Below are 54871 nucleotides of genomic sequence, written 5' to 3'. Positions count from 1 at the left end.
GACCACGCCGAGCAGCAGGACGATGGCGACCGCGCCGAGGTTGACCACCGACTCCTCCCCGAAGATCGAGGTGGGGAGGTCGAAGAGCTCCTGCGTGTACCGGACCACCCGCGCGCGACCACGGCTGCGCCGAGGGCGAACTCGAGGATGAGGTCCCAGCCGATGATCCACGCGAAGACCTCGCCGATCGTCGCGTAGGCGTACGTGTAGGCCGAGCCGGCCGTCGGGACGGCGGAGGCGAGCTCGGAGTAGCACAGGGCCGCCAGCAGGCTCACGGCCCCGGCGATGACGAAGGAGATGACGACACCCGGGCCGGCGTGGTTCTTCGCCTCGATCCCGGTGAGGGTGAAGATCCCGGTGCCGATGACGATGCCGATGCCGAAGCCCATGAGGCTGAAGGGGCCGAGGGTGCGGGTCAGCCGGCCGGGGCCGTGGGCGCCGTCACCGCCCTCGCCGTCCGGGCCGCCGGCCTGGGCCAGGACGTCCTCGACGGGCTTGGTGCGCAGCACGGAGTGGTCGTCGCTCATCCGGCGACCCTACGACCGGCGGGGGAGCGGTGGTGCGGACGGTCCACGCGGGCTGGGTGCTCGTCCGGGGCGACCCCTCCCGCCCGCTGCCGCCCTGCCGGCCCGGGGGCCGCGCGCCGGGGCGTCCGGGCGCGCGTGCGATCCTTGGGCGCATGACGACGCCGAGCGCCCCCGGCTGGTACGAGGACCCCGACGACGCGGCTCGCCTGCGCTACTTCGACGGCATCGTGTGGAGCAGCCACACGACGCCGCGCCACCCGCAGCCCCCGGCTCCCGCACCGACGACGGCCGACACCGTGCCGCCCGCCACTGCTCCCGGCGCGCCGACCAACGCGACCGGCCCCGCCGGGCCCACCGGCAACCAGACCGGACCGGGCGCCCCCTGGGGCGGGTCCCCGCAGCAGCAGCCGTGGGGCCAGCCCTCGGCGCAGCACCCGCACTGGCAGCAGGCCCCCGCCGACCGCGCCCTGCGGATGCCCGACGGCGACGTCGTCGCCGAGTGGTGGCGGCGCCTGCTGGCCTGGCTCGTCGACTGGCTGGTCACCGGCCTGCTCGCCGGGGTCGCGTCGCTGCCGTTCCTCGGTCCCTACCTCGACGCCGTGCGCGCGGGCCTCGACGCCGCGGCGCGCGGGGAGAACCCGGACTTCACCGTGCCGCTCGAGGCCTTCGCCCAGGTCGCGCTGCCGATCGGGCTGATCCAGATCGCTGTCGGGCTCGTCTACTCGACCCTGTTCCTCGTCTGGCGCTCGGCCACCCCGGGCAAGATGCTGCTCGGCACGATCGTCCGGCCGACGGCCGGACGGGCCCGGATCGGCGTGGTGGTCGCGCTGCGCCGCCAGTCCATCGGTGTCGTGAGCGACCTGCTTCAGCTCAACCCGCTGCTCAACGTCGCCGGGGTCGTCCTCTCGGTCGTCGACCCGGGCTGGCTGCTGCGCGACCCGCGCCGGCAGGCGCTGCACGACAAGGTCGCCGACACCGTCGTCGTCCTGCGCAAGCGCTGACCCTCCCGGTCGGCCCTCCGGTCAGCGGGCGGCGCGCACCGTCCCGGTGCACTCGCCGAACCCGATGACCGCGCCGTCGGCGCCGGGAGCGGTCGCCCGCAGCGTCACCGTGTCGCCGTCCTCGAGGAAGGTGCGCTCGCTGCCGTCGGCGAGGCGGACGGGCTCCTGACCGCTCCACGACAGCTCGAGGAAGCTGCCGCGGGTGTCCTTCGCGGTGCCGCTGATCGTGCCCGAGCCGAAGAGGTCACCGGGCCGGACCGCGGCTCCGTTGACGCTGAGGTGGGCGAGCATCTGGGCGGGCGACCAGTACATGTCGCGGTACTCGGGGCGGGAGACGACCGTGCCGTTCCACTCGACCTCGACGTGCACGTCCAGCCCCCATGCCGTGCCGGGGCCCTCGCCCGAGCCACGCAGGTAGGGGAGCGGCTCCGGGTCCTGGCCGGGCAGGGGCACGCGGGCGGCCCTCAGCGCGTCGGTCGTCACGACCCACGGGCTGATGCTCGTCGCGAACGACTTGCCGAGGAAGGGCCCGAGCGGCACGTACTCCCACGCCTGGAGGTCGCGGGCCGACCAGTCGTTGAGGAGGACGACGCCGAAGAGGTGCTCGTCGGCGTCCGCGAGGTCGACGCGCTCGCCGAGCGCGGTCGAGCCGCCGACGACGAAGCCCAGCTCGGCCTCGATGTCGAGGCGGACGCTCGGGCCGAAGGTCGGCGCGTCGGCGGTCGGGGGCTTGCGCTGCCCCGTCGGGCGCACGACGTCGGTGCCGGAGACGACGACCGTGCCGGCGCGGCCGTGGTAGCCGATGGGCAGGTGCTTCCAGTTGGGGGTGAGCGGCTCGGAGTCGGGGCGGAAGATCCGGCCGACGTTGCTCGCGTGGTGCTCGCTCGCGTAGAAGTCGACGTAGTCGGCGACCGAGAACGGCAGGTGCATCGTGACCTGTTCCACGGGAACGAGGTTGGGCTCGACGCAGTCGCGGTACTCGTCGTTCGACAGGTGGTCGACGAGCCACTCGCGGGCCGCGGTCCAGGCCGGTCGTCCCTCGGCGAGGAAGGCGTCGAGCGAGCCACCGCGCCAGACGGCGGCGGACTCCATCCCGGCGCGCTCGGCGCAGGCCGCGAGGTCGAGGACGTGGTCGCCGACGCGCACGCCGACCCGGCGCTCGCCGCCGTCCTGCGAGAAGACGCCGTAGGGGAGGTTGTGCAGGCCGAAGGGGTGGTCGGCGGGCAGGTCGAACCAGGTCATGGCGGGTCCTTCCGGGTCGCTCAGGCGGAGGTCGGCAGGCCGAGGTCGGCCAGCTCGGTCAGGGGGTCGGTGACGGTGCAGCACCCGTAGGCGGTGAACGCGGCGCGGACGCGGCGGGTCGTGGCGTCGGGCCAGGCGAGGACGAGGTCGGCGAGGGCGCGGGCGTCCCGGACGGCCAGCAGGGCCGCGACCTCCGGCGCCGGTGCGCCCTCGAGCGCGGCGGCGGTGGCCACGAGGACGTCGAGGACGCCGTGGTTCTCCTCGTCGACGCCGTCGACCGCGTACGTGCCGCGCACGGCGTGGTGCAGGCCGCCGGTCAGCTTGAACGGGACCCGGGCGGTCGTGGCGGCGACGAGGAAGGCGGCCAGCTCGTCCTCGGGCGGCCAGGGCCACGTGGGGGTCGGGCCGGTGCGGAACTTCGCGACGACCGCGTCGCCCTCGGCCACGGCGGCCCGGACGTCGGCCAGGGCCTCGTCCTGAGCTGCACGCTCGCGGGGCACCTCCAGGGCGAGCGGGAGGTCGCCGGGGAGGTCGAGGCGGCGCCACCCGGCGGTCCATCCGAGCTCGGCGCCGCGCACGTCGACGCGCGGGTCGGCCGCGAGGACCGCGAGCCCCTCGCGCAGCACGGCCGGGTCGGTGCCGGGGCGGGCGACGACGCCGAGGTCGAGCGGGCCCCTGCCGGTCCACCCGCCGGCGTCGAGCACCGCGAGCAGCGCGTCGGCCGAGGAGGCGGGGACGAGGAGCGGCCCGACGCATCCCCCGTACGCGGAGGCGCGGTGCCGTGCGTGCGCCGAGACCGCCTCGGGCAGAGGGCTGTTGCCGGGCGGGAAGACCGCTGCGTCGTCGACGAGGGCGCGCAGCGGCTCCGGCGACGTCGACATGCTGTCCAACCTATCGCGGTCGTCGGGGGCCTCGGCGCCTGCCGCGGGTCGGGTGCGGTTAGCGTCGGGGCATGGGACGAGACGACGAGCAGACCGACGGCCAGGTGTCCGAGGTGCAGCGGATGGCCGCCGAGGACGCGGGGACGCCGATCAGCGACGACCAGTCGGTCCACGGGCAGCCGGACGGCGAGTCGGGCGAGGTCCAGGAGGGACCGGCCGGCCCCAACGCCTGGGTGCCGGGCGACGACGGCACCGAGCCCTCGCACGGCAACTGAACGCCGCGCACCGCGGGCCCGAGGTTCCGCGCCGTCACCGTGACGACGCAGTTGTTCGCCCGTGACGCGGATGCATCCCCGTCCGGGACGATCTTCCGCGCCGTCACCGTGACGGTCCGGAAGCTCCCGGCCCGGTCAGCCGACCCGGCACGTGCGGGCTTGTCGCGGTCGGGCCGCCGGCTGACGTCGATAACCCAGCACGTGCGGGCTTTTCGTGGTCGATGGGGCCGGCTGACAGCGATAACCCAGCACGTGCGGGCTGTTCGCGGTCGGGCCGCCGGCTGACGTCGATAACCCAGCACGTGCGGGCTTTTCGTGGTCGATGGGCCGGCTGACGTCGATGACCCGGCACGTGCGGGGTTTCCGCGGTCGGTGTCGCGAGCCGACAGCGATAACCCGGCACGTGCGGGCTCGTCGCGGTCGGAGGGTCAGACGCGGCCGCGGACGGGGGTGCGCTCGACGTCGTCGACCTCGTCGGGCATCGTCATCTCCGCGCGCACGCCGAGCAGCCGAACCTCCCGCCCCTCCTGGAGGTGGTCGGCCAGCAGCGCCTGCACCGCCGCGTGCACCGGCCCCGCCTCGGACGTGGTCTCGGGCAGCTTGCGGCTGCGGTTGACCGTGAAGAACGGGGCATACCGGATCTTCAGCCCGATGCGGACGACGGGCCGCCTCTCGCGTTCGACGTCCTCGAGCACCTGGTCGGTGAGCACGGCCACGGCGGAGCGCACCTCGTCGGCCGTGACGAGGTTGGACTGGTAGGTCGTCTCCCGGCTGTGCCCGCGGGCCACCCACGGGGTGTCGTCGACCTCGGCCGACCCCTCGCCGCGCCCGAGCGAGCCGTACCAGGCGCCCATCCGCGGCCCGAACTCGCCGACGAGGACGGCCGGGTCGGCGGCGGCGAGCTCGTCGACCCTCCGGATGCCGTGCGCCGCCAACCGGGCCGAGACGCGCGCGCCGACACCCCAGAGGTCGGCGGTCGGGCGGTGGCCCATCACCTCGACCCAGTTCGCGGCCGTCAGCCGGAAGACGCCCTGCGGCTTGCCGAAGTCGGTCGCGATCTTCGCGCGCACCCGGGTGTCGCCGATGCCGACCGAGCAGTGCAGCGCCGTCCGTTCGAGCACCGCCGCCTGGATGCTGCGCGCGAGCGCCTCGGGGTCGTCGGTGTCGCCGCCGACGAAGCCCTCGTCCCACCCGAGCACCTCGACGACGAGCCCGAGGTCGCGCACGGCGGCGAAGACCTCCTCGGAGGCGGCGAGGTAGTGCGGCCCGTCGACCGGCAGGAAGACCGCGTCCGGGGCCTTGCGGGCGGCGACGCGCAGCGGCATCCCGGAGCGCACGCCCCGCTCGCGCGCGGGGTAGGAGGCGGTGGAGACGACGGCCCGCTCGGTCGGGTCGCCCCGGCCGCCGACGACCACCTCGCGGCCGGCGAGCTCCGGGTGGCGCAGGACCTCGACGGCGGCGATGAACTGGTCGAGGTCGACGTGCAGGACGAAGGGGAACGCGCGCGCCACCGTCACCGCCCCCTCGGTGCCGTCCGCGCGGTCAGCGGCCGGAGTCCTCGGGGAGGGGGGTGCGCGCGGCGTCCTCGACCCGCGTGTCCTCGCGGGTGCCGCGTCGGCGGGCGTCCTTGACGAGCGCGCGGGCGAGCCTCACGGTCGAGGACGGCAGCCGGGCCATGTTGCTCGGGCCGGTCGTCGCGGTCATCACGCCTCCTCCTGCTCGGTGGTCCCATCATCCCCCGCCGTGAGGGCGAGGTCCACCTCCGCGCGCCCGGTCGTGCCCTCGGTGATCTGCTGGCCAAGCCGGATGCGCGCGATGCGCCGGGCGAGCTCGCGGTCCTCGTCGCTGCCGAGGTCGGACTCGATGAGGTCGGCGAGCAGCTCGTCCCCGATCTGCTGCTCGGCCTCGGTCTCGGCGGTGACGAGGGTGATGGCCTGGTCGAGGCGCTCGCGCCACTCGCCGCGCGCGTCCTGGCGCTGCCCGCGCAGCGCCACCCACGCCGCGCCGGCCGCGCCGACGAGAGCGCCGGCGAAGGACAGCAGCGGGACGACCCAGGTCATCCACCCATCATGGCGGCCACCACCGACGAGGCCCCCGGTCCGACCGGCGTGCCGTGCCGGGTCCGTCCGCCCCCACCACCGGGGCGCGACCCGTCCGGCCGCCGCGGGCTGCACAAGCTGTCCGGTGGGACCCCGGATCGACTGGGCAGGTCTGGCCACGGGATGCACCCGGACCGCGCAGACGTGCCGGTCGACGGGGGCGGGCCCTAGGGTGGGCGGAGCAGGCCGGACCGGCCCCCGGCCACCGCGACCCGCACCGCAGCGACCCGAACCACAGCGACCCGAACCACAGTGAGGTGGACGACAACCGTGGCGCACTACCAGGCGATGGGCAGCATCCCCCCGAAGCGGCACACCCAGCACCGCCGCCCGGCCGGGCGCGGCCAGAAGGGTGAGCTCTACTACGAGGAGCTCATGGGGGAGGAGGGCTTCAGCTCGGACTCGAGCCTGCTCTACCATCGCAACATCCCCTCGACGGTCTCCGGCGCCCGGGTCTGGGACCTGCCCGACCAGTCGACGACGCCGAACCACCCGCTGACCCCTCGCCACCTGCGGCTGCATGACCTCTTCGCCGCCAAGGACGTCAAGGGCACCGACGCGGTGACCGGCCGGCGCCTTGTCCTGGGCAACGGCGACGTGCGCATCTCGTACGTCGTCGCCGGGGCCGACAGCCCCTGGTACCGCAACGGCGTCGGCGACGAGTGCGTCTACGTCGAGCGCGGCGCGGGCCGGCTCGAGACCGTCTTCGGGGCGTTCGACGTCGCCGAGGGTGACTACCTCGTCATCCCGCGGGCGACGACGCACCGCTGGCTGCCGAAGCGCTCGACGAAGAACCCGCTGCGCCTGTACTGCATCGAGGCCAACAGCCACATCGCCCCGCCGAAGCGCTACCTCAGCCGCTACGGCCAGCTGCTCGAGCACGCGCCGTACTGCGAGCGCGACCTGCGCGGCCCGCAGGGCCCGCTGCTCGCCGAGGACGTCGGTGCGAAGGCCACCGACGCCACCGAGGTCTACATCAAGCACCGCGGCAACGGCCCGGGCGGCATCGTCGGCACGGTCCACGAGCTGCCCTTCCACCCGCTCGACGTCGTCGGCTGGGACGGCTGCCTCTACCCGTACGCGTTCAACATCCGCGACTACGAGCCCATCACCGGCCGGGTCCACCAGCCGCCGCCCGTCCACCAGGTGTTCGAGGGCTGGAACTTCGTCATCTGCAACTTCGTGCCGCGCAAGGTCGACTACCACCCGCTGGCCATCCCCGTGCCGTACTACCACTCGAACGTCGACAGCGACGAGATCATGTTCTACGTCGACGGCGACTACGAGGCGCGCAAGGGCTCGGGCATCGGCAGGGGCTCGGTGTCGGTGCACCCGGGCGGCCACGCCCACGGCCCGCAGCCGGGCGCGTCGGAGGCGTCCATCGGCGCGGAGTACTTCGACGAGCTCGCCGTCATGGTCGACACCTTCCGCCCGCTCGACCTCGGCGAGGGCGGCCTCGCCGTCGACGACGGGGTCTACGCGGGGTCCTGGGACCGCGGTCGCGGCTGACGGCGCGGCGGTCCCTATCCTTGGGGCCGTGTCGCTGTCACCCGTCACCGAGGAGGTCGTCCGTCCCGCGGAGGACCTCGCGGCCGACGTCCCCTGGGTGACGATCGTCTGGAACGACCCGGTCAACCTCATGTCGTACGTGACGTACGTGCTGCAGGAGCACTTCGGGTACGGCCGGGCCAAGGCCGAGAAGCTCATGATGCTCGTGCACACCGAGGGCCGGGCCGTCGTCGCCAACGGCACCCGCGAGGCGATGGAGGCCGACACCGAGGCCCTCCACGGCTACGGGCTGTGGGCGACCTTCCAGAAGGACACCTGATGGCGAAGGCGTTCCGCCGCAGCGGTCGTGGCGACGACCGGCGGTACGTGGCGACCCTCGGCGCGGGGGAGCGCGACGTCGTCGCGACCGTCATGGACCAGGTGCACGACCTCCTCGAGCCGCCGACGCCCCCGGACACCGGCGACGCCGCGTTCGACGACCTCGTCGCCGGCATCGACCTCGGGGGTGGGCCGACGCCGACCCCCGCCGACGAGGGTCCGCGCGACCCCGCCCTCGACCGCCTGCTGCCCGCGGCCAACCGCGAGGACCCCGAGGCCGCCGCCGAGTTCCGCCGGCTGACCGAAGGGGGCCTTCGCCACCGCAAGGCGAGCGCGCTCGCCGCCTCGGCCGAGCTGCTGCGCGGCGAGGACCGGGTGGCCCTCGACGCCGCGCAGGCCCGCGTGTTCCTCACGGCGCTCACCGACGTCCGGCTCGTCCTCGGCGAGCGGCTCGGCCTGCGCACCGACGAGGACCTCGAGGTGATGGAGCAGATGGCCACCTCGCTCGACGAGGACGATCCGCTGCTGCACGCCCTCGCGCTCTACGACTTCCTCACCTGGCTCCAGGAGACCCTCGCCGAGGCCCTGCTGCGCGGCTGACGCCCGCCGCCACCCGCGCGCGGCCGCCCGAGGCTCGACGGTGTGACGTGCGTGACCGCCCGCCGGAGGAGACCGCGTCGGCGGCGCCACCTACGCTGGGTCGGGTGACCGACTCACCGATCGGGGTGTTCGACTCCGGCTACGGCGGCCTGACCGTCATGCGGGCGATCCTCGACCAGCTGCCCCACGAGTCGGTCGCGTACTTCGGCGACACCGCCCGCGCGCCCTACGGCCCGCGCCCCATCGCCGAGACGCGCGAGTTCGCCCTCCAGTGCCTCGACCGGCTCGTCGACCACGGCGTCAAGGTCCTCGTCATCGCCTGCAACACCGCCTCGGCCGCGGTCCTCCACGACGCGCGCGAGCGCTACGACGTACCGGTCGTCGAGGTCATCCGGCCGGCCGTGCGCCGGGCCGCCGCCGGCACCCGCAGCGGGCGCGTCGCGGTCATCTCGACCCTCGGCACCCACCAGTCCGGCGCCTACCTCGACGCCTTCGCCGCGGCGCCGCACCTGCGCGTCACGAGCACCCCGTGCCCGCGGTTCGTCGAGTTCGTCGAGGCCGGGGTGACCGGCGGCCCCGAGCTCGTCGGCGTGGCCCACGAGTACCTCGACCCCCTGCGCGAGGAGGGCGTCGACACGGTCGTCCTCGGCTGCACGCACTACCCGCTGCTCACGGGCGTCATCTCGTACGTCATGGGGGACGACGTGACGCTCGTGTCGTCGGCCGAGGAGACCGCCAAGGACGTCTACCGCGTGCTCGCCGACCGCGGCCTGCTGCGCCCCGACGACCTGCCGGCGCCGAGCCACGGCTTCACGACCACCGGCGACCCCGAGGAGTTCCGGCGCCTCGCGGTGCGCTTCCTCGGCGTCGGGTCCAGCGTCGAGCCGGTCTTCCCCTCGCCGCCGCTCGTACGACGGGCGGTGTTCGCGTGAGGCTCACGGTGGTCGGATGCTCCGGCTCGTTCCCCGGGCCGGAGTCCGCCGCGTCCTGCTACCTCGTCGAGGCCGACCACGAGGGACGCACGTGGCGGATCCTGCTCGACCTCGGGAGCGGCGCGCTCGGGCCCCTGCAGCGGTACGCCGACCCGACGTCGCTCGACGCCGTCCTCGTCAGCCACCTCCACCCGGACCACTGCGCCGACCTGCTCGGGCTCTACGTCGTGCGGCGCTACCGACCGGACGGCCCGCTGCCGCAGCGGCTCCCCGTCCACGGCCCCGCCGCCACCGGGGCGCGGCTCGCGACGATGTACCACGGACTCGAGCCGGGCGGGATGGACGGCGAGTTCGCGTTCTCGGCGGTGTCCGACGGCGCGACCTTCGAGGTCGGGCCGTTCCGCGTCACGCCGACGGCCGTCGAGCACCCCGTCGAGGCCTACGGCTACCGGGTCGAGGCCGACGGCGCCGTCCTGGCGTTCACCGGCGACACCGACGACTGCCCCGGCCTGGACCGGCTGCTCGCGGGCGCCGACCTCGCGCTGCTCGACTCGGCCTTCGTCGACGGCCGGGACGACGCCCGCGGCATCCACCTGTCCGGCGCGCGGGCGGCGGCAGCGGCCGTCCGGGCCGGTGGCGTGCGCCGGCTCGTCCTCACCCACGTGCCGGCGTGGAACGACCGCGAGGTCTGCCGGGCGCAGGCCGAGGCCGTGTGGGGCGCCCCGGTGGAGGTCGCCCGCGCCGGCGACGTCGTCGAGGTCGGCTCGGACGCCCCCGCCCCGAGCGTCGTCGACCGTGCCGCGGGCCTGCGGATGCTCGACGCCTACCGGGCGAGCGTGCCCGGCCTGCCGCCGCAGGACGAGGTCGACGTCTCGTGGTTCGGCGACTCCCCGGAGCTGGCCGACGAGCTGCTCGCCTTCGTCACCGGGGGCACCAAGCGCGCGACCGCCGGCCTCGTGGCCGAGTACGCCCACGAGGGGGAACGGCTGCCGCGGGTCGGTGACCACTGGGTCGTCTGCGACGGCAGCGGCGCCCCGGCCGTCGTCCTGCGCACCACCGAGCTGCGGGTCGGGCCGCTCTCCAGCGTCGACGAGCAGTTCGCGTGGGACGAGGGCGAGTACGACCGTTCGCTGGCGACGTGGCTCGACGGCCACCGGCGCTTCTTCCGCCGGTCGTGCGAGCGCATCGGCCTCGAGTTCTCCGACGACCTCGAGGTCTGCTTCGAGCGCTTCCGGGTCGTCTGGCCCCCGGAGCACGCCGACTCCTGAGGCGACGCTGCTGCCCGGCCGGGGTGCGCGGCGGCCGCCGCCCGACCCCGCCGATAGCCTGAGGCCATGACGCGACACGACGGACGGACCGCCGACCAGCTGCGCACGGTGCGCATCACCCGCAACTGGCTCGACCACGCCGAGGGGAGCGTCCTCGTCGAGTTCGGCCGGACCCGGGTGCTGTGCGCCGCCTCGTTCACCGAGGGCGTCCCGCGCTGGCTCAAGGGCAAGGGCACCGGCTGGGTCACCGCCGAGTACGAGATGCTCCCGCGCTCGACCAACACCCGCAGCGACCGCGAGTCGCGCCGCGGCAAGGTCGGGGGGCGAACCCACGAGATCAGCCGCCTCGTCGGGCGCAGCCTGCGCGCGGTCATCGACACCGCCGCCCTCGGTGAGAACACCCTCGTCCTCGACTGCGACGTCCTCCAGGCCGACGGCGGCACGCGCACCGCGGCGATCACCGGCGCCTACGTCGCGCTCGCGGACGCCATCGCGGACGCCCGCGCCAAGGGCCTCATCGCCGCCGGGGCGCAGCCGCTCACCGGCTCGATCGCCGCCGTCAGCGTCGGCGTCGTCAAGGGCGAGCCCGTGCTCGACCTCGACTACCCCGAGGACTCCACCGCGGAGACCGACATGAACGTCGTCATGACCGGCGACGGCCGCTTCGTCGAGGTGCAGGGGACCGCCGAGGGCGTGCCCTTCGACCGTGAGCTCCTCGGTCGCCTGCTCGACCTCGCGACGACCGGCTGCGCCGAGCTGACCCGGGCGCAGTCCGAGGCCCTCGACGCCCCCGCGCGGGAGCGGGTGCTGTGACCCGCCGCGTCGTCCTCGCGACCCGCAACGAGCACAAGGTCCACGAGCTGCGCCAGATCTTGGCCGGGCTCGTCGACGAGCTCGACCTCGAGATCGTCTCCGCCGCCGAGGTGGACGGCCCCGAGGTCCCCGAGACCGAGGTGACCTTCGTCGGCAACGCCCAACTCAAGGCCGTCGCGCTCGCCGAGGCCACCGGCCTGCCGTCCGTGGCCGACGACTCCGGCCTCGCCGTCGAGGTCCTCGGCGGGTCGCCGGGGGTCTTCTCGGCGCGCTGGTCGGGCTCGCACGCCGGTGACGGCGCCCCGCGGGCCGACGTCGACCGCGCGAACCTCTCGCTCCTGCTCGAGCAGGTCGCCGACGTCCCCGACGAGCACCGGGCGGCGGCCTTCGTGTGCGCCGCCGTCGTCGCGATGCCCGACGGCCGCGTCGAGGCCGTCGAGGGTCGGGTCGAGGGTGCCGTCGTCCGTGCGCCCCGCGGCACGAACGGCTTCGGCTACGACCCCGTCTTCGTGCCGACCGGCGACTCCCGCACGCTCGCCGAGTACACGGACGTCGAGAAGAACGAGATCTCGCACCGCGGCAACGCCTTCCGCGCGCTCGAGCCGGTGCTGAGGGACCTGCTCCGGGGCGAGCCCACCGCCTGAGCGGCGTCGTGGACGGGCCTCCCGGCGCCCGTCCACGACGCCGATACAGTGGGCCCGCGCGCGAGTGGCGGAACTGGCAGACGCGCCAGATTTAGGTTCTGGTGCCTTCGGGTGTGCGGGTTCGAGTCCCGCCTCGCGCACCACGGTCGGCGTCCCTGCCGGAGGTCAAGACCGCCCCGGTGACACGCCCGGCTCGGGTCAAGCCCACCCCACCAGACCTCAAAGAGTCGGTCAGGTTGGTCCGGTCACGTTGCGGCAGAGCCGTTCCCGTGATGACGGTGGATGTCGGGCCCCTCGTGGGCCCCGTCCGAGCACCGGCCACCCCCGGTGCAGCCGACCCCTCAGGAGCACACCGTGAAGCACCGCACCACCGTCATCGGCGTCCTGGCCGCGACCGCGGCCCTGGCCATCGGCCCCGTCGCCGCGGCCGACACCCGGCCCGCGCCGGCGCCCGCGACCGGCGGCACCTCCGGATACACCCCGAGCTCCGCCGACGACGCCCAGAACGCCCGCCTCCAGGCCATCGTCGACCGGGCCCTCGAGCAGCGCGAGAACGACGAGCGCAAGGGCATCAGCGACCGCGTCGCGGCCACGGTCGTCTACTACTCGGCGAGCGGCGCCCCGTCGTTCCAGACCGAGATCTCGCAGTCGGCGCAGATCTGGAACTCGTCGGTGGGCAACGTGACCCTCCAGCCGACCTCGGGCGGCGCCGACCTCGTCTACCGCGAGGGCAACGACTCCCGCGGCTCCTACGCGCAGGTCTACGGCCCGGGCAGCGGCTCGGTCTTCCTCGACTACGCCCAGAACCAGACCTACGACAGCCTGCGCGTCACGGCCCACGAGACCGGGCACATCCTCGGTCTGCCGGACAACTACGCGGGCCCGTGCAGCGAGCTGATGTCCGGTGGTGGCCCCGGCCCGTCGTGCACCAACCCCTACCCGAACGCCCAGGAGTCGGCCGAGGTCGACGCGGTGTTCGGTGGCGGCTTCGCGGCCTCCGACCTCGGGGCGGCGGCCTTCGCCACGCGCTGAGCGCCTCGCCGTCGCCGCCCGTCGCGCCCTCACCCGGCGCGGCGGGCGGCGCCGTGCGGTCCGGAGCGCTCCTCCTCGACGGGCGAGGGCTACGGCGCGGTAGGTTGGCCGGAACGGACCCGTTCCCCGACCGCAGGAGTGCAGGACATGAGCGCGAGGCTCGAGGCCGGCGACGCCGCCCCCGACTTCACCCTTCCCGACGACACGGGGAAGGACGTGACCCTGAGCGACCTGCGCGGCCGCAAGGTCATCGTCTACTTCTACCCGGCGGCGATGACCCCCGGCTGCACGAAGCAGGCCTGCGACTTCAGCGAGTCCCTCGACTCCCTCGCGGCCGACGGCTACACCGTGCTCGGCATCTCGCCGGACGCGCCGGCCAAGCTGGCCCGCTTCCGCGAGAAGGACGCGCTGACGCTCACCCTGCTGTCCGACGCCGACAAGGGCGTCATGACCGCGTGGGGCGCCTTCGGCGAGAAGAAGCTCTACGGCAAGGTCGTCCAGGGTGTCATCCGCAGCACCGTCGTCCTCGACGAGCAGGGCACCGTCACGCACGCCTGGTACAACGTCAAGGCCACGGGGCACGTCGCCAAGCTGCGGCGCGACCTGGGGCTCGAGGGAGCGTCCCGATGAGCCAGACCCCGTCGATCAGCCAGCTCGAGGCCGAGGTCGTCGCCCGCCGCGAGCGCCTCGCCCACACCGTCGACGAGCTCGTCGGCCGGGCCACCCCGAAGGCCGTCTTCCAGCGGCAGAAGGAGGCCGCCCGGGCCCGCTTCGCCGACGTCGCCACCACGCCCGAGGGCGAGCTGCGCGTCGAGCGCCTCGCGGCCGTCGTCGCGGTCGTCACCGTCGTCGGGGGCCTCGTGGCCTGGCGGCAGCTCCGCAAGCGCTGACGTGTCCGCCGCGTCGGGCGGCCGTTCGCGGCTGCCCATCCGGATGCTCCACGACCGGGTCCTCGTCAGCCTCGAGGGCGAGGCGGGGGAGCGTCGCTCGGGCGGCGGCATCGTCATCCCGGCCACGGCGAGCGTCGGCAAGCGGCTCTCGTGGGGCGCAGTCGTCGCGACCGGGCCGAACGTGCGCCAGGTCGAGCTCGGCGACCGCGTGCTCTTCGACCCCGAGGACCGCGCGGAGGTCGAGCTCGGGGCGGCCGAGTACGTCCTCCTCCGAGAGCGCGACCTGCACGCCGTGGCCGCCGAGCGCGCCGAGGAGGGCGGGCCCGGCCTCTACCTCTGACGGCGGCGCCCGGCGCCCGGCGGGTGCCGGCACGAGAAAGGCCCCCCGGGCGACCGGGGGGCCTTCGTCGTGCTGCGTGGTGCGCCATCAGGGACTCGAACCCCGAACCCGCTGATTAAGAGTCAGCTGCTCTGCCAATTGAGCTAATGGCGCGCGTCGGAGACATTAGCAGCCCCCGTGCGTCGGAGCGAAATCGACCTCAGGCCGTCGGGCCGGCGGGCCCGTCGGCGCGACCGCGGCCGCCGCGGGCGAGCAGCAGCCCGCCCCCGACGAGGAGGAGCAGGAGCACGACGAGGCCGACCGGCAGGAGCCAGCCCGCGCCGCCGGAGGAGGTCTCGTCGGCGGCGACGCCCGTCGCGCTCGGTGAGGGAGAGGGGGTGGCCGAGGTCGTGTCCGACGGGGTCGCGGACGGCGACGGCGTGTCGCGGGGGGTCGGCGTGGCCGTCGCCGGGGCCTGCGTCGTCGTGAAGGTCAGCGACCCCGACACCGGGTGGCCGTCGACGCTCACGACGCGGTAGGTGACCTCGTGCTCGCCGGCGGGGAGGTCGGCCGGGAGCGGCTGGGTCACGGTCGAGCCGTCGACCGTCGGCGACCCGTCCGTCTCGTCGCCGCCGGGACCCTCGACCTTCACCTGGAGGAACCGCTCGTTGACGTCCTCGCTGAAGGTGAGCGTGACCTCGTCGGCGGTCGCGATGCTCGCGCCGTCCTCCGGGGAGGTCTTCAGCAGCTGCGCGTGCATCGGGAGGGCGCTCGCGGTGCTCGCGAAGGTCGGCAGGGCGGAGGCCACCAGCCCGATCGTCACGAGCGCGACGAGGAGGATGGTGACGATGGCGGACGCCTTGCGGGAGAACATGCCCCACAGTCTCCCAGACGCCCCTGAGGACGGCGCTGGGACACTGGCCGGCATGACCGTCGCCCGCTCCGTGCTCCTGTTCGTCCTCGCCGCGTTCGCCGAGATCGGCGGGGCGTGGCTCGTGTGGCAGGGGGTGCGCGAGCACCGGGGGCTGCTCTGGGTGGGGGCAGGCGTCGTCGCGCTCGGTCTCTACGGCTTCGTCGCGACGCTCCAGCCCGACGCGACGTTCGGGCGGATCCTCGCGGCCTACGGGGGAGTGTTCGTCGCGGGCTCGCTGGCGTGGGGCGCGGTCGTCGACGGCTACCGGCCCGACCGGTGGGACCTGGCCGGGGCGGGCGTCTGCCTCGTCGGGGTGGCACTCATCATGTACGGGCCGCGCGGCGCCGCCTGAGGCCCGGGACACCAGGGGAGAGAGGTCCGGCGCCACGAGGGGCCGGAGCGCACGAGAGACCCGGAGCCGAACGGCTCCGGGTCTCGCTGCATCCGGCCGGGGCCGCACCGTGGGATGAGTGACGGGACTCGAACATGCTGCTCGGTGCCCCGAAAACCGACGTTCTCGGTGGACCTGACCAGCGTCCTGGGCTGCCGAGACCCGCGCCCTCAGTGGAGATCAGTCGATCTCCGTCAACGTCGGTAGGTGCTGCCCCCTCCTGCCCCCCTTGCCCCCCTCCAGCCCGACGGCGTGGGATGGGGTGGCGGCGGGGCGCCCGGGCGCGCCGCGCGCGGCGCCAGGCTCACCATCAGCAACGAGGTCCTGGCCCGCACCGCCCGGTCCGGGGTTCCGAGTGGTCGCCCTCTGCGGCCCCACGCCGCGTCGGCAGCGCATGTGTGACGAGGCCTCGGTGCCGGTGCCGGCGCGAAAGGGGCAGGGTCCTGGGGCCCTGCTGTCGCCGCCCAGGGTGTGCCACCGTGGTCGTGGACGTCTGTGGCACGAGGAGGGAGCGCGATGGAGTCGTTGCAGGACCGTCGGGGGCCGCGCACCTGGGTCGTCGTCGCGGTGACCCTCGGTGCCGTGCTCGGGGCAGCGCTGATCTTCGTGGCGGGCGTCGTGGTGGGCGTGACCTTCTCGGGCAGCGCGGGCGGGACGGCGTCCGGGGCCACGACTTCCGCCGACCCCGGTGGTGGACCGGAGGCGGGAGCCGGAGGAGCGGGCGGCCTCGACCCCTGCCTCGTCGGACGCTGGCAGACGACGGAGCACTCCGAGAGCGCGGACACCGACCAGGGCCGGCTGACCATCTCGGGGGTCGACCGGACGCTCGACATCCGGAGCGACGGGACCGAGACCGTCAGCTACGGCGACCGCCCGGCGACGGCGACGACCGACCAGGGCGAGGCCGAGGTGACCTACACCGGGACGGTGACCTACGGCGTCACGACCACGGGCGACACGATGTCGTTCACGCTGCGCTCGGCCGAGGGGAGCATCACCGTGGGCGGCGCCGGGCAGCAGCCGCGGACCGAGGACCTGAAGCCCGGGACCGGGGCCGTGACCTACACCTGCGAGGGTGACCGCTTCACGCAGGAGGCGGCGGGGTACCGGTCGGTCATGCGACGCGTCTCCTGACCCGTCGCAGCGCGGGTCCCCGATGACCGATGCCGTGACTATCCTCGGCGCATGGCGAGTGGGGGAGCCGCGGTCCGCAGGTGGGGTGGCGTCGCGTTCGTGGGCGTCGGCATCGTCCTGGCGCTGAGCGTGGCGGGGTGCTCGTCGGACGAGCCGTTCGCGGGCTCGGACATCCGGCCGACCGCCTCCCCGTCGGCGACGGTGACGCCGGTCCCGAGCCGCCCCGTCGGCAGCCGCGAGGTCACCGGCCGAGGGTGGACGATGGCCGTCCCGGGGCAGTGGGAGGAGCGGCGGCGCACGCTGTCGACCGGCGAGGTCGCACGATGGAGCGAGCCGGCGTCCGCGGGGAGCACACGGGTGGCGGTGTCCGTCGTCGTGGAGAGCGAGCCGACGACGAGCCTGCTCGACCAGAGCTACCGCCTCGAGCAACGGCTGCGCGAGAACGACCTCCGCCCGCAGCGCTCCACGGTGCCGGGGGCGGACCCGGCGCGACCCGGCGTCCTCGTGCAGTGGACCGAGAACTCGCGCGGCGACGAGCAGCGCCGCGAGGTCTGGCAGCTGCTCCTCGCGGGTCCGGGGACGAGCATCGTCAACGTCGTGGGCTTCGCGCCCGAAGACGGCTTCGGGGCCTCCCCGGTCCCTGAGGTGATGGGGACCGTGCAGGTCCAGCGATGAGGACCGGCTGGGTCCACGGGCCCTCGCGCCGCGTCCCGCCCCTCGACGACGATGGCGGGGTGACCAACCACCGTCGTCGTCGCCCGGGGTCGGAGGCCGGCGTCACGTCGCTGGAGTTCGTCGGGATCTTCCTCGTCGTGGGGACGGTCGTCGCCGCCATCGCCTTCGCCGTCAACGGCCAGCGCGTGACGGACGGCACTGCTGCGGCCCTGTGCTCCATCACCGGCGGCGGTGGGTGCCGGTCGGCCGGCGGTGACCCGGGCGCCGCACCTGCGCTGGGCGCGCGCTGTGTCGGGGCGCCCAGCGGAGCGGCGGGACCGGTGCGCGGGCTCGTGCCGGTCGACGGCGCCGACCCCGCGGCCGGACCCGTGGTGTCCGTCATGGGCGACGGCACGTACCGGATGTCCGGCGCCGGCCGCAGCCGCCCGGCCGACACGACGTGGGCCGGACGCACCTTCGGGAGCGCCGCCGCGGGCGCGGAGCCGTTCCTCACCGGCGGTGACCCGCGCGTGTGGTCGGCCGCCGAGCCCGCCGCCCTCGCGGACCTGCTCACCGCAGACCGGGCCGAGTCCTGGAGCGACTCGCTCGTCGGCGACAGCGGGTCCGTCGTGTCCCGCGCGGCGGACGCCGTGACCGGCCTCGTCGGGGCCCGTGAGGGGCTGCCGGCCCCCACCGCCGTCTACACCGACACCAGCCCCGAGGCGGGACTCTCGCTCAACGCGTACGACCAGACCCTCGCGCTCGACGCCGGGGGCGAGGCGGTCGGCACGCTGCGGTACGCCGACGGGTCGAGCACCGAGTACGTCGGCGTCAGCGAGACCCCCACCTCCGGGGTGGCCCGGGCGGCGGACCTCGTCCCGATGCTTCTCGAGGTCGACCGCGGCCCGACCGGCGACATCACGTCGGTGCGCACGGTGACCGACCGCGACATCACGACGAGCGGCGCCACCACGCGCTCCGGCTCCCTCTACGTGACCCACCTCGACGTCGCCGGCTCGGACTCCCCGGTCGTCTCGATGCTCGCCTCCACGCTGGGGGCGACGGACCTGGGGGCGACGGCCGGCCAGCTGCCGGTTCCCTTCTCGCAGAGTGGTCCAGCCTTCGTCGGGGCGGCCACGGCGACCGGGTACGTGACCCGGCAGAAGCCCGCCGGTCAGGTCGTGGTCGACGACCCCAACGCGGACCCCCTGACTGCGGGCGTGGCCCGCGTCATGCGGTCGGCCGCCCCCGAGTCGTGGGACGGCACCGGCTGGGGTCCGCGCCCGTCCGGCTGCGCCTCGTGACCGCCGCGCTCGCGGCCGGGCTCGTCGGGGCCCTCGCCGGAGGCGTGGCCGGCGTCGTCGCGCACCGCTACCTGAGGACCCGCCGCTACCGGTACGCCGACGAGGCCGACCTCCCCCCTCGCGACACCCGGTGGGTGCTGCTGCTCACGCCGCTGGCCACCGGGCTGGTGGCCGCCGGCCACGTGCCGCACCGACCCGCCCTCGGAGTGCTCCTCAGCGCCGCGGTCCCGGTGTTGGCGGTGCTCTCGGCGATCGACATCGACACCCGCAGGCTCCCGGACCGATGGGTCTTCCCCTCTGCCGCAGCGGCGCTCGCCGGTCTCGTGGTCGTGTCCGCCGTCGAGGGAACGGCATCTCCCCTCGTGGCCGGCGCGGTGGCCGGTGTCGCCCTCGGCGGCTTCTACCTCGTCAACGTCGTCATCGGCGAGATGGTCGGCAGCGGCGGTGGCATGGGTCTCGGGGACGCCAAGCTTGCCGTCCCCCTCGGCCTCGTCCTCGGCCCGTTGTCCGCGGCGCACGTCGTCGTCGCGACCGTCCTCGCCTTCGTCGCCGCCGGGGTGCAGGGTGGCTGGATGGTCCTCGTGCGCCGATCCGGCCGGGACGCGCACCTGGCCTTCGGGCCGCACCTCGCGGGGGCCGCCATGGCGGTGCTCGCCGCACCCGGGGTCGCCGCCCTCGTGGGTGCCTCGTCGTGAGCGCGGACCGGCCGTCGTTCGGGCCCGGTCACCGGCGGCTGCTCGCCGACGGGCGGGACATCGCACCACTGGCGGTGGCGGAGACCGCGTCCGACCGGCGTCGCGGCCTGTTGGGCACGAGCGGCATCGAGGGAGCGCTGTGGATCACCCGCTGCCCCAGCGTCCACATGGTCGGTATGCGCTACCCCATCGACGTCGCGGTGGTCGACCGTCACGGCCGGGTGCTCCGAACGGCCACCCTGCGCCCCTGGACGGGCATGACGCGACCTCGGCTCCGTGCCTCGGCGACGGTCGAGGCCGCCGCCGGCTCCTTGGCCCGATGGGGCGTCCGGGCGGGCACCGTCCTCACCGTCGGCTGACGTCTCCTCTCCGCGTGACTGATGGGGCTGGGCTGGCCACCGGGACCCCAGGGGCGAGAGGTGGTGCGCAGACCCACGGCGCTGGGTCCGCTTTGGGCCCCAAGGCCCGGGTGCGGGACCCGGTCGCCCGATTAGCGTGGCGCGCATGGCGATCGCAGGGGGGCCGGCCCGGGTCGGCCGCGCCAGAGGCGTGAGCCGGCGTCACGCGAGCCCGCGGCGCAGCCCTCTGGCCCTGGGGTCGAGCAGCGCCGCGAGGCCGAGCAGCGCGACCCCCGCGACGACGACCGAGAGCGGGTACCTCGAGGGCCCCGCGTTCGTCGGGAGCGCCCAGACGACGGCGTCCTGCATCCGTGGCCCGCTGCACATGATGCGGTCGGTGTCGGTGGTCGGTCCGACCTGCACGCTCGGCTCGAGCGAGGTCTGTGCCACCACGCGGGTCCCGAGGACGTCGGTGTCGGCCGCGACGCGCAGCGTCCGCGTGCCCTCCGTCGTGAAGAGCGAGCACCCCAGGTCGGCCGGGCCGGGGACGCTGCCGTCGCGCAGCGGCGCCACGAACAGCGTGGTGCCCGCGTCGAACCACGGCGTGCGGCCGGCCAGGGCCGTCTCACCGGCGAGGAGCTGCCGCGGCTCCGGCCGGTCCATCGACCACGCGATGACGCCGACGACCACCGCGCCGAGCCCCAACAGGGCGCACACGGTGCCGAGGAACAGGGCGACGGTGTGGGATCGGCGGCTGTCGGTCCGGCGGCGTCGGGCCGGTCGCTTCGTCGTGTTCAGCATGGTCTCTTCCGAGGTCGGTGCAGGACGGTTCTGGCTAAACTCCAGCACGAGGACAGGGCCGCGGTCCACGCCGGGGCGAAAATGGGGGAGCTCTCGTATGTCGTTGTCCGTGTGTGTCGTCGACCCGTCGCGTCGTTCGACAGCCGTCGAGCAGTGGGGTTTCGGCTCGGAGGTGGCCCTCGTCACCGGGCGGCTCGGCGGGCCCGAGGTGGCGGCTCGACTGAGTGGGGACCTCGGCGGCGACGCCCGGCTCGTCGTGCTGCACCGCCCCGCCGACCTCGATGCCGCCGCCCTCGTGACCAACGTCGTCTCGGGGGCGCTCCCGCAGGTCGCCGTCACCCGGCTGCCCGTGCGATCGAGTCTCCTCGGTGCCGCGGTCATCGGGCTCGAGGCGGCGCACATCGAGAACCAGGACGACGGCACGCGCCTCGCCCGCCTCGCCGGAACGCTCGGCGGCACGACGAGCGGCGCGTGGCTCTCGCGGGTCACCCGGCTGTCCGTGCCGAGCCCGAGCTTCGGTCAGCACCTGCGGTCCCTGCTGCCCGGAGGACCGCGCTTCCTCGCGGTCTTCGGACCGGACGCCGGCGTCGTCCGCGCCGCGGGGGAGGGGTACGCAGGGCCGCCCACCCGCCAGCTCGTCATCGCCGCGCCGCCGGAGTCGACGGCGGCGCAGCGGCTGCGGGCCTGGTACGGGTCCGACGACGTCATCCACGTGCCGCCCGTCGTCGACGACGCCCGGGCCCTCTACGGCAACGCCGGTGCCGAGTTCATCGTCGTGGCGGACTCGCTGGCCGAGGCCGGGCCCTCTCGCGGTGCCTGCCCGGTCTGCGGCGACGTCCTCCACACGGACTTCTGCCCCTTCTGCCACGTCCATCCCCGGCTCGTCGAGGAGACCTCCGCATGAACCCCCGTCAACGACGAGGGCTGCTCTTCGTCCTCGTCTCGTTCGTCGTCGCGGTCGGCACCTTCCTCGCGGTCTCCGCGTACGTGGCGAACGTCAACTCGCAGGTGGGCTCGCGCGTCACGGTGTACCAGGCGCGGCAGGCGGTCGAGGCCTACACGCCCCTCGGTCCGGACAACATCGAGGCGGTCGAGGTGCCGGAACGGTGGGTCTCGCAGTCGTCGGTGCTCTCGCTCGACGAGCTCCAGGGACGGCGGGTCGGCTTCCGGCTCAACCCGGGCACCACGGTCAGCTCCGACATGCTCATCCCGAGCAGCTCGCTCTCGTCGACCGAGCGCGAGGTGGCCATCAACGTCGACTCCGTGACCGGCGTCGCCGGCCGCGTCCGGCCCGGTGACCGCGTCGACATCTACGCCGTCTTCGCCGACGTCCCCGGGCTCGCCAAGTCCGTCCGGATCCTCGTGCGCGACGTCCGCATCGTCTCGATCGCCGGCGAGCAGACGGTGACCCAACAGAGCGCCGCGGGCGGCACGTCCGAGCAGAAGGTCCTGCCGGTGACGCTGGCGCTCGAGCCCGACCAGGCCCTCTCGGTGTCGTACGCGGCGGCGTTCGCCGCGGAGGTCCGCCTCGTCGCCCTCCCGAACGACGTCGGCACCAACCGACAGGGTGAACCGAACGAGTACGACGCGTCCGAGCTCGGCGGCAAGGCCGTCCTCGAGGAGGGCAAGTGATGAAGATCCTCATCGGCATGTCGAACGGGACCGTCGAGTCCGACCTCCGCTCGCTCCTCGAGGAGCTGGACGAGGCCCAGGTCATCGGTGTCGCCCAGTCGAGCAGCATGGTGCTCGACCTCGCCTCGCGGCTCGACCCCGACATCATCGTCCTGCACGAGCACCTCGGCCCCGACCCGGCGCTCCAGACCATCCGCGACCTCGGCGCTCGGCACCCGAGCGTCGCCGTGCTCGAGGTCTCGGCGGAGCGCACACCGGCCATCGTCATCCGGGCCATGGAGGCCGGTGCGCGGGGCGTGGTCGCGCACCCCTTCGCCTTCGACGACCTCTCGGCCAAGGTGACCTCCGCCAACGACTGGTCGCGTCAGATGAAGCGCATCCTCGCCGGGGCCATCGCCCAGGCGAGCTCGGCGCGTGGCAAGGTCCTGGCCGTCGTCGGGGCCAAGGGTGGCGTCGGCACGACGACCCTCGCGACGCACCTCGCGCTCGACCACCTGACCGCCAACCCGAACCGCCGGGTGTGCGTCGTGGACCTCGACCTGGAGAAGGGCGACGTCAGCGCCGTCCTGGACGTGCGACAGGCGGTCTCCATCGCTGATCTCGCGAAGGTCCACCAGGACCTCTCCGGCAGCATCGTCAACGACGCGGTCGTGCAGCACGAGTGCGGGCTCAACCTCCTGCTCGGCCCGGCGGACGTGCGGTTGACCGAGCTCATCACCGCGGAGGCGCTGCGCCCGATCTTCGCCCTCCTGCGGCGGGAGTTCGACCTCGTCCTCGTCGACGGCGGTGGGTCGGTGTCGCCCGCGCAGGCGTCCGTCGTCGAGCTGGCCGACGAGACGATCGTCGTGACGACCGCTGACGTCCTCGCGGTCCGCGCGATGCGCAAGCGCATCCTCGCGTGGGAGGCGCTCGGTGTCACCGACGAGAGCTCGCTCCGGATCATCGTCAACAAGGTCGACCGCACGAGCATCTTCCCGGCCAGCGCCGTGGCGCAGCTGACCTCGGCGCAGGTGCTCGACGCGGTGGTGCCGCTGTCGACGCGCGCACTCGAGCCCGCGATGAACGAGCGCGACCCGCGGGCGGTGACGGAGGTCGCCTGGTGGCGGCTCATGACCCAGCTGCGCCGTGAGCTCGACCTCGAGGACGCCCGGCCCGTCGAGAAGGGCTCCCGCAAGGGGCGGGCTCGCCGCCCGGAAGAGCCCGAGGCCGCCGACGCCGACGAGCCGGTCCGCGGAGGCCGCCGTGGACGTCGGCGCGGCCGGCCCGCACCGGCCGACGTGGTCGACACCGTGGGTGAGGACGCCCTCACGGCCGCAGACGACACCGCGCCCGAGGTCGTGGAGGTCGGCGGTCGTCGGCGACGAGAGGCCGGCCAGGTGGCCTTAGAGAACGTGGTCCTCCTGCCGCTCATCCTCTTCATCGCCCTCGCCGCGTGGCAGGTGGTGACGATCGGGCTCACCTTCGTCATGTCCGGCAACGCCTCCCGTGTCGCCGCCCGCGAGTACTCCGTCACGGGCAGCCAGGCCAGCGCGCAGGCCGCCGCCCGGGAGCGGTCGCCGTGGGCGTTCGACGACCTCACCGTGTCGGTCGACGGCGACCGGGTGACCGTGCGGATGCACATCCCCGCCTCGGGCCCGGCCAGCCTCCGGTTCCCGCAGGAGCTGACGTCGACACGGTCGATGGTGAGCGAGCGATGACCCGCCGCCCCGAGCGCGGTACCGCCTCCCTGGAGTTCGTCGCGCTCGCCCCGTTCGTCCTGCTCGTCGGTTTCATGGTCTGGCAGCTGGCGGTGGGCGCCTGGGCGGCGACGTCGGCGAACGAGGCCGCGCGCGCCGCCGCACGGGCCGCGAGCCTGGGCCAGGACCCGGGTAGCGCGGCCGCCCGGGCGCTGCCCGACGGCCTTCGCCGGCACACGCTCATCGGTGGACGCTCCGGTGACGGCTACCGCTACACCGTGCGTGTCGAGGTGCCCACCTTCTCGGCCATCGGGCTGGACCCGGTGAGCCGGACCGTCGAGATGCCGGCGGAGCGACCGTGAGCAGGTCCTACCGCTCGTTCATCGGGGACTCCACCGCCCTCGGCCGTCTCGGCACCGAGGACGACTCCCTCATCACGACCTTCCGGCGCCTCCTCCTGGAGGAGGTGGACCTGCACGAGCTGAGCAAGCTCGAGCCGAGCCAGCGCCGCGCGCGGCTCGAGCGGGTCATCGCCCACCTCGTCTCGCGCGAGGGCGTGATCCTCTCGACGAGCGAGCGCAACCTCCTCGTCCGCCGGGTCGTCGACGAGGCCGTCGGTCTCGGCGTCCTCGAGCCGATCCTCGCCGACCCCACGGTCAGCGAGATCATGATCAACGGTCACGAGACGATCTACGTCGAGCGCAGCGGCCGCCTCGAGCTGTGGCCCGCCGGGTTCACGAGCGAGGAGCAGCTGCTCCAGACGATCGACCGCATCGTCTCGACGGTCAACCGTCGGGTCGACGAGTCCAGCCCGATGGCCGACGCCCGCCTGCCCGCGGACACCCGGATGCCGCGTGGTGCGCGCGTCAACGTGGTCCTGCCACCGCTCGCCCTCAACGGGCCCACGGTCACCATCCGACTCTTCCCCACGGCCATCTCGCTGCCCCGGCTCATCGAGTGGGGCTCCCTCAACTCCGAGCTGGCCGCCCTCCTCCAGGCCTGCGTCGAAGCACGCCTCAACGTCGTCGTCTCGGGCGGCACCGGCTCCGGGAAGACCACGCTCCTCAACGCGCTGTCGAGCTTCATCTCGCCCAAGGAGCGAATCGTCACGATCGAGGACGCCGCCGAGCTCAGCCTCGACCAGCCGCACACGATCCGGCTCGAGACCCGCCCACCCAACGTCGAGGGCCGCGGACAGGTGACCATCCGCGACCTCGTCCGGAACTCGCTGCGCATGCGCCCCGACCGCATCATCGTCGGGGAGTGCCGCGGCGGCGAGGCGCTCGACATGCTCCAGGCGATGAACACCGGCCACGAGGGGTCGCTGACCACCGTCCACGCCAACACTCCCGGCGACGCGCTCGCCCGGCTCGAGACGCTGGCCTCGATGAGCGACGTCGAGGTCCCCTTCCACGCGATCCGCGACCAGGTCAACTCCGCCGTCGACGTCATCGTCCAGCTCAACCGGCACTCGGACGGTGCCCGCCGGGTCGTCGAGACCTGCTTCCTCGCCTCGCGCCGGCAGGAGGACTTCGACCTCGTCCCGCTGGTCACCTGGGACCCGATGCACGTCGACGACGTCGCCCGCACGCGCGGTCGCTTCGTCACGCACACCGTGCCCGACGCGCTGCGCCGCCGGCTCGCCGAGGCCGGGGTCGCGCTCCCCGCCTTCATGGAGGGCGCGTCGTGATCGTCGCCATCCTCGGCGGCGCCGTGCTCGCCGCACTCCTCGCACTGCTCGGCGCCCGGGAGTTCACCCGGGCGGCACGCGACCGGCACGTCGCCATCAGCGGCGCGGAGAGCGGCCTCGACGACGACGCGCCCAGCCTGCTCGACGTCTTCGACGCCCGCTTCCGCCGCACCCGACCGGGGCGGTGGCTCGTGCGCGAGCTCGACGTCGCCGGCATCAACCGCCGCCCGTCGGTGGTGTTCGTCGCCGGGCTGGCCGTCGGTGTCGTCGGCTCGATCGCCCTCTGGACGCTGCTCGCCCCGCTCCTCGGTGTCGTCGGCAGCCTGCTCGGCGTCCTCGCCGTGCGCGCCTACCTGCGCCGCGCCAAGGAGCGGCGCCGGGAGGCCTTCGTCGCCCAGCTGCCCGAGCTCGCCCGTGTCCTCGCCAACGCGAGCTACGCAGGGCTCTCGCTCCCGACCGCCATCGCCATCGCCGGAGACGAGCTCGCCGAGCCGGCCCGCACCGAGCTGTCACGGGTCGCCACCCGGCTGCGTTTCGGTGCGCCACTGCAGCGCGCGCTCGAGGAGCTGCGCGACCGGGTCGGCTCGCGCGAGACCTCCGTGCTCATCTCGACCCTCGTGGTCGCGTCGCGCAGCGGCGGCTCGCTCGTCACCGCCCTTCGCGACATCGCCGAGACCCTCGACCAGCGCAAGGAGACCCGGCGCGAGGTCCGGACGGTGCTGGCGCAGCCGGTCGTGACGTCGTACTTCGTGATCGTCCTGGGCGTCGTCATGCTCCTCATGCTCAACGCGATGCAGCCCGGAACGGTCGACAAGATGACCCGTCAGCCACTGGGCCAGGTCGCCCTCGTCCTCGCGTTCGCCATCTTCGGGTCCGGCTTCTACGCCATCCGGAAGATGACGCGGTTCGACGTATGAGCTGGCTGGTCGGGGCGGTCCCCGGGGTCGTCGCCGCGGTCGCCGCCTACCTGTTCCTCCGCGGCTACCGGATGCTGCGCACCGACCCGGCGAGCGACCTCGCGGTCGAGGACATCGCCATCCTCCAAGGCGCGACCCAGAAGCGGGCTCGCTCGCAGGGCCCCGTGTCGGCGGTGGCCTACCGCCTCGCTCCGCGGGTCCGCCGGCTCCTTCCGTCGTCGGCCATCGCCCTGGTGCGCCGGCAGGTCGACCAAGCCGGGCGACCGGAGGGCATCGACGTCGACTCCGTCATCGCCCGCGGTGTCCTGTGGATGCTCATCGTCTCTCCGGCGGTCGTCATCTTCGTGCTCCAAGGACGCCTCCTGCCCGTTCTCATGGCGCTCGCGGCGATCGTCGTCATGCCGCTCGCACGGCTGTCGGCGATGGGCCGCAAACGCCGTGAGCGCATCGACCGCGACCTGCCGGACTTCCTCGACGTCCTCGCCGTCACGGTCAGCGCCGGCATCGGCTTCCGACAGGCACTCGGTGTCGTGTCCGAGCGGTTCGGGGGGCCCCTGTCCGAGGAGGTCATGACGACGCTGCACCAGATCACCAACGGCGCGAGCGTCCGCTCGGCCTTCCGGGCCATGCGGGACCGCAACACCTCGGAGTCGATCGAGGAGTTCACGACCGCGTACCTCCAGGCCGAGGAGCTCGGCGCCCCGCTCGTCGACACGCTCAACCAGATCGCCACCGACATGCGTCGCGCCTCGGCGCAGCGCTCCCGGCAGAAGGCCGCCGCCATCGCCCCCCGGGTCACGCTGCTGACGACCGTCGTCATGGTCCCCGGCGCGATGATCCTCCTCATCGTCGGCCTGTACATCGGCTCCGACCTCGACCTCGGGTCCTTCGGTGGTCTCTGAGGGCGTGCTGCCTCCGACCCGGCTGCAGCTACGGGTCGCCCAGGTGGCCCTCCTCGTGCGCCTCGCGCTGCTGTTCCTCCTCGAGCTCGCGTGGGTCGCGCGAGGTGACGGCCTGGGCGCCCTCGGCGTCGTCGCGGCCGCGGGCGTGTCCTACCTCGCGCTCAGCTCACCGCGGGTCCGGGTGGCGCTGATGCGGCACCCGTTGCTCGTCCTCCTCGACGTCGTCCTCGTCGCCGTCGTCGTGGCACTCGTCGGGGTCGACACCCCCTTCGTCCTGGCGCTCGCGACCTCCGCGCTGCTCGTCGGCCTCTGGCTGCCAGTGGCCCCGGGACTGCTCGTCGTGCTCTTCACGGTCGCCATCGACCTCGTGCTGCTCACGGGCCAACCGATCGACGACGCGGGCCTCGTCGCCTACGTGGTCGTCGTTCCTGCGGTGTTCGTGACGCTGTGGTTGCTCGGCCTGGCCATCCGACGCTCCGGCCACGCCGAGGCGCGGGCGCAGGCTTCGCTCCGAGACGCGATGTCGGCGGCGGCCACCTCGCAGGAGCGCGGCCGGATCGCTCGCGAGATGCACGACACCATCGCCAAGTCGCTCCAGGCGATGGCCCTGACGGCGTCGAGCATCCCGCACCACCTGCACCGCGACACCGATGTGGCGGTGGCCAGGGCCCGCGAGCTCGAGCAGGACTGCACCCTCGTCATCGCCCAGGTGCGCGAGCTGATGGGTGAGCTGCGGACCCCGGTCGCCGAGCTCTCGTTCAGCGACACCGTGGCCCAGGTCGTCGACGAGTGGCGATCCTCGACCGGGCGGCGCTGCACCACACGGCTGGCCCCGGTCGACGTCACCGACGGCCACGTGCGCTACGAGCTGCTCATGGGGCTCCGGGAGTCCCTGGACAACGTTCGGCAACACGCCGGCCGGTGCACCGTCCGGGTGGTTCTCGAGGCCGCTGGCGCCGACCGGCTGCTGCTCGTCGTGAGCGACGACGGCGCCGGCAGCGAGCCGGCGTTCGTCGCGGCCTCTCCCGAACGGGGGCACTTCGGGGTCGTCGGCATGGCGGAACGGATGGCGGGAGTCGGCGGGACCTTCCGCCACGAGACCGGACCGGGGCAGGGGACGACGGTGACCTTCGAGGTCAACCGCCGCGGCCTCGTCGAGAAGGACCAACGAGAGGTGGTGGCGTGATGGCCTGGACGGTGTGCATCGTGGACGACAGCGCGGTGATGCGGCGGGGGATCCGCTCGCTCGTCGAGACCGATGACCAGCTCGAGATCGTCGCCGAGGCGGGGGACGGCGTGGAGGCCCTGGCCCGGGTCCGCGAGACCCGACCTGACGTCGTCCTGCTCGACGTGCGGATGCCCGTGCGCGACGGGGTCTCGGTCGTCCGCGAGATATCGGAGGTCTCGCACGTGCTCATGCTCACCTTCTCCGACGAGAGCGATGTCGTTCTCGCTGCCCTCGACGAGGGCGCCGTCGGTTATCTCGTCCACGGGACCTTCGACGCCGACCGGCTGGGGGCGATGGTGCGAGCCGCCGCCGAGGGAACCGGCAGCCTGTCCGGGCCCGCGCTGGCGGCTCTGCGCGGTGGCCGGGCCCCGGCAGCCGGGCTCACCGGGCGGGCCCGCTTCGACCTCTCCGAGCGGCAGGCGGAGGTCATGGACCTCGTCGCGTCCGGCAAGACCAACGGGGCGATCGCTCGCGAGCTCTTTCTCTCCGAGAAGACGGTGAAGAACCACATCAACCAGATCTTCCCGCGGCTCGCCGTCACCACGCGGGCCGAGGCGATCGTGGCCTGGCTGGGGACCCGGCCCGGGTCCTGACCGGGACGGATTGGGCCCGGTGCTGGGCCTGCGGACCCTGTGCCCATGCCTCGAGCGTCCGTAGCGTTCAGGGTGTCAAGAACGAGGACCGCAGGCCCTCGGACACCGGGGATCAGGACCAAGGAGAACGCCATGACCCACCAGCTCGCCGCTCGCTACACCACCCTCGCCGCCACCCTCAAGGACCGCCGCGAGGCCGGCCAGAACTCGCTGGAGTACCTGGGCATGGCCCTCGTCGCCGGTGTCGTCATCGCCGCCATCTACGGCGTCGTCACCGGTGCCGACGTGGGTACCAAGATCAAGAGCGCCTGGGACAACATCACCGGCGCCAAGTGACGTGAGCGGGTCGCCGGGGCAGGTCACAGGACCTGTCCCGGCGATCCGCACGTCCGAGGGCGCCACGACCCGCACCGTTCGAGGGGAGGCCGGCATGGTGCAGGAGCGCAGCCGCCGTCGTGAGGAGGGCCAGGCCGTCACGGCCGTGGCCATCGTCGTCGTTCTCGTCCTCGTGGCGGCCGCGCTCGGCATCGTCTTCCGGACGGGCAAGGTCACGAGCGAGGTCAGCAAGATCCAGTCGGGCGCCGACGCGGCGGCCCTCGCTGGCGCCCAGCAGGTGCGGGAGGATGCCTACGACAACATCGTCCGGTCGCTGCAGTCGCGCGTCCCGCGCGGCTTCTGGAGCTGTGGTGACGGCCAGGGGCGGGCGCAGTCCTTCGCCTCCCGCAACTCGACGGACGTCACCACCTACTGCTACTACCCGCTCGCCGACCGCGTCGAGGTCAGCGTACGGAGCGACTTCGTCACCGAGACCGGTCGGCGCGAGAGTGCCGACGCCGTGGCGCAGACCGGTCGCCGGCTCGGGCCGTGCATCGTCGTCGCGGTGCCCGGCTCGACGACCGGCTACGAGACGACCGCCGACTGCGGCGACGTCACGGTCCGGGTGTACGTCGACACCACCGGGAACGTCACCCTCCTGACCACGTCCGCCGAGATCAGGAAGATGTTCCGGGTCACGCTGCGTGAGTAGGGGACACGCAGCCTGCGACAGCGGCCCCGGCCTCCGTGAGGAGGCCGGGGCCGCTGACGTGCGCCGGGAGCTGCCGGCTCAGCCGGTCGTGGCCGCGTCGGTGACCGGGACCTTGACGTCGGCGAACCACGGACTGGTCAGCGTGACCTCGGTGGTCCCCGCCGGCAACGGCGGGTACAGGGCCGAGATCGGGGGGCTCTCCAGGCCCTGCGACAGGCGCAGGGCGGGGTCGGAGAGCGCGGACCAGCCGTCGTCCTGCTTGTCGAAGGTGACGACCGAGTACTTCTTGCCGCCCGCCACCATCACGGGGTACTTCTCCCAGAACCGGATGTTGGCGTCGCGCGGGCTGCTGGCGCCGTCGCCGCCGGTGACCCGCCACACCAGGAGGGTCGAGGAGTCCGAGCGGGTGAGCCGGTAGAAGCCGAAGGTCGCGCCCTCGAACGACGAGGAGGCCCTGGCCTTCGTGGTGGCGATCTCGGTCAGGGGTGCAGCGCCGCCGACGACGGCCGCGGAGCGGTCCTGGGGGGTGGCGGAGGCGCTCGCGCTCGGGCCGCCCGACGCCGAACCGCTGGCCGACGGGCTGGGGTCGGTGGGTGGCGGGTCGTCGGTGCACCCGCCGAGGACGGTGGCGACCAGGGCCGCACCGGCGAGGAGGGCGAGGGAACGTCGGGTCATCGGGGTCCTCACTTCGGCAGGGTGATCGTCACCCGACGGTTGAGCGCACGCCCCTCGGCGCTGCCGTTGTCGGCGATGGGCTCGGTCTCGCCCTTCCCGACCGGGGTGATCCGGATCCCCTTCGGGATGCGGGGGGCGAGGGCCTTGGCCACCGCGGCCGCACGGCGCTTGGACAGGTCGAGGTTGTAGGCGTCGCCCGCGTTGCTGTCGGTGTGGCCGACGACGGTGATCGTGCCGGTGCTGCCGGCCGCGGTGATCTGCTTCGCGGCCTCGGCGATGACGCCGCTCGCGGCCCGGGTGAGGGTCGCCTTGTCGGTGTCGAACAGGACGGAGGCATCGAGCTCGAGCTCGTCGCGACCGTCGCGCTTGGCCTGGGTGACCTTCTTCTTCACGTCCTGCACCTGGCTGCGCAGGTCGAAGACCGCGCCGTCCGGGTCGACGGCCTCGGAGACCCGTGAGGTGTCGACCGTGGGCCACCCGGTCCCGACCGCGGGGGCGGACTCCGTGACCGTCGGCTCGAGCAGGCCGTCCTCGACGGGCACGCCCTGGACGAGGGAGGAGCCGACGAGGACGTCGACCGTCGTGACGGTCTGCGGGACCGGCGCGAGGAGGACCCAACCGACCGTCGCGCGGCCCAGCTGGTCCCGCGGCGCCTCGAGGTCGAGGTTCTTCGTCGAGATGCACCGGCCGACCTCGTCGGTCTTCAGGGCGCTGTAGGCCACGCTCCCGGCGACGTCGATGGCGGCGGCGGTGCACTCCAGGCCCGTCGACCCGTTCTGGGTGAGGACGAAGTTGTTGCCGTTGCCGTAGGCGCTGAAGAACGCGGCCTCGTCGCCGGTCTGGTCCTCGCTGCGCAGGCCGAGCGAGTAGTAGAGGACCGTGGCCCCCTCGACCCGGCGCAGGCCGTGCACGGAGAGCACGGCGAGCCGCTGGTCGGTGACGTTGCCGATCCAGGCCTGACCCAGCACCGGGACGTCGGGCACGCTCGGCAGCGGCGGCGCGGTGGCGGCCACGGCCGGCACCGCGCACGTCAGCGCGGCGGCCGTGGCGAGCACGGTGGCAAGGGTCTTCATCGCGGCGGTTCCCCCTCGATGGCGAATGGATCCGTCGCCACCCTACTGACCCGGGCCGAGATCGGAAGGCCCAGCCTCCGGACCGGACGCGTCCCGGCTACCCGTGGGTGACCGGCACGGTGACGTCGCGGAACCACGGGGAGGTGAGCGTCACCGACGCGGTGTCCTTGGGCAGCGGCGGGTACAGCGCGCCCTGGGGGTTCGGTTCGGCGCGCATCGCCCGCATGTCGACGCAGGCGCACTCGACCTGCCCGGTCGTCGCCTCGTAGGTCAGCACCGAGTACGTCCTCGACTTCGTCGAGAGCGCCGGGAAGTTGCGCCATGCCGTGACGTCGAAGTCCGACCCGGCCGAGAGCGTCCGGGGGTGCGTGGCGGACCACACGACGAGCGTCGAACGCTCGGTGCTGCGGACCTCGAGGATGGAGAAGGTCGCCCCGGAGTAGGAGGAGTCGTCGCGCGCCGGCGTCGTCGCGAGCGGACGCTCCTCCTCGACGTCGAGGAAGTCGGCGGTGGGGCCGACGTCGGTCGGGGTGGGGCTCTTGGCGAGCGTCAGGCTCGGCTCGGGCGCCGGGGTCTCCCCGTCGGCGGTGCACCCAGCGAGGGCGAGGGCGGCCGCGAGGGCGGCGACGGCCGCGTGGAGCGGGGTCGGACGGCGGCTCACGGGGCGGGGCTCGCCGTCGGGGAGGGGGACGCGCCGGGGCTCGCGGTCGGCTCCGCAGGGGGGCTCGCGACGGGGCGGCGGGCCACGTGCAGCTGGAGGGTCTTGATCGTGGAGTCCGCGCGTGCGCCGCCGATCGCCACGGTGTCGACCTTCGGCCACCCGGTCCCCACCACCGGTGCCGGGTCCTCGACGGTCGGCTCCAGCAGCCCGTCGCCGACGGGGATGCCCGGGACGAAGGCGCTGCCGACGAGGACGTCGACCGTCCTCACCTTCGCCGGGACCGGGGCGAGCGCGACCCACTGCATGACGGCCCGGCCGGAGAGGCGGACGCGGTCGGTCTGCGCGACGGGCGGCGGCGCGGCGACCGCCCGGCCGGCTGCGGTGCGGAGGGCGCCGTACGAGCGCTTTCCGGGCACGTCGACGAGGGCGGCCGTGTCCATGAACGTCGCGCCGGAGGAGGCCTGGAGCGTCCCGAACGTGTCGAGGCCGGAGCCGTACGCGGTGACCGGCAGGACCTCCGGGTCGGGCGCGTCGCCCGCGAACCCGACCGAGTAGTAGAGGATCGTGGCTCCCTCGGTGCGGCGGACGGCGTGCACCGTGACGACCATCGAGGGCGGCCGCTCCTGGCCCTGGCCGAGCCCGCTGACGAGCACCTGCCCGAGGACGGGCACCCCGGAGCCGACGGGGACGTCGCGCGGGGCGGCGGACGCGGCGCCGGAGAGCGCGAGGACCACGCAGGCGGCCGTCGACACGCATGCGGCCAGCGCCCCCGTCCGTCCGCCTCCCACGCGTCCGAGACTACCCCGCGCCGACGGCGCCGGGGGCGGCTCGACACCGTCGACGAGCACGCGTGACAGGATCGGCCCGCAGGAGCAGCGGACGGGGAGAGGGGTGCCGGCGTGCGGACGACGGGATGGGCCGGCCTGTGCCTGCTCGGTGGTCTCGGGGCGGGCCTGCTCGGTGTGCTCGGGCTGGCGGTGGGCGCGTCGACGACGAGCGTGGTCGCGTCGGTCGTCGGCCGGAGCGTGCTGACGCTCGTGGGGCTGGCCGTCGTGGCCCTCGTCGTCGGACGGCGCGGCCCGTGGTGGTCGGCCACGGTCCCCGTCGCGCTGCTCACCGGTGCGGTCGTTCTCGACCCCCTCACGTGGACCGCGACGGCCGACGCCGGCGGCCCCCTGTTCGGCGTCTGGGTGACCGGGTCGACTTCTGCCGGAACGGTCCTGGACGTCGTGGTCTGGTTCCTCGTCGTGGGCGGCGCGGTGCTGCTGGGCCTGCGCGGACGCGAGGACTGAGGCCCTCGGGCCCGGGCCCGGGCAGGCCCCCGGGCCCTGTGGCACAACGGTGCCGGGCTCATAGCGTGGCGTCCGACACGAGTGCAGCATCGGGGAGGGCCGTCGGATGGACCAGCGAGACGCAGGGGGTGCGGTGCGGCGACGCGGCGAACGTGGAGCCACCGCAGCCGAGTACGTCGGCATCGTCCTGCTCGTCGGCGTCGTCATCGCCGCGCTGGCGCTCACGGTCAACTCCTCCGCGGTCAACCCCGAGATCCGGCGCGCGTGGTGCCTCATCACCGGTGCGGGAGGCGGTGGCTGCGACGGCGGCTCGACCGAGGCGGGCCCGGAGGACAAGCCGACCGACGAGGACTTCGAGCCGGACAAGTGCCGCATCCACGAGACCGGCGACAAGTACAGCTCGGTCATCAAGATCGGCTTCATCAAGATCGGCGAGAACGCCGGCTTCGTCGTCACCGAGTACAGCGACGGCACCGTGACGATGATGGCGACCAACGGCTCGGAGATCGGGGCCACCGGTGGCTTCGGGGCGGACGCCGCCTGGGGGCAGCTCGAGGCCGGCGCCAAGATCGACTTCGGGGGCGGCCTGAAGTTCGACTACGGCAGCACCTGGAACTTCGAGTCCAAGGCGCAGGCCGACAGCTTCCGCAAGCAGCTCGACGACTACCTCTTCGACCAGTGGTCGCTGACCCACCCGGTGTGCGGCATGGGGGGCGTCTGCATCCCGCGCCCGGTCAAGGGTGTCAAGCCGCCGCCCGTCCCGTCGACCACCTTCGGCGGCATCGCCGTCACCGGTGAGGTCAACGCCCAGCTGGGCATCTCCGCGACGACGGGCACCGCGCCGCTCACCGAGGCGAAGATGACCGAGCAGAACGTCTCCGGCGCCCTGAGCGCCGACTCCAAGTGGACGGTGACCAACGACAACAAGGGCACGCCCGACGACGCCCGTGACGACACGCGTACCTACGTCACCGCGATGACGCTCAACCCCAAGCTGACCGCTCAGATCGGGCTGGCGACCGGCGGCTACGGCTCGATGGTCGGGATGTCCCTGGCCATCACCAAGAACGCCGACGGCAAGATCACGCAGGTGAAGATCGTCTCCACGAGCGAGGTCACCGACAGCAGCGGCGGCAAGGGCGGCGGCACGGTCAGCAACGGTTCGGGCGACGACAAGACGAGTGGCGGCGGCAGCATCAGCGGAGGGACGACGGACGGTGACGTCGTCGTCACCGAGAACGTGCTCGCCCTCGACCCGTCCGACGCAGCCACACAGCAGGTCGTCACCGACTGGCTCGGTGGCTCGGGCAACTACGAGTGGCCGGGTCTGGTCTCGCTCGGCGCGGTGGACCCGTCGGTCGCCGACCCGTCCGACCCTTTCGCGATGCTCATGCACACCGACGCCACGAGCAGCACCGTCGCCTACGACAAGGTGACCGACGTCCAGGGCTTCGCGCTCAACGTCAAGTTCGGGCTCGCGTTCGGGGCCGACTTCTCGATGGAGAGCTCCGAGACCACGGCCACCGAGGCCGCCTACCTCGGGGCTCCGCGCCCCGACGGCACGCGACCGGTGATCCCGTACGAGGCGTGCGTAGAGTGACGACGCGACGAGGGAGGACATCCATGGTGATGCGACGCACGATCCTGATCGCCGTCCTGGGGGCGGGCGCGCTCGGGGTCGCCGGATGCGGTGGGCCGGACGCCGGCTGGAGCTCGACCGAGGTCGGTCACCTGACGCTCGAGCGCCCGTCTGACTGGCGCGAGGAGCCGCCGACCGGCGACCTCTTCACCAAGCGGTGGGTGGGCGACTCGATGGAGATCCAGGTCTCCGGCAGCTTCAGCGAGGACCCGACGGCCTCGGCCGCACTCAGCAGGCTGGACCTCCCGGCGACGGTGGGCCTGACGGGCTACGAGGGCGGCGCCGTCCAGAACGCGACGATCGACGGCGCGGACACCGCCGTGCGCAGCGACTTCACCTTCACCCAGGACGGCGCGACCCGCCAGGGGGTCTGGGTCGTGGCCGGGCAGTACCCGTACCCGAGCACCGCGGCGGTGACCATCACCGGGGAGACGCTCGACCCGCAGGTCGTACAGCACGTCCTGGACACGCTGAAGTTCACCAAGACGCAGGGGCAGTGACGGCCGTGCGCGCGCGCTCCGTCCTCGCAGCGCTGTTGCTGGCCACCGTGGGGGTCGTCGTGCTGCAGCGGTTCCTCGTGGTGTTCCCGTCCGTGGCAACGGTCGTGGCCGCGGTGCTCGGTGCAGGGCTGCTCGTGGCGCTCGAGCGGCGCCGCGACGCCGACGTCCTCGTCGCGGCGGCCGGGGTCGGCCTCGCCACGACCCTCGCGTCGATGGTCGGGCTCGCCGCGGCCGGCACCCAGGTCCTCGCGGCCGTCTACCTCGCGGGGTGGGTGGTCGTGGCGATGCTGTCCGCCGGAGTGGGCGTGGGAACGGTGTGGCTGGGGGGCCTCGTCGTCGAGCGTGGCTCCGACAGCCCGAGCAGGTTGCGCTAGTCGAACAGGGTTCCTTCCGCGTACGGACAGGTGCGCAGGCTCACAGACCTGCCGTGAGACCGGCCCTGCGCAGGACCCGCGGGAGGGTCCTACGCGGATGGAGGGAGGGGCTCTGCGCAGCGGCCGCCTCCAGCGCCGCGCACGCCGCGTCCAGGGGCGCGCCACCGACGTCGCTCAGCAGCACGGCCAGCGCCACCTCCCGCCCGCCCGGGATCCCCGCGGCGACGACGAGGGCCCGGTGCCCCCTCTCGGGGGGCACCGGGCCCTCGTCGCCGCTCTGGCCTGCGGCTTCTCGGGGTGAGTAACGGGACTTGAACCCGCGACCCTCGCGACCACAACGCGATGCTCTACCAGCTGAGCTATACCCACCACGGCGAGCGATCTGCCACCCCGGGAGGCGGCGGTACGCCCGCAGCGCGGTCAATCGTACCCAATGCCCGGGGGTGCTCGTGACCACCCCCGCCGCCGGGCGGGTCAGTCGCCCGAGCCGGCGCCCGCGGCCCCCTCGGCCGCGGTGGAGACGGGGGCCGAGTGGTCGACGACGTGGCGGGCGGCGAGGTCGCGCAGCTCGTCGGTCGGTCGCCCGGGCGGGGTGACGAAGACGGCCTCGCGGTAGTAGCGCAGCTCGGCGATCGACTCGCGGATGTCGGCGAGGGCCCGGTGGCCGCCGCTCTTGGTCGGCGCCGAGAAGTAGGCCCGCGGGAACCAGCGGCGCGAGAGCTCCTTGATCGAGGAGACGTCGATGATCCGGTAGTGCAGGTGCGACTCGAGCGCCGGCATGTCGCGGGCGAGGAAGGCCCGGTCGGTCGCGACCGTGTTGCCGCCCAGCGGAGCCCGGCCGGGCTCGGGCACCCACTGCCGGACGTAGTCGAGGACCATCGCCTCGGCGTCCTCGAGCGGGACGCCGGACGCGAGCTCGTCGAGCAGGCCCGAGGTCGTGTGCATCCCGCGGACGAAGTCGTTCATCTGCTCGAGGGCGGCGTCGGGCGGGCGGACGACGACGTCGACCCCCTCGCCGAGGACGGTGAGGTCGAAGTCGGTGACGAGGGCTGCGACCTCGACGAGCGCGTCCGCCTCGAGGGACAGACCGGTCATCTCGCAGTCGATCCACACGATGCGGTCGGTGTGGGTGCGGTCGGTGGGCGCGGACATGCTGGCCATGCTAGGCCGACCCGACGGTGGTCCGGGTCCCGAAGTCCGCATCCCCGCTAGGGTTCGGCGCATGAGCGGGGACGTCAGGGCGGCACCGGAGCTCGCGCGGCGCGCGAACCCGACGACGCGCTCGGCGCTGCGCTCGTGGGTCGTCGGCGGTGTCGCGGGCGTGGGCTTCCTCATCGCCGCGCTCGTCGTGTCCGCCTACCTCGGAGCGACGTTCGGCGTCCAGACGGTGCTCCTCGCGCTCGCCGTCGCCGTCGTGCCCCTCGGCATCGTCATCCCGACCTTCCTCTGGCTCGACCGCTTCGAGTCCGAGCCGACGCGCTACCTCGTGGCGGCGTTCCTCTGGGGCGCGCTCGTCGCGACCCTCGTCGCCGCCGTGTTCAACACGAGCGCGATCGTGGTGCTGCGCAGCGCGACCGACCCCGACGCGGCCCTGGCCACGACCGCGGTGCTCGTCGCCCCCGTCGTCGAGGAGGCGCTCAAGGGGGCCTTCGTCCTGCTCGTGTGGTGGTTCCTGCGGCGCGAGTTCGACGGCGTGACCGACGGGATGGTCTACGCCGGCGTCACGGCGGCCGGCTTCGCGTTCACGGAGAACATCCAGTACCTCGCCCAGGCGTACACCGACGGCGGTCGCGAGGCGCTGACCGCGACCTTCGTCGCCCGCTGCCTCCTCTCGCCGTTCGCGCACCCGATGTTCACGATCCTCACCGGGGTCGGCATCGGGGTCGCCGCGACGAGCCGCTCGTGGGGCCTGCGGCTGCTCGCGCCGGTCGGCGGGTACCTGCTCGCCGTCCTCGCCCACGGGCTGTGGAACCTCGCCGCGGTCTCGGGCGGCACGGGGCTCGTCACCGTCTACCTCATCGTCGAGGTGCCGGTCTTCCTCGCCTACGTCGCCTTCGTCGTCTGGGCCCGCCGCCGGGAGGGCCGCCTCATCGGGCTGTACCTGCGGCCCTACGCCGACGCCGGCTGGCTCACCCGCTCGGAGGTGTCGATGCTGTCCTCGATGGCCCGCCGGCGCGAGGCGCGGCTCTGGGCGCGCTCCAACGCCGGCACCCGGGGGCTGTCGGCGATGCGTGCGTTCCAGGACACGGCGAGCGAGCTCGCCCTGCTGCGCCGCCGGATGCACCACGACGCCGCCGACGCGCTCGCGCTCGGGCAGGAGCGCGAGCTGCTCGGCGCGCTGACCGCACGGCGCGGCGAGTTCATCGGCACCGCCGGCTGGTGATGGCAGGGTGGGGCGGGTGACCGCCTCCCTCGACGCCGCCCGCCGCCACGGCCCCGACCTCGTCGCCCTCCGGCGGCGCCTGCACCGGATGCCGGAGATCGGGCTGCACCTGCCCGACACCCAGGCCGTGGTCCTCGAGGCGCTCGACGGGCTCGACCTCGAGGTGACGACCGGCGAGGGCCTCTCGTCCGTCGTCGCGGTGCTGCGCGGGCGCGCGCCGCACGAGGGGGAGCGGCCCGTCGTCCTCCTGCGCGGCGACATGGACGCGCTGCCCGTCACCGAGGACGTCGACGTCGACTACCGCTCCGAGCGGGTCGGCGCGATGCACGCCTGCGGTCACGACCTGCACGTCGCCGGGCTCGTCGGCGCCGCGCGCGTGCTGCACGAGCTGCGCGAGGAGCTGGTCGGCGACGTCGTCCTCATGTTCCAGCCGGCCGAGGAGGGCCCCGGCGGGGCCGAGCCGATGATCGCCGAGGGGCTGATCGAGGCGGCCGGCCGGCGGGTCGACGCCGCCTACGCGGTGCACGTCTACTCGGCCGACCACCCCCGCGGGACGTGGTTCGGCCGGCCCGGGCCGCTCATGGCCGCCGCCGACGAGCTGTTCGTCGACGTGCGCGGGGTCGGCGGGCACGGGTCGGCGCCCGAGCGGGCCAAGGACCCGGTGCCGGTGGCCTGCGAGATCGTCCTCGCCTTCCAGAACGCCCTGACCCGGCAGTTCTCCATCTGGGACCCGGTGGTGCTCACCGTCGGCAAGGTCGCGGCCGGGACGAAGGACAACATCATCCCGGACGACGCCCGCATCGAGGCGACGCTGCGGACCTTCTCCGCCGAGCAGCGCGCGAAGGCGCACGCCGTCTTCTCGCGCCTGGCCGAGGGCATCGCGTCCGCGCACGGCCTGCGCGCCGAGGTGACCATCGCCAACGGCTACCCCGTCACCGTCAACGACGAGGCCGAGTTCGAGTTCGCGCGCTCGGTCGTCGTCGACCTGTTCGGCGCCGAGCAGTGGGCCGAGATGGCCAACCCCGAGGCCGGCTCCGAGGACATGTCGTTCGTCCTCGAGGAGGTCCCGGGCGCCTACCTCAACGTGTCGGCGTGCGCGCTCGACGACCACACCCGCGCCGAGGACAACCACTCGCCGCGAGCGGCCTTCGACGACGCGGTGGTGCCCGACGTCGCCGCGGCGCTGGCCGAGATGGCGCTGCGGCGCTCGCGGGCGCTCGCCGAGGGCTGAGGCGCGGCGGGTCGAGGTCAGACCCGACCGCGGGTCGAGGTGATACCCGACCGCGAGGGGGTCGTGTCTCACCTCGAACCGGATGGGCGCCGCAGCGGTCGAGGTGGAACCCGACCGGGAGAAGGTCCACTTTCACCTCGACCGGCGGATGGGGTGCCCCCGGCAGGATCCGCCGTCGGCCCGCCTGCTCCTTCGTCGCCGGCGGCCCTCCGGCTCCCGTCGTCCTGCCGGGGGCGCACCGCGCGGTGCTCGCGGGCTCGCACCCGCCCGCTGCGCCCCCGGCAGGACTCGAACCTGCGACCTCGAGATTAGAAGGCTCTTGCTCTATCCAGCTGAGCTACGGGGGCCGGGTGCCGCTCGGGCACCGGCCCACAGTGTAGGTATCAGCCGGCGTCGGGGGCACCGAGGGCGCAGCGGGCCACGACCTCGTGGCGGGGCCGGTGCCCGCGCCCGGTCGGCAGGTGCGAGTGGACGACGACGAGCTCGTCCGCGACCCACTCGGGGCCGCGGTAGGTGTCGAGGACGTGCAGCCACCGGGTCGGGTCGACCGGCCGCGGGAAGCGCCCGAGCGTGAGGTGGGGCACGAACGGTCCGCCCTCGGGCGCCGCGCCGACCACCGCGGCGGCCGAGCGCACCGCCCGCGACAGGGGCTCGAGCGCCCCACCGTCCTCGACGCCGGTCCACAGCACGCGGGCCCGGGTCGCGTCGGGGAAGCAGCCACCGCCGGCCAGCCGCAGCATGACCGGGGACCGCTGCGCCGCAACGGACTCCACGCCCTCGACGAGCGGCTCGAGCACGTGGGTGGGCATCCCTCCGGCGAACGCGAGCGTGAGGTGCCACTGGGCCGGGGACCCCCACCGGGGGCCCTCGACGTCACGACGGGGCTCGAGGAAGGAGTCGAGGTCCTCGACGACCTCGGGGGGCGGCAGGACCGCGACGAAGACGCGCACGAGCGACATCATCGTCCGCGGACAGGGCGAATGGCCGACCGGACACGGAGTCCTCTATAGGATTCGGCTGTGGGTGCGGACCGGGAGGTGGAGGCCGTGGTCTCTGCCGTCGAGGGGCTGCGGGCCGCGGTCGACGCGGCGACCCTGCCGCTCGACGTCCCGGGCCGGGCGGAGGCCGAGGTCACGAGGCGCCGGCTGCTCGACCAGCTCGACGACTACGTGCTGCCCCGCCTGCGCTCGCTCGACGCGCCGCTGCTCGCCGTCGTGGGCGGCTCGACGGGCGCCGGCAAGTCGACGCTCGTCAACTCCGTCGTGGGGGAGGCCGTGAGCCGCCCCGGGGTGCTGCGACCGACGACGACGTCCCCGGTGCTCGTGCACCACCCCGACGACGGGCACTGGTTCGAGGACGGCCGCGTCCTGCCCGGTCTGGCCCGGGTGACCGGTCATGACACCGGCGAGGACCAGCCGGGCACCGTCCGGCTCGTGCCGTCCCGCGCGCTGCGACCCGGCCTCGCGCTCCTCGACGCCCCCGACATCGACTCCGTCGTCTCCGCCAACCGCGAGCTCGCGACGCAGCTCCTCGGCGCGGCCGACCTCTGGCTGTTCGTCACGACCGCCGCCCGCTACGCCGACGCCGTGCCGTGGGACCTCCTGCGCACCGCGGCCGACCGCGGCACCGCCGTCGCCATCGTCCTGGACCGCGTCCCGCCCGAGGCCGTCGACGAGATCCGTCCGCACCTCGCGTCGATGCTGCGCGACCAGGGCCTGCCGACCGCCCCGATCTTCACCGTCCCCGAGACCCCGCTCGACGCGACGGGCCGCCTGCCCGCCCAGGCCTTCACGCGCCTGGCGGCGTGGCTCGAGGCGCTCGCCGGTGACGCCCGGGCGCGCGACATCGTCGTCTCGCAGACGCTGCGGGGCGCCGTGGCGTCGCTGACCGGCCGCGCCGACGAGCTCGCGGCCGCCAGCCGGGAGCAGGACGCGGCCCGCGAGGCCCTCGAGGCCGCCGCCACCGACGCCTTCGAGGCCGGACACCGCCGCGTCGCCGACGGGATGACCGACGGCACCCTGCTGCGTGGCGAGGTGCTCGCCCGCTGGCAGGAGTTCGTCGGCACCGGCGAGTTCTTCCGGCAGGTGGAGTCGACCGTCAGCCGCTGGCGCGACCGCATCACCGCCGCCGTCACCGGTCGCACCGCCCCGGCAGAGGGGCTGGGGGAGGCGCTGCACACCGGCGTCGCCGCGATGCTGCTGGCCAACCTCGAGTCGGCCGAGTCCGACACCGCCCGGACGTGGCGCCGGCTGCCCGGCGGGCCGGCCGTCCTCGCCGACGTCGCCCCCGGCCCGCGCGCCACCGGCGACGCCTCCGACGTCGAGCGCCTCGTGCGCGACTGGCAGGGCGAGGTGCTCGAGCTCGTCCGCACAGAGGGCCAGGGCCGTCGCACCAACGCGCGGGTGGCCGCCTACGGCGTCAACGCCATCGGTCTCTTCCTCATGCTCGTCGCCTTCGCCCAGACGGGCGGGCTCGTCGGGGCCGAGATCGGCATCGCCGGCGGCACGTCGGTGCTCGCCCAGCGCGTCCTCGAGGCCATCTTCGGCGACCAGGCGGTGCGCGACATGGCGGCCAAGGCCCGGGCCCGGCTGCTCGACCTCGCCGACGAGCACTTCCGGCAGGAGCGCGCGCGCTTCACCGAGGCCCTCGCGGCGCACGCTGCTCCGGCCACGCAGGCCGACGCCATCGCCGCCGCGGCGGCCGAGCTGCGGGCGGTGCGCCCGTGAGCCCGCTGCTGATGGGTCGCGGCCACGGCGCGACCGTGTCGCCGGAACGCCTCGCGGCGGCGTCCGACGCCCTCGCGGCCGCGGTCGACGCGGGCGGCCGAGAGCTGCCCGAGGCGCACGCGACCCGGGCGGCCCAGGTCGTCACCAAGGTCGGGCAGCGGACCGGCCTCGCCGGGGCGCACACGGTCGTGGCGCTCGCGGGGGCGACCGGCAGCGGCAAGTCCTCCCTCTTCAACGCGCTCGTCGGCGCCGAGGTCGCGACGGTCGGGGTGCGCCGGCCGACGACCTCGACGCCCACCGCCGCGGTCTGGGGCGACGAGCCCGCCGGCGAGCTCCTCGACTGGCTCGGGGTCGGCTCGCGCCACCTCGTCGAGGGCAGCGGCCCCGGCGGGCAGGTCGGCACGCTCGACGGCCTGGTCCTCCTCGACCTCCCCGACGTGGACTCCCGCGAGACGCGCCACCGCGACGAGGCCCAGCGCGTGCTCGAGCTCGTCGACCTCTTCGTCTGGGTCACCGACCCGCAGAAGTACGCCGACGCGCGGCTGCACGACGACCACGTCGCGCTGCTGGCCGCGCACGAGGCCGTGACCGTCGTCGTGCTCAACCAGGCCGACCGGCTCGCCGCCGAGGACGTCACGCGCTGCCGCACCGACCTCGTGCGGCTCATGGAGCGCGACGGCGTGCCCGGCGCGACCGTGCTCGCCACCTCCGTCGCGAGCGGCGCCGGGCTCGACGAGCTGCGCCAGCGGCTGGCCAACGCCGTCGCGAGCCGGGCCACGGCCCGCGCCCGCCTCGCCGCCGACGTGCGCGCGGTGTCCGGCGCCCTCGGTGACGCCGTGGCCGACACCGAGCCCGAGGTCGACGAGACCACCCGCGGCGAGCTCCTCGAGGCCCTGGCCCGGGCGGCCGGCGTGCCGACCGTCGTCGACGCCGTCGTCCGCGACTACCGGATGGAGGCCGCCTCGCACACCGGCTGGCCGGTGACCCGGTGGGCGCACCGCCTGCGGGCCAGGCCGCTGCGTCGGCTGCGCCTCGACGGCCGCGACGTGCGCGTCACCGAGTCCGACGTGCGCTCGGTGCTCGGGCGCTCCTCGCTCCCGCCGCCCACCCCCGCCGCCCGCGCGGCCGTCGCGCTGGCGACCCGCCGGGTCGCGGACCGCGCCGGGGCGTCGCTGCCCGTGCCGTGGTCGGAGGCCGTCGAGCGGGCGGCCACGCCCGCCGGCCCCGAGATCGGCGACGCCCTCGACCAGGCCGTCGTCGGCACCTCCCTCCACGCCCGGACCCCCGTCTGGTGGCGGGTCGTCGGGGGCATCCAGGCCTTCCTCACCGCCTGCGCGCTCGTCGGCCTCCTCTGGCTCTTCGCCTACGTCGTGGCCGGGTGGTTCCAGCTCGACGCGCTCACCCCCGAGGTGCCGACCCTCGGGGCGCTGCCGGTGCCGTTCGTCCTCCTCGTCGGGGGGCTGCTCCTCGGGTGGGTGCTGGCGCTGCTCGCGGCGTGGCTGGCCTCGGTCGGGGCGCGTCGGCGCGGCGCGGTCATGGATGCCCGGCTCCGGGCGTCGATCGCCCGCGTGGCCGACGCCGAGGTGCTCGGCCCGGTCCGGCGGGTGCTCGAGCGGCACGCCGCCACGCGCTCGGCCCTGCGGCGCGCCGCCGAGGTCTGAGCCGGCGGGTCCGGGGGCGTCGGGGCCGTTCGTGCGGCGGCGCACGGGGTCGGTCGTCCACAGGCGCGGCCCCGCGCGGCGGTCGTCCACAGATCGCCGGCGACCCGTTGTGACGGTGCGCGCCGCTGACGAGGGTGGTCCCGAGGGCTCCCGACGGTCGGGGGCCGGGAGGAGCACACGATGTACGAGACGCACGTGACGGTCCAGGGGCGCCTCGTCGCCGACCCGGTCGTCAAGCAGGGCCGGGCGGGGGCGTTCACCGTCTTCCGGGTCGCGCAGTCCGAGCGCCACCAGGACCGCGCCGAGCCCGGTCGCTGGACCGACTCCGAGCCGAGCTACTACGACGTGACGGCCTACCGGACGATGGGCGAGAACGCACAGCGCTCGCTGCGCAAGGGGCACCCGGTCGTCGTCCGGGGCCGCCAGCGGGTGCGGCAGTTCCGCCGCGACGACGGCTCCAGCGGGGCGGTCGTCGAGATCCTCGCCGACGCGCTCGGCCACGACCTGCGGTGGGGGAGCACCAGCTACACCCGCAACGGCGACCTCGCGCCGGCGCTGCCCGACGCCTCCACGGCCTTCGGCGACCCGCTCCACGACGCCTACGACGTCGTCGGGGACGAGTACGGTCGGCGGGCGCCCGTCGGTGCGGGTGCGGCCTCCGCCCCGGCCGCCGTCGTCCACGGGCCCGGGCCCGACGGGGGCGCGGGGGAGGGGCCGCGCCCCGATACCGGGCCGCTGGTGCCGCCGGCCCGCGAGGACGCCGCCTGAGCGCGCGGGGCGGCGGGTCGCCGCGGATTCGGGCAGGGGGTCCCGGCTCGTTAGGCTGGGGCCCATGCCCGAGTTCATCTACGTGATGTCGCGTGCCCGCAAGGCGCACGGCGACAAGGTCATCCTCGACGACGTCACGCTCTCGTTCCTGCCCGGCGCCAAGATCGGCGTCGTCGGCCCGAACGGAGCCGGCAAGTCGTCCGTCCTCAAGATCATGGCCGGCCTCGACCAGCCGTCCAACGGCGAGGCGCGCCTCAGCCCGGGCTACTCCGTCGGCATCCTCATGCAGGAGCCGGAGCTCAACGAGGAGAAGACCGTCCTCGGCAACGTCGAGGAGGGCGCCGGCGAGATCAAGGCGAAGGTCGACCGCTACAACGCGATCTCCGCCGAGATGGCCGAGCCGGACGCCGACTTCGACGCGCTGATGGCCGAGATGGGCCAGCTGCAGGAGGCCATCGACGCCGCCGACGCCTGGGACCTCGACTCCCAGCTCGAGCAGGCGATGGACGCGCTGCGCTGCCCGCCGCCGGACGCCGACGTCACCGTCCTCTCGGGTGGTGAGCGCCGCCGCGTCGCCCTGTGCAAGCTGCTGCTCCAGAAGCCCGACCTCCTGCTCCTCGACGAGCCGACCAACCACCTCGACGCCGAGTCGGTCCTCTGGCTCGAGCAGCACCTCGCGAGCTACCACGGCGCCGTCGTCGCGGTCACCCACGACCGGTACTTCATGGACAACGTCGCCGAGTGGATCCTCGAGCTCGACCGCGGCCGGGCCTACCCCTACGAGGGCAACTACTCGACCTACCTCGAGAAGAAGCAGGCCCGCCTCGCGATCCAGGGCAAGAAGGACGCCAAGCTCGCCAAGCGCCTCGCCGAGGAGCTCGAGTGGGTCCGTTCGAACGCCAAGGCCAAGCAGACCAAGTCCAAGGCGCGTCTGGCCCGCTACGAGGAGATGGCGGCGGAGGCCGACCGCACCCGCAAGCTCGACTTCGAGGAGATCCAGATCCCCCCGGGCCCGCGCCTGGGCAGCAAGGTCATCGAGGTCAAGAACCTCACGAAGGGCTTCGGCGACCGCGTCCTCATCGACGACCTCTCCTTCACCCTGCCGCGCAACGGCATCGTCGGCGTCATCGGCCCGAACGGCGTCGGCAAGACGACCCTCTTCAAGACGATCGTCGGCCTCGAGGAGGCGGACGCCGGGCTCGTCGACGTCGGCGAGACGGTCAAGATCTCCTACGTCGACCAGAGCCGTGGTGGCCTGGACCCGAACCTCAACCTCTGGGAGACGGTCTCCGGCGGGCACGACTACATCAACGTCGGCCAGGTCGAGATCCCCAGCCGCGCCTACGTCAGCCAGTTCGGGTTCAAGGGCCCGGACCAGCAGAAGAAGGCCGGCATCCTCTCCGGTGGCGAGCGCAACCGCCTCAACCTCGCGCTGACGCTCAAGGAGGGCGGCAACCTGCTGCTCCTCGACGAGCCGACCAACGACCTCGACGTCGAGACCCTCGGCTCCCTCGAGAACGCGCTGCTCGACTTCCCCGGCTGCGCCGTGGTCATCAGCCACGACCGGTGGTTCCTCGACCGGGTCGCGACGCACATCCTCGCCTACGAGGGCACCGAGGCGAACCCGTCGCGGTGGTACTGGTTCGAGGGCAACTTCGACGCGTACGAGAAGAACAAGGTCGAGCGCCTCGGTGAGGACGCGGCGCGCCCGCACCGCGTCACCTACCGCAAGCTGACCCGCGACTGACGCGGACGCGACCCGTGTCGTCCGAGCACCCGGAGCAGCCCGTGCCGTCCACCCCGCAGGTCCCGCACCGGATCTCGGTCATCGTGCCGGTCTACCAGGGTCGCTCGACGTTGCCCGGGCTCGTCGCCGAGCTCGCGCCGCTGACGACGGTGGGCACGACCCCGGCCGGCCGCGCCTACGTCGTCGACGAGCTCGTGCTCGTCGACGACTGCGGGCCGGACGGGTCCGACGCCGTCGTCCGGACGCTCGCCGAGGAGCACGACTGGGTGCGCGCCGTGTGGCTGAGCCGCAACTTCGGCCAGCACGCGGCGACCCTCGCCGGCATCTCGGCCTCGGGCGGCGAGTGGGTCGTGACGATGGACGAGGACGGCCAGCACGACCCCGCCGACATCGCGCTCCTCCTCGACGCGGCGATGACCGAGCAGGCCGACGTCGTCTACGCCAAGCCGTCCAACGAGCCGCCGCACGGGGCGATGCGCAACCTCGCGTCGCGCTCCGCCAAGTGGCTCGTCGGCCGGATGGCCAAGGGCGCCCCGGCCGCGGACTTCAACAGCTTCCGGCTCGTCCTCGGCGAGGTCGCGCGCTCCGTGGCCGCGTACGCCGGGCCCGGCATCTACCTCGACGTCGCGATCTCCTGGGTGGCACGCCGCACGACGACGGCCGCGGTCCCGATGCGCGAGGAGGGCGGCCGGCCGTCGGGCTACGACGTGCGCCGGCTCGCCTCGCACTTCTGGCGGCTCGTCCTGAGCAGCGGCACCACCCCGCTGCGCCTGGTCAGCGTGACCGGCGCCGGCGCGGTCGTCCTCGCGCCGCTCGTCGCGCTCGTCCTCGTCATCGGCCGGGTCTCCAACAGCTGGGAGGCCCCGGGCTGGACCTCGACGATGGTCCTGCTCATGGCCTCGACCGGCGCCATCCTCTTCGCGCTCGGCGTGATCGCCGAGTACGTCGGCATGGCCGTCAACATGGCGATGGGCAAGCCGCTCTACCTGCCGGTCCGCGACCGCCGCGACGGCCCGCTCGGGCGGGACGGGGCGTGAGCCCCGGCCCCGCCGGGCCCCCCTCGGCCTGGGTCGTCGGGGCCGGTGGCCTCGTCGGGCGGCACCTCGTCGCGACGCTGCGGGAGGCAGGTCAGGACGTGAGCACCTCGCGCGTCCCGTGGGCCGACGAGGAGGAGTCGCTGGCCGTCCTGGCCCGCGACCTCGACGAGTTCACCCGCCGCTGCGCCGGGCGACCCTGGGTGCTCGCGTGGTGCGCGGGCGCCGGCGTCGTGGCGACGGGCGCCGACGCCCTCGCCGCCGAGCAGCGCGTGTTCGAGCGCTTCTGCGCGCTGCTGCCGCCCGACCCGGACGGTGACGGCGTCGTCGTCCTCGCGTCGTCGGCGGGTGGGCTGTACGCCGGGTCGGGCGCGCCGCCCTTCACCGAGGAGACGCCCCCGGCCCCCCTCGTCCCCTACGGCCGGACCAAGCTCGCGATGGAGGCGGCTCTCTCGGCCGCGGTGTCCCGCACCGGCAGCCGCGCCGTCGCCGCCCGGCTGGCCAACGTCTACGGTCCCGGGCAGACGCTCGGCAAGCCGCAGGGCCTCCTCTCGCAGCTCTGCCTCTCGGACGCCACGACCCGCCCGCTGCCGGTCTTCGTCTCGCTCGACACCATCCGCGACTACGTCTACGTCGTCGACGTCGCCCGGATGCTCCTGCGCTGCAGTGAGCTGGCCCGCCTCGAGCCGGCCGGCGCGTTCGTGCCGAAGGTCATCGCCTCCGGCCGCCCCGTGACGGTCGGGCACCTCGTGTCGGAGGCCCGCCGCGTCTTCCACCGCCCGCTGCGCACGGCGATGGCGCCCGGAGGCAAGGGGCAGGTGCTCGACCTGCGCCTGGGGTCGGTCCGCTGGCCGCAGGTCGACGCCCTCGCGTCGACGCCGCTCGCGGCCGGGCTCGCGGCGACCGCCGCCGACGTCCGCGCTCGCGTCGTCTCCGGAGGACCGCTCGACGGCTGAGCGGTCGGCGGGCGGGCTCGGTCAGCCGCGCCGCACGGCTCGGTCAGCCGAGCCGCGTGGCCCCGACGAACACCGACGACCCGAAGGGAAGATCGGTGCGCCGCAACAGGGTCCGGTCGAGCGTGCACATCGCGCGCAGCGCCGCGTTGAGCGGCTTCGGCACCTGAGGCACCTGGACGATGTCGGCGGCCCCGTCGGCGGAGCGGCGGGTGACCCTGCGGGCGGCCCGCTCCGCGACGAAGAGCGGGAAGACCGTCGAGAAGCCGTAGGTCGCGCGCTCGACCCGGAAGCCGGAGCGCTCGAGGGCGGCGACGGCGCGACGCTTCGTGTAGCGGCGGTGGTGGCCGTTGGCGACGTCGAAGTCGGTCCACGCCCAGGTGTAGGCCGGCACCGACATGAGGAAACGTCCGCCGGGACGCAGGACCCGGTGCACCTCGGCGAGGGCGTCGGCCTCGGGGGCGCAGTGCTCGATGACGTCGAAGGCGGCGACGGCGTCGAAGGAGGCGTCCTCGAACGGCAGGGCGAGGGCCGAGCCGCAGACGCCGTTGGTGTCCAGGCCGCGGGGGTCGATGTCGAGGGACGCGGTGCGCCCGACGGCCTCGCGGAACCACGCCGCGCTCGGGCCGTCGGCGCTGCCGAGGTCGAGGGCCGTGCCGGCGCCGTCGACGAGGTCGCGCAGCGCCACCTCGAGCAGGTCGGCCCGCGCGACGTACCACCAGTAGTCGGGGGTCGCGATCGAGGGGGATCCGCCGTGGCCGTGCTCCGTCACCGCGTCAGGCTAGCGGCCGGTGGCGCGCCGGCCGTGCAGCGCCCTCGTGGCGGAGCGCCGACGGTCGGCGCCGGTCAGGCGCGTCCGCCGGCGAGGCGCACCGCGAGGTCGCCGTAGGTGCGCTCGACCATCTGGGGGGTGCGTCGGCCGCCCGGGACGTACCAGCGGGCGACGTCGATGGCCATCGAGAGCAGGGCCAGGGCGGTCGTGGGGACGTCCTCGACGTCGAGCTCGCCGGCCTCCACGCCGTCGCGCAGCACGTCGGCCACGACCCGGTCGATCTCCTTGCGCAGCTCGATGACCTCGGACTGGTGCTCGGTCGAGAGGTGCCGGAACTCGAACTGGACGATCCGCCCGAGCTGGTGGTGCTCGGCGTGCCAGCGCGAGAAGCCGCCGATGATCGCGCGCAGGGCCTCGGTCGGGGAGGCGGCGTCGGTGGCCGCGGCGACGAGCAGGTCGCGGGCCCGGGCGTGACCGCGGCGGCTGATCTCGAAGAGGAGGTTCTCCTTGGAGGAGAAGTGCACGTAGACGCCGGCGGGGGACAGGCCCGCCCGCGAGGCGATGTCGCGCGTCGTCGTCGCGGGGAAGCCGTTCTCGGCGAAGGCGTCGGCGGCGGCGAGCATCACGCGGGTGGCGGTGTCGCCGACGTCGGTGGCGCCGCCCGGTCGCCCGCCCTCGGGCGCGAGCGCGGCGAGGACGGCGGTCTCGGTCGCTGGGGTCGTGGCGGGCACGGTTGACAGCATGCCGCACCCCCGTCAGACTAAGCAAGCGCTTAGTCAACGGTGGCGCGCCGCCGCCGTCCGCCCACCGAGCCGAGGAGCCGCATGCCCCGCAACGTCTACGCCGCCGAGCACGAGGACTTCCGCGCCTCCGTCGCCGAGTTCGTCGAGCGCACCCTCAAGCCGCGCGCCGAGCAGATGCTCGAGGTCAAGGCCGTCGAGCGCGACATCTGGAAGGAGGCCGGCAAGCAGGGCCTCTTCGGCCTCGACATCCCCGAGGAGTTCGGGGGGATGGGCGCCGAGGACTACCGCTTCAACGCCATCGCGGCCGAGGTCATCGCCGGCTTCAACTTCGCCGTGTCGTCCTGCTTCGGCATCCACTCCGACGTGTGCCCGCCGTACGTCGTCGACCTCGGCACCCAGGAGCAGAAGGAGCGCTGGCTGCCCGGCATGGCGAACGGCGAGCTCATCGCCGCCATCGCGATGACCGAGCCCTCCGGCGGCTCCGACCTCGCCGCGCTGAAGACCACCGCCGTGCGCGACGGCGACCACTGGGTCCTCAACGGCAGCAAGACCTTCATCACCAACGGCTACCAGGCCGACCTCGTCATCGTCGCGGCCCGCACCGACCCGTCCAAGGGCGCGAAGGGCATCACCCTGCTCATGGTCGAGGAGGGCATGGAGGGCTTCACCCGCGGCCGCAAGCTCGACAAGGTGGGGCAGGAGGAGGCCGACACCTCCGAGCTGTTCTTCGAGGACGTCCGCGTCCCGGACGCCAACCGCCTCGGCGAGGAGGGCATGGGCTTCATCGCGATGATGCAGCGCCTGCCGCAGGAGCGCATCGGCGCCGCCGTCGCCAACACCGCGCACGCCTTCCAGATCTTCCGCGAGACGGTCGAGTACACCAAGGAGCGCAAGGCGTTCGGGCAGCCGGTCGGCTCCTTCCAGCACAACAAGTTCAAGATGGCCGAGCTGCTGACCAAGCTCGAGGTCACCCAGGCCTACGTCGACGACTGCATCGCCGCGCACGCGGAGGGCAAGCTGACCCCGGTCGACGCCGCCAAGGCGAAGTGGTTCTCGGCGCAGGTGCAGAACGAGGTGCTCGACGAGTGCGTCCAGCTGCACGGCGGGTACGGCTTCATGAACGAGTACCGCGTGGCCCGCGCCTGGCGCGACGCCCGCGTCTCGAAGATCTGGGCCGGCTCGAACGAGATCATGAAGGAGCTCATCGGCCGCGACCTCGGCCTCTGACGCCCCACGCACGACGACGCCCCCGGACCGCTGCGGTCCGGGGGCGTCCTGCGTGTCGTGCGAGGTCAGTCGAGCGGGCCGCCGGCGACGTAGATGACCTGGCCGCTGACGAAGCCGGCCTCCTCGGAGACGAGGAAGGAGATCGTCGCGGCGATGTCGGCCGGCTGGCCGACGCGGGCGACCGGGATCTGGGACGCCGTGTGGGTGAGGAAGTCCTCGAACGACACCTTGAGCCGCTCGGCGGTGGCGCGCGTCATGTCGGTCTCGATGAAGCCCGGGGCCACGGCGTTCGCGGTGACGCCGAACTTGCCGAGCTCGATCGCGAGGGTCTTCGTGAAGCCCTGGAGGCCGGCCTTGGCCGCGGAGTAGTTGGCCTGGCCGCGGTTGCCCTGGGCCGAGGACGAGGAGAGGTTGACGATGCGGCCGTAGCGCTCCTGCGTCATGTGCGCCTGGCAGGCCTTGGTCATGAGGAAGGCGCCCTTGAGGTGGACGGCCATGACGGAGTCCCAGTCGCCCTCGCTCATCTTGAAGAGGAGGTTGTCGCGGATGATGCCCGCGTTGTTGACGAGGACGACCGGCGGGCCGAGCTCGGCGGCGACGCGGGCCACGCCCGACTCGACCGCGGCGGCGTCGGAGACGTCGACGCCGACCCCGAGCGCGCGGCCCCCGGCGTCGCGGATGCGGCCGGCGACCTCCTCGCAGGCGGCCTCGTCGAGGTCGAGGACGGCGACGGCGAACCCGTCGCGGGCCAGGCGCTCGGCGGTGGCCGCACCGATCCCGCGGGCGGCTCCGGTGACGACGGCGACGCGCTGGTCGGACATGGGGTTGCTCCTCGGGGTCAGGGGGTAGGACTGGCCCGACAGTAACCGAGGCCCGTGACGAGGGTTGGGCGACGTGGTCCACGTCGTGCGACGTCACCGGTAGGTTGAGGAGTCCGCAGCGGCCGGTCGGCCGCGCGATGCCGGCAGCGCCGCTGGCCCTGATGCGACACCCCCACGAAAGGCACCACCTGTGGAGATCTGGCCCGGCACGGCGTACCCCTTGGGCGCCACCTACGACGGCTCTGGCGTCAACTTCGCGCTCTTCAGCGAGGTCGCCGAGCGCGTCGAGCTCTGCCTCGTCGACGACGACGGCGCCGAGACCCGGATCGACCTGCCCGAGGTCGACGGCTTCGTCTGGCACGGCTACCTGCCCGCGGTGCAGCCCGGCCAGCGCTACGGCTACCGCGTCCACGGCCCGTACGAGCCCGAGAACGGGCACCGCTGCGACCCGAGCAAGCTCCTGCTCGACCCGTACGCGAAGGCCGTCGAGGGCCAGGTCGAGAACGACCCCGCCCTCTTCAGCTACGACTTCGACGACAACGAGGCGCGCAACACCGACGACAGCCTCGGCAAGACGATGCTCGGCGTCGTCATCAACCCCTACTTCGACTGGGGCCACGACCGCCCGCCGCGCCACGAGTACCACGAGAGCGTCATCTACGAGGCGCACGTGCGCGGCCTGACGATGACCCACCCCGAGATCCCCGAGGAGATCCGCGGCACCTACGCGGCGCTCGGGCACCCGGCGATCGTCGAGCACCTGACGCGGCTCGGCGTGACGGCCATCGAGCTCATGCCCGTCCACCAGTTCGTCCAGGACACCTCGCTGCAGGCCAAGGGCCTGACCAACTACTGGGGCTACAACACGATCGGCTTCCTCGCGCCGCACAACGAGTACGCGCGCGCCGACCGCGGCGAGCAGGTCACCGAGTTCAAGGCGATGGTCAAGGCGCTGCACGAGGCGAACATCGAGGTCATCCTCGACGTCGTCTACAACCACACCGCCGAGGGCAACGAGATGGGCCCGACGATCAGCTTCAAGGGCATCGACAACGCCGCGTACTACCGGCTCGTCGACGACGCCAAGGAGCACTACTACGACACGACGGGCACCGGCAACAGCCTGCTCATGCGCCACCCGCACGTGCTCCAGCTCATCATGGACAGCCTGCGGTACTGGGTCACCGAGATGCACGTCGACGGCTTCCGCTTCGACCTCGCGGCCACCCTCGCCCGCCAGTTCCACGAGGTCGACAAGCTCTCGGCCTTCTTCGACCTCATCCAGCAGGACCCGGTGATCAGCCAGGTCAAGCTCATCGCCGAGCCCTGGGACGTCGGCGACGGCGGCTACCAGGTCGGCGGCTTCCCGCCCCTGTGGACCGAGTGGAACGGCAAGTACCGCGACACCGTCCGCGACTTCTGGCGCGGCGAGCCCGGTTCGCTCGGCGAGTTCGCCTCGCGCCTGACCGGCTCCAGCGACCTCTACGAGCACAACGGCCGCAAGCCGATCGCGAGCATCAACTTCGTCATCGCCCACGACGGCTTCACGCTGCGGGACCTGGTGTCCTACAACGAGAAGCACAACGAGGCCAACGGCGAGGACGGCCGCGACGGCGAGGGTCACAACCGCTCCTGGAACTGCGGGGTCGAGGGTGAGACCGACGACCCGGAGGTGCGCGCCCTGCGCCGCCGCCAGCAGCGCAACTTCCTCGCGACCCTCCTGCTCAGCCAGGGCGTGCCGATGATCGCCCACGGCGACGAGATCGGCCGCACCCAGCAGGGCAACAACAACGTCTACTGCCAGGACAACGAGCTCTCGTGGGTCGACTGGGAGCTCGACGAGGAGCAGCGCGACCTCTTCGCGTTCACGAGCGCGGTCGCCAAGCTGCGTCGCGAGCACCCGGTCTTCCGCCGCCGGCGCTTCTTCGCCGGCAGCGCCGACCACGGCGGGCAGTCCGAGCTCGGCGACATCGCCTGGTTCCAGCCCGGCGGCGAGCGGATGGGCGACGGCGACTGGAGCGACGGCGAGGCCCGGATGATGACCGTCTTCCTCAACGGCAAGGCCATCCCGAGCCCCGACGCGCACGGCCGCCCGGTCGTCGACGACGACTTCCTCGTCCTGTTCAACGCCGACCACGAGGACCACGAGTTCGTCCTCCCCGGCGAGGAGTGGGGCGAGCGCTGGTGCACCGAGATCGACACCGCCGCCGACAGCGTCGAGCCCGAGTGGCACGACGCGGCCGCGACGGTGCGCGTCTCGGCGCGCTCGGTCATCGTCCTGCGCGACCCCCGCGAGGTGCTCACCCCCGCGGCGGGAGCGGCCGGCGCGACGAGGGCCTGACCCGT

Annotated in this window: 64 protein-coding genes and 4 tRNA genes (3 of these 68 cut by a window edge); 47 read left to right on the top strand and 21 right to left on the bottom strand. The window is 73.8% G+C overall.

Annotation, left to right across the window (positions count from 1 at the left end; genetic code table 11):
• Nucleotides 1-48, bottom strand: the 5' end (the start) of a protein-coding gene (locus tag HL663_RS16850; protein WP_286176068.1) for an APC family permease. The gene continues 975 nt to the left of window position 1, outside the view; the window shows 48 of its 1023 coding nt (coding positions 1-48); it begins with the start codon at nt 46-48; the stop codon falls past the left edge of the window.
• On the bottom strand, nt 1-527 hold the 5' portion of the coding sequence (locus HL663_RS19420; protein ID WP_286175742.1) for an amino acid permease. Its footprint begins 34 nt before the window's first position; 527 of the gene's 561 nt are visible here — the first part of the coding sequence; its start codon is at nt 525-527; its stop codon lies off the left edge, out of view. The genes HL663_RS16850 and HL663_RS19420 overlap by 82 nt, the downstream gene beginning before the upstream one ends.
• 152 nt (nt 528-679) lie before the next feature.
• Here HL663_RS19420 and HL663_RS16845 point away from each other — a divergent pair, with 152 nt between their 5' ends.
• Nucleotides 680-1528, top strand: coding sequence for an RDD family protein (locus HL663_RS16845; protein ID WP_173030246.1), 849 nt, complete (start codon nt 680-682; stop codon nt 1526-1528).
• Nucleotides 1529-1549: 21 nt separating this feature from the next.
• Here the strand turns inward: HL663_RS16845 and fahA are convergent, their stop codons facing one another.
• Entirely contained in the window at nt 1550-2770 is a 1221-nt protein-coding gene (gene fahA / locus HL663_RS16840; protein WP_173029434.1) for a fumarylacetoacetase, read from the bottom strand.
• Between the two features lie 20 nt (nt 2771-2790).
• Complete coding sequence (locus HL663_RS16835; protein WP_173029433.1) at nt 2791-3651, bottom strand: hypothetical protein; 861 nt, start codon at nt 3649-3651, stop codon at nt 2791-2793.
• A 71-nt stretch (nt 3652-3722) separates the two neighbouring features.
• Between HL663_RS16835 and HL663_RS16830 the strand changes: the two genes are divergently transcribed.
• Nucleotides 3723-3926 (top strand): hypothetical protein, encoded by a 204-nt coding sequence (locus HL663_RS16830; RefSeq protein ID WP_173029432.1) that lies wholly within the window; start codon nt 3723-3725, stop codon nt 3924-3926.
• A 428-nt stretch (nt 3927-4354) separates the two neighbouring features.
• Here the strand turns inward: HL663_RS16830 and HL663_RS16825 are convergent, their stop codons facing one another.
• From HL663_RS16825 to HL663_RS16815, 3 genes are read right to left on the bottom strand one after another with little or no spacing between them, the layout of a single operon-like run.
• On the bottom strand, nt 4355-5437 hold the full coding sequence (locus HL663_RS16825; protein ID WP_173029431.1) for a DNA polymerase IV: 1083 nt from the start codon (nt 5435-5437) through the stop codon (nt 4355-4357).
• Nucleotides 5438-5468: 31 nt separating this feature from the next.
• Nucleotides 5469-5630: a hypothetical protein gene (locus HL663_RS16820; protein ID WP_173029430.1), complete on the bottom strand. Its 162-nt coding sequence runs from the start codon at nt 5628-5630 to the stop codon at nt 5469-5471.
• Nucleotides 5630-5986, bottom strand: coding sequence for a hypothetical protein (locus HL663_RS16815; protein ID WP_173029429.1), 357 nt, complete (start codon nt 5984-5986; stop codon nt 5630-5632). The genes HL663_RS16820 and HL663_RS16815 overlap by 1 nt, the downstream gene beginning before the upstream one ends.
• Before the next feature lie 309 nt (nt 5987-6295).
• On the opposite strand from HL663_RS16815, the gene HL663_RS16810 reads away from it, so the two are divergent.
• From HL663_RS16810 to HL663_RS16755, 12 genes are all read left to right on the top strand, one after another.
• Nucleotides 6296-7534: a homogentisate 1,2-dioxygenase gene (locus HL663_RS16810; protein ID WP_173029428.1), complete on the top strand. Its 1239-nt coding sequence runs from the start codon at nt 6296-6298 to the stop codon at nt 7532-7534.
• Nucleotides 7535-7562: 28 nt separating this feature from the next.
• On the top strand, nt 7563-7853 hold the full coding sequence (clpS, locus tag HL663_RS16805; protein ID WP_173029427.1) for an ATP-dependent Clp protease adapter ClpS: 291 nt from the start codon (nt 7563-7565) through the stop codon (nt 7851-7853).
• A complete protein-coding gene (locus HL663_RS16800) occupies nt 7853-8452 on the top strand; it encodes a DUF2017 domain-containing protein (protein ID WP_173029426.1) in 600 nt (199 codons plus the stop codon). The genes clpS and HL663_RS16800 overlap by 1 nt, the downstream gene beginning before the upstream one ends.
• Nucleotides 8453-8556: 104 nt before the next feature.
• A complete protein-coding gene (murI, locus tag HL663_RS16795; protein WP_173029425.1) occupies nt 8557-9384 on the top strand; it encodes a glutamate racemase in 828 nt (275 codons plus the stop codon).
• Nucleotides 9381-10652, top strand: coding sequence for an MBL fold metallo-hydrolase (locus HL663_RS19480; RefSeq protein WP_173029424.1), 1272 nt, complete (start codon nt 9381-9383; stop codon nt 10650-10652). The genes murI and HL663_RS19480 overlap by 4 nt, the downstream gene beginning before the upstream one ends.
• Before the next feature lie 66 nt (nt 10653-10718).
• Nucleotides 10719-11465, top strand: coding sequence for a ribonuclease PH (rph, locus tag HL663_RS16785; RefSeq protein WP_173029423.1), 747 nt, complete (start codon nt 10719-10721; stop codon nt 11463-11465).
• Nucleotides 11462-12109, top strand: coding sequence for an RdgB/HAM1 family non-canonical purine NTP pyrophosphatase (rdgB, locus tag HL663_RS16780; protein ID WP_173029422.1), 648 nt, complete (start codon nt 11462-11464; stop codon nt 12107-12109). The genes rph and rdgB overlap by 4 nt, the downstream gene beginning before the upstream one ends.
• A 58-nt stretch (nt 12110-12167) precedes the next feature.
• Nucleotides 12168-12252, top strand: a tRNA-Leu gene (locus tag HL663_RS16775).
• A 211-nt stretch (nt 12253-12463) separates the two neighbouring features.
• On the top strand, nt 12464-13141 hold the full coding sequence (locus HL663_RS16770; protein ID WP_286175741.1) for a snapalysin family zinc-dependent metalloprotease: 678 nt from the start codon (nt 12464-12466) through the stop codon (nt 13139-13141).
• 147 nt (nt 13142-13288) lie between these two features.
• Nucleotides 13289-13771, top strand: coding sequence for a thioredoxin-dependent thiol peroxidase (gene bcp / locus HL663_RS16765; protein WP_173029420.1), 483 nt, complete (start codon nt 13289-13291; stop codon nt 13769-13771).
• A complete protein-coding gene (locus HL663_RS16760; protein ID WP_173029419.1) occupies nt 13768-14031 on the top strand; it encodes a DUF3618 domain-containing protein in 264 nt (87 codons plus the stop codon). Before bcp ends, HL663_RS16760 begins: the two co-directional genes overlap by 4 nt.
• 43 nt (nt 14032-14074) lie before the next feature.
• Nucleotides 14075-14371, top strand: a complete 297-nt coding sequence (locus HL663_RS16755; RefSeq protein ID WP_173030245.1) for a GroES family chaperonin — start codon at nt 14075-14077, stop codon at nt 14369-14371.
• A gap of 77 nt (nt 14372-14448) precedes the next feature.
• Here the strand turns inward: HL663_RS16755 and HL663_RS16750 are convergent.
• Nucleotides 14449-14524: transfer RNA gene (locus HL663_RS16750), tRNA-Lys, on the bottom strand.
• Nucleotides 14525-14570: 46 nt separating this feature from the next.
• Entirely contained in the window at nt 14571-15224 is a 654-nt protein-coding gene (locus HL663_RS16745) for a copper resistance CopC family protein (protein ID WP_173029418.1), read from the bottom strand.
• Between the two features lie 52 nt (nt 15225-15276).
• Here HL663_RS16745 and HL663_RS16740 point away from each other — a divergent pair, with 52 nt between their 5' ends.
• The 6 genes from HL663_RS16740 (at nt 15277) to HL663_RS16715 (ending at nt 19800) form a co-directional block, all read left to right on the top strand.
• Complete coding sequence (locus HL663_RS16740) at nt 15277-15615, top strand: YnfA family protein (RefSeq protein WP_173029417.1); 339 nt, start codon at nt 15277-15279, stop codon at nt 15613-15615.
• Nucleotides 15616-16170: 555 nt separating this feature from the next.
• Complete coding sequence (locus HL663_RS16735; protein WP_173029416.1) at nt 16171-16788, top strand: hypothetical protein; 618 nt, start codon at nt 16171-16173, stop codon at nt 16786-16788.
• A gap of 51 nt (nt 16789-16839) precedes the next feature.
• The gene (locus HL663_RS16730; protein WP_173029415.1) at nt 16840-17463 is read left to right on the top strand and encodes a hypothetical protein; all 624 of its coding nucleotides are present in this window, start codon (nt 16840-16842) and stop codon (nt 17461-17463) included.
• A gap of 59 nt (nt 17464-17522) precedes the next feature.
• Complete coding sequence (locus tag HL663_RS16725; protein WP_173029414.1) at nt 17523-18746, top strand: hypothetical protein; 1224 nt, start codon at nt 17523-17525, stop codon at nt 18744-18746.
• Nucleotides 18743-19441, top strand: a complete 699-nt coding sequence (locus HL663_RS16720; protein WP_173029413.1) for a prepilin peptidase — start codon at nt 18743-18745, stop codon at nt 19439-19441. Before HL663_RS16725 ends, HL663_RS16720 begins: the two co-directional genes overlap by 4 nt.
• On the top strand, nt 19438-19800 hold the full coding sequence (locus HL663_RS16715) for a DUF192 domain-containing protein (protein ID WP_216842608.1): 363 nt from the start codon (nt 19438-19440) through the stop codon (nt 19798-19800). The genes HL663_RS16720 and HL663_RS16715 overlap by 4 nt, the downstream gene beginning before the upstream one ends.
• A 201-nt stretch (nt 19801-20001) precedes the next feature.
• Here HL663_RS16715 and HL663_RS16710 read toward each other — a convergent pair whose 3' ends face one another.
• Nucleotides 20002-20580: a hypothetical protein gene (locus HL663_RS16710; protein WP_173029412.1), complete on the bottom strand. Its 579-nt coding sequence runs from the start codon at nt 20578-20580 to the stop codon at nt 20002-20004.
• 172 nt (nt 20581-20752) lie between these two features.
• Between HL663_RS16710 and HL663_RS16705 the strand changes: the two genes are divergently transcribed.
• The 11 genes from HL663_RS16705 to HL663_RS16655 all read left to right on the top strand — a co-directional run bounded on the left by HL663_RS16705 (nt 20753) and on the right by HL663_RS16655 (nt 30245).
• Nucleotides 20753-21484 carry a hypothetical protein gene (locus HL663_RS16705; protein WP_173029411.1) on the top strand — a complete coding sequence of 244 codons (732 nt, stop codon included), beginning with the start codon at nt 20753-20755 and terminating at the stop codon, nt 21482-21484.
• On the top strand, nt 21481-22212 hold the full coding sequence (cpaB, locus tag HL663_RS16700; RefSeq protein ID WP_173029410.1) for a Flp pilus assembly protein CpaB: 732 nt from the start codon (nt 21481-21483) through the stop codon (nt 22210-22212). Before HL663_RS16705 ends, cpaB begins: the two co-directional genes overlap by 4 nt.
• Nucleotides 22212-23909, top strand: coding sequence for a CpaE/TadZ family protein (locus tag HL663_RS16695; protein WP_173029409.1), 1698 nt, complete (start codon nt 22212-22214; stop codon nt 23907-23909). The genes cpaB and HL663_RS16695 overlap by 1 nt, the downstream gene beginning before the upstream one ends.
• Complete coding sequence (locus tag HL663_RS16690; protein ID WP_173029408.1) at nt 23906-24250, top strand: TadE/TadG family type IV pilus assembly protein; 345 nt, start codon at nt 23906-23908, stop codon at nt 24248-24250. The genes HL663_RS16695 and HL663_RS16690 overlap by 4 nt, the downstream gene beginning before the upstream one ends.
• Nucleotides 24247-25578, top strand: coding sequence for a TadA family conjugal transfer-associated ATPase (locus tag HL663_RS16685; protein ID WP_216842607.1), 1332 nt, complete (start codon nt 24247-24249; stop codon nt 25576-25578). Before HL663_RS16690 ends, HL663_RS16685 begins: the two co-directional genes overlap by 4 nt.
• Nucleotides 25575-26495, top strand: a complete 921-nt coding sequence (locus HL663_RS16680; RefSeq protein ID WP_173029407.1) for a type II secretion system F family protein — start codon at nt 25575-25577, stop codon at nt 26493-26495. The genes HL663_RS16685 and HL663_RS16680 overlap by 4 nt, the downstream gene beginning before the upstream one ends.
• On the top strand, nt 26492-27397 hold the full coding sequence (locus HL663_RS16675; RefSeq protein ID WP_173029406.1) for a type II secretion system F family protein: 906 nt from the start codon (nt 26492-26494) through the stop codon (nt 27395-27397). The genes HL663_RS16680 and HL663_RS16675 overlap by 4 nt, the downstream gene beginning before the upstream one ends.
• A 4-nt stretch (nt 27398-27401) precedes the next feature.
• Complete coding sequence (locus HL663_RS16670) at nt 27402-28583, top strand: sensor histidine kinase (protein ID WP_173029405.1); 1182 nt, start codon at nt 27402-27404, stop codon at nt 28581-28583.
• A 20-nt stretch (nt 28584-28603) separates the two neighbouring features.
• Nucleotides 28604-29218, top strand: a complete 615-nt coding sequence (locus HL663_RS16665; RefSeq protein WP_216842606.1) for a response regulator — start codon at nt 28604-28606, stop codon at nt 29216-29218.
• 132 nt (nt 29219-29350) lie between these two features.
• Nucleotides 29351-29554, top strand: a complete 204-nt coding sequence (locus tag HL663_RS16660) for a hypothetical protein (RefSeq protein ID WP_030527496.1) — start codon at nt 29351-29353, stop codon at nt 29552-29554.
• Nucleotides 29555-29648: 94 nt separating this feature from the next.
• Nucleotides 29649-30245, top strand: a complete 597-nt coding sequence (locus HL663_RS16655) for a pilus assembly protein TadG-related protein (protein ID WP_173029403.1) — start codon at nt 29649-29651, stop codon at nt 30243-30245.
• Nucleotides 30246-30323: 78 nt separating this feature from the next.
• Here HL663_RS16655 and HL663_RS16650 read toward each other — a convergent pair whose 3' ends face one another.
• The 4 genes from HL663_RS16650 to HL663_RS16635 all read right to left on the bottom strand — a co-directional run bounded on the left by HL663_RS16650 (nt 30324) and on the right by HL663_RS16635 (nt 33442).
• Nucleotides 30324-30920 carry a hypothetical protein gene (locus HL663_RS16650; protein WP_173029402.1) on the bottom strand — a complete coding sequence of 199 codons (597 nt, stop codon included), beginning with the start codon at nt 30918-30920 and terminating at the stop codon, nt 30324-30326.
• Nucleotides 30921-30928: 8 nt separating this feature from the next.
• Nucleotides 30929-31993, bottom strand: a complete 1065-nt coding sequence (locus HL663_RS16645) for an OmpA family protein (protein ID WP_173029401.1) — start codon at nt 31991-31993, stop codon at nt 30929-30931.
• 97 nt (nt 31994-32090) lie between these two features.
• A complete protein-coding gene (locus HL663_RS16640; RefSeq protein ID WP_173029400.1) occupies nt 32091-32654 on the bottom strand; it encodes a hypothetical protein in 564 nt (187 codons plus the stop codon).
• On the bottom strand, nt 32651-33442 hold the full coding sequence (locus HL663_RS16635) for a hypothetical protein (RefSeq protein WP_173029399.1): 792 nt from the start codon (nt 33440-33442) through the stop codon (nt 32651-32653). Before HL663_RS16635 ends, HL663_RS16640 begins: the two co-directional genes overlap by 4 nt.
• Nucleotides 33443-33553: 111 nt before the next feature.
• Here HL663_RS16635 and HL663_RS16630 point away from each other — a divergent pair, with 111 nt between their 5' ends.
• The 5 genes from HL663_RS16630 to HL663_RS16610 all read left to right on the top strand — a co-directional run bounded on the left by HL663_RS16630 (nt 33554) and on the right by HL663_RS16610 (nt 36760).
• Entirely contained in the window at nt 33554-33946 is a 393-nt protein-coding gene (locus HL663_RS16630; protein ID WP_173029398.1) for a hypothetical protein, read from the top strand.
• Nucleotides 33947-34052: 106 nt separating this feature from the next.
• A complete protein-coding gene (locus tag HL663_RS16625) occupies nt 34053-35546 on the top strand; it encodes a hypothetical protein (RefSeq protein ID WP_173029397.1) in 1494 nt (497 codons plus the stop codon).
• 29 nt (nt 35547-35575) lie between these two features.
• Complete coding sequence (locus HL663_RS16620) at nt 35576-36085, top strand: hypothetical protein (RefSeq protein WP_173029396.1); 510 nt, start codon at nt 35576-35578, stop codon at nt 36083-36085.
• A 5-nt stretch (nt 36086-36090) separates the two neighbouring features.
• A complete protein-coding gene (locus HL663_RS16615) occupies nt 36091-36459 on the top strand; it encodes a hypothetical protein (protein WP_173029395.1) in 369 nt (122 codons plus the stop codon).
• Between the two features lie 97 nt (nt 36460-36556).
• Nucleotides 36557-36760: a hypothetical protein gene (locus HL663_RS16610; RefSeq protein ID WP_173029394.1), complete on the top strand. Its 204-nt coding sequence runs from the start codon at nt 36557-36559 to the stop codon at nt 36758-36760.
• Here HL663_RS16610 and HL663_RS16605 read toward each other — a convergent pair.
• Nucleotides 36756-36828: transfer RNA gene (locus tag HL663_RS16605), tRNA-His, on the bottom strand. The two genes, HL663_RS16610 and HL663_RS16605, sit on opposite strands and share 5 nt — an antisense overlap.
• A 105-nt stretch (nt 36829-36933) precedes the next feature.
• Nucleotides 36934-37611: an oligoribonuclease gene (gene orn, locus HL663_RS16600; RefSeq protein WP_502709034.1), complete on the bottom strand. Its 678-nt coding sequence runs from the start codon at nt 37609-37611 to the stop codon at nt 36934-36936.
• A gap of 70 nt (nt 37612-37681) precedes the next feature.
• Here orn and HL663_RS16595 point away from each other — a divergent pair, with 70 nt between their 5' ends.
• Nucleotides 37682-38842: a PrsW family intramembrane metalloprotease gene (locus HL663_RS16595; protein WP_173029392.1), complete on the top strand. Its 1161-nt coding sequence runs from the start codon at nt 37682-37684 to the stop codon at nt 38840-38842.
• Between the two features lie 7 nt (nt 38843-38849).
• Nucleotides 38850-40073: a M20 metallopeptidase family protein gene (locus HL663_RS16590; RefSeq protein WP_216842605.1), complete on the top strand. Its 1224-nt coding sequence runs from the start codon at nt 38850-38852 to the stop codon at nt 40071-40073.
• A 273-nt stretch (nt 40074-40346) separates the two neighbouring features.
• Here HL663_RS16590 and HL663_RS16585 read toward each other — a convergent pair.
• Together HL663_RS16585 and thpR are read right to left on the bottom strand one after the other, a co-directional pair.
• Nucleotides 40347-40420 (bottom strand) — tRNA-Arg (locus tag HL663_RS16585).
• Between the two features lie 36 nt (nt 40421-40456).
• Nucleotides 40457-41023, bottom strand: coding sequence for an RNA 2',3'-cyclic phosphodiesterase (gene thpR, locus HL663_RS16580; protein ID WP_173029390.1), 567 nt, complete (start codon nt 41021-41023; stop codon nt 40457-40459).
• 69 nt (nt 41024-41092) lie between these two features.
• On the opposite strand from thpR, the gene HL663_RS16575 reads away from it, so the two are divergent.
• The 6 genes from HL663_RS16575 to HL663_RS16550 all read left to right on the top strand — a co-directional run bounded on the left by HL663_RS16575 (nt 41093) and on the right by HL663_RS16550 (nt 48965).
• Nucleotides 41093-42799 carry a dynamin family protein gene (locus tag HL663_RS16575; protein ID WP_173029389.1) on the top strand — a complete coding sequence of 569 codons (1707 nt, stop codon included), beginning with the start codon at nt 41093-41095 and terminating at the stop codon, nt 42797-42799.
• Nucleotides 42796-44460: a YfjP family GTPase gene (locus HL663_RS16570; RefSeq protein WP_286175739.1), complete on the top strand. Its 1665-nt coding sequence runs from the start codon at nt 42796-42798 to the stop codon at nt 44458-44460. Before HL663_RS16575 ends, HL663_RS16570 begins: the two co-directional genes overlap by 4 nt.
• Before the next feature lie 180 nt (nt 44461-44640).
• On the top strand, nt 44641-45228 hold the full coding sequence (locus tag HL663_RS16565) for a single-stranded DNA-binding protein (RefSeq protein WP_173029388.1): 588 nt from the start codon (nt 44641-44643) through the stop codon (nt 45226-45228).
• Between the two features lie 64 nt (nt 45229-45292).
• A complete protein-coding gene (gene ettA, locus HL663_RS16560; RefSeq protein WP_173029387.1) occupies nt 45293-46975 on the top strand; it encodes an energy-dependent translational throttle protein EttA in 1683 nt (560 codons plus the stop codon).
• 14 nt (nt 46976-46989) lie between these two features.
• A complete protein-coding gene (locus HL663_RS16555; protein WP_173029386.1) occupies nt 46990-48012 on the top strand; it encodes a glycosyltransferase family 2 protein in 1023 nt (340 codons plus the stop codon).
• Entirely contained in the window at nt 48009-48965 is a 957-nt protein-coding gene (locus HL663_RS16550) for an NAD-dependent epimerase/dehydratase family protein (protein WP_173029385.1), read from the top strand. Before HL663_RS16555 ends, HL663_RS16550 begins: the two co-directional genes overlap by 4 nt.
• A gap of 43 nt (nt 48966-49008) precedes the next feature.
• On the opposite strand, the gene HL663_RS16545 is transcribed toward HL663_RS16550, so the two are convergent.
• Nucleotides 49009-49734: a class I SAM-dependent methyltransferase gene (locus HL663_RS16545; protein ID WP_173029384.1), complete on the bottom strand. Its 726-nt coding sequence runs from the start codon at nt 49732-49734 to the stop codon at nt 49009-49011.
• 74 nt (nt 49735-49808) lie between these two features.
• Complete coding sequence (locus HL663_RS16540; protein ID WP_286175738.1) at nt 49809-50465, bottom strand: TetR/AcrR family transcriptional regulator; 657 nt, start codon at nt 50463-50465, stop codon at nt 49809-49811.
• Between the two features lie 93 nt (nt 50466-50558).
• On the opposite strand from HL663_RS16540, the gene HL663_RS16535 reads away from it, so the two are divergent.
• The gene (locus tag HL663_RS16535) at nt 50559-51704 is read left to right on the top strand and encodes an acyl-CoA dehydrogenase family protein (RefSeq protein WP_173029382.1); all 1146 of its coding nucleotides are present in this window, start codon (nt 50559-50561) and stop codon (nt 51702-51704) included.
• Nucleotides 51705-51769: 65 nt separating this feature from the next.
• On the opposite strand, the gene fabG is transcribed toward HL663_RS16535, so the two are convergent.
• Nucleotides 51770-52525 carry a 3-oxoacyl-ACP reductase FabG gene (gene fabG, locus HL663_RS16530; protein WP_173029381.1) on the bottom strand — a complete coding sequence of 252 codons (756 nt, stop codon included), beginning with the start codon at nt 52523-52525 and terminating at the stop codon, nt 51770-51772.
• Nucleotides 52526-52715: 190 nt separating this feature from the next.
• Here fabG and glgX point away from each other — a divergent pair, with 190 nt between their 5' ends.
• On the top strand, nt 52716-54866 hold the full coding sequence (gene glgX / locus HL663_RS16525; RefSeq protein ID WP_173029380.1) for a glycogen debranching protein GlgX: 2151 nt from the start codon (nt 52716-52718) through the stop codon (nt 54864-54866).
• A 3-nt stretch (nt 54867-54869) separates the two neighbouring features.
• Nucleotides 54870-54871: a 2-nt sliver of a malto-oligosyltrehalose synthase gene (gene treY / locus HL663_RS16520; RefSeq protein WP_216842604.1), read on the top strand. It continues 2551 nt past the right edge of the window; a 2-nt sliver of its 2553-nt coding sequence is all that appears in the window; the start codon is cut by the window's right edge — 2 of its three bases fall inside, at nt 54870-54871; the stop codon falls past the right edge of the window.

The organism is Arthrobacter sp. NEB 688 (assembly GCF_013201035.1).
Lineage (GTDB): Bacteria > Actinomycetota > Actinomycetes > Actinomycetales > Dermatophilaceae > Phycicoccus.
The sequence above is the reverse complement of the archived record's forward strand: the minus strand, read 5'-3'. Positions and strand labels throughout refer to the sequence as shown.

What these genes read in the sequence shown, in the direction of transcription:
- HL663_RS16845 (WP_173030246.1), top strand. Translation starts at nt 680, where the DNA reads ATGACGACGCCGAGCGCCCCCGGCTGGTACGAGGACCCCGACGACGCG.
- fahA (WP_173029434.1), bottom strand. Translation starts at nt 2,770, where the DNA reads ATGACCTGGTTCGACCTGCCCGCCGACCACCCCTTCGGCCTGCACAAC.
- HL663_RS16835 (WP_173029433.1), bottom strand. Translation starts at nt 3,651, where the DNA reads ATGTCGACGTCGCCGGAGCCGCTGCGCGCCCTCGTCGACGACGCAGCG.
- HL663_RS16830 (WP_173029432.1), top strand. Translation starts at nt 3,723, where the DNA reads ATGGGACGAGACGACGAGCAGACCGACGGCCAGGTGTCCGAGGTGCAG.
- HL663_RS16820 (WP_173029430.1), bottom strand. Translation starts at nt 5,630, where the DNA reads ATGACCGCGACGACCGGCCCGAGCAACATGGCCCGGCTGCCGTCCTCG.
- HL663_RS16815 (WP_173029429.1), bottom strand. Translation starts at nt 5,986, where the DNA reads ATGACCTGGGTCGTCCCGCTGCTGTCCTTCGCCGGCGCTCTCGTCGGC.
- HL663_RS16800 (WP_173029426.1), top strand. Translation starts at nt 7,853, where the DNA reads ATGGCGAAGGCGTTCCGCCGCAGCGGTCGTGGCGACGACCGGCGGTAC.
- rph (WP_173029423.1), top strand. Translation starts at nt 10,719, where the DNA reads ATGACGCGACACGACGGACGGACCGCCGACCAGCTGCGCACGGTGCGC.
- bcp (WP_173029420.1), top strand. Translation starts at nt 13,289, where the DNA reads ATGAGCGCGAGGCTCGAGGCCGGCGACGCCGCCCCCGACTTCACCCTT.
- HL663_RS16760 (WP_173029419.1), top strand. Translation starts at nt 13,768, where the DNA reads ATGAGCCAGACCCCGTCGATCAGCCAGCTCGAGGCCGAGGTCGTCGCC.
- HL663_RS16755 (WP_173030245.1), top strand. Translation starts at nt 14,075, where the DNA reads ATGCTCCACGACCGGGTCCTCGTCAGCCTCGAGGGCGAGGCGGGGGAG.
- HL663_RS16745 (WP_173029418.1), bottom strand. Translation starts at nt 15,224, where the DNA reads ATGTTCTCCCGCAAGGCGTCCGCCATCGTCACCATCCTCCTCGTCGCG.
- HL663_RS16740 (WP_173029417.1), top strand. Translation starts at nt 15,277, where the DNA reads ATGACCGTCGCCCGCTCCGTGCTCCTGTTCGTCCTCGCCGCGTTCGCC.
- HL663_RS16735 (WP_173029416.1), top strand. Translation starts at nt 16,171, where the DNA reads ATGGAGTCGTTGCAGGACCGTCGGGGGCCGCGCACCTGGGTCGTCGTC.
- HL663_RS16730 (WP_173029415.1), top strand. Translation starts at nt 16,840, where the DNA reads ATGGCGAGTGGGGGAGCCGCGGTCCGCAGGTGGGGTGGCGTCGCGTTC.
- HL663_RS16710 (WP_173029412.1), bottom strand. Translation starts at nt 20,580, where the DNA reads ATGCTGAACACGACGAAGCGACCGGCCCGACGCCGCCGGACCGACAGC.
- cpaB (WP_173029410.1), top strand. Translation starts at nt 21,481, where the DNA reads ATGAACCCCCGTCAACGACGAGGGCTGCTCTTCGTCCTCGTCTCGTTC.
- HL663_RS16695 (WP_173029409.1), top strand. Translation starts at nt 22,212, where the DNA reads ATGAAGATCCTCATCGGCATGTCGAACGGGACCGTCGAGTCCGACCTC.
- HL663_RS16690 (WP_173029408.1), top strand. Translation starts at nt 23,906, where the DNA reads ATGACCCGCCGCCCCGAGCGCGGTACCGCCTCCCTGGAGTTCGTCGCG.
- HL663_RS16675 (WP_173029406.1), top strand. Translation starts at nt 26,492, where the DNA reads ATGAGCTGGCTGGTCGGGGCGGTCCCCGGGGTCGTCGCCGCGGTCGCC.
- HL663_RS16660 (WP_030527496.1), top strand. Translation starts at nt 29,351, where the DNA reads ATGACCCACCAGCTCGCCGCTCGCTACACCACCCTCGCCGCCACCCTC.
- HL663_RS16655 (WP_173029403.1), top strand. Translation starts at nt 29,649, where the DNA reads ATGGTGCAGGAGCGCAGCCGCCGTCGTGAGGAGGGCCAGGCCGTCACG.
- HL663_RS16650 (WP_173029402.1), bottom strand. Translation starts at nt 30,920, where the DNA reads ATGACCCGACGTTCCCTCGCCCTCCTCGCCGGTGCGGCCCTGGTCGCC.
- HL663_RS16645 (WP_173029401.1), bottom strand. Translation starts at nt 31,993, where the DNA reads ATGAAGACCCTTGCCACCGTGCTCGCCACGGCCGCCGCGCTGACGTGC.
- HL663_RS16625 (WP_173029397.1), top strand. Translation starts at nt 34,053, where the DNA reads ATGGACCAGCGAGACGCAGGGGGTGCGGTGCGGCGACGCGGCGAACGT.
- HL663_RS16620 (WP_173029396.1), top strand. Translation starts at nt 35,576, where the DNA reads ATGCGACGCACGATCCTGATCGCCGTCCTGGGGGCGGGCGCGCTCGGG.
- HL663_RS16610 (WP_173029394.1), top strand. Translation starts at nt 36,557, where the DNA reads ATGGAGGGAGGGGCTCTGCGCAGCGGCCGCCTCCAGCGCCGCGCACGC.
- orn (WP_502709034.1), bottom strand. Translation starts at nt 37,611, where the DNA reads ATGTCCGCGCCCACCGACCGCACCCACACCGACCGCATCGTGTGGATC.
- HL663_RS16595 (WP_173029392.1), top strand. Translation starts at nt 37,682, where the DNA reads ATGAGCGGGGACGTCAGGGCGGCACCGGAGCTCGCGCGGCGCGCGAAC.
- HL663_RS16565 (WP_173029388.1), top strand. Translation starts at nt 44,641, where the DNA reads ATGTACGAGACGCACGTGACGGTCCAGGGGCGCCTCGTCGCCGACCCG.
- ettA (WP_173029387.1), top strand. Translation starts at nt 45,293, where the DNA reads ATGCCCGAGTTCATCTACGTGATGTCGCGTGCCCGCAAGGCGCACGGC.
- HL663_RS16535 (WP_173029382.1), top strand. Translation starts at nt 50,559, where the DNA reads ATGCCCCGCAACGTCTACGCCGCCGAGCACGAGGACTTCCGCGCCTCC.
- fabG (WP_173029381.1), bottom strand. Translation starts at nt 52,525, where the DNA reads ATGTCCGACCAGCGCGTCGCCGTCGTCACCGGAGCCGCCCGCGGGATC.